Annotated in this window: 44 protein-coding genes; 8 read left to right on the top strand and 36 right to left on the bottom strand. The window is 44.2% G+C overall.

The genetic code is table 11. The annotated features are described in order from the left end of the window. Positions 1-158 precede the first annotated feature (158 nt). Together ASG93_RS30305 and ASG93_RS30300 are read right to left on the bottom strand one after the other, a co-directional pair. The gene (locus ASG93_RS30305; protein ID WP_056838299.1) at positions 159-755 is read right to left on the bottom strand and encodes a glycerol-3-phosphate acyltransferase; all 597 of its coding nucleotides are present in this window, start codon (positions 753-755) and stop codon (positions 159-161) included. Next, a complete protein-coding gene (locus ASG93_RS30300) occupies positions 752-1,846 on the bottom strand; it encodes a glycosyltransferase family 2 protein (protein ID WP_056838297.1) in 1,095 nt (364 codons plus the stop codon). The genes ASG93_RS30305 and ASG93_RS30300 overlap by 4 nt, the downstream gene beginning before the upstream one ends. Before the next feature lie 161 nt (positions 1,847-2,007). Between ASG93_RS30300 and ASG93_RS36045 the strand changes: the two genes are divergently transcribed. Next, complete coding sequence (locus ASG93_RS36045; protein WP_164826796.1) at positions 2,008-2,181, top strand: hypothetical protein; 174 nt, start codon at positions 2,008-2,010, stop codon at positions 2,179-2,181. A gap of 45 nt (positions 2,182-2,226) precedes the next feature. Beyond that, on the top strand, positions 2,227-2,982 hold the full coding sequence (locus tag ASG93_RS30295; protein WP_056838295.1) for a hypothetical protein: 756 nt from the start codon (positions 2,227-2,229) through the stop codon (positions 2,980-2,982). Between the two features lie 516 nt (positions 2,983-3,498). On the opposite strand, the gene ASG93_RS35570 is transcribed toward ASG93_RS30295, so the two are convergent. The 3 genes from ASG93_RS35570 to ASG93_RS30290 all read right to left on the bottom strand — a co-directional run bounded on the left by ASG93_RS35570 (position 3,499) and on the right by ASG93_RS30290 (position 4,921). Continuing rightward, entirely contained in the window at positions 3,499-3,669 is a 171-nt protein-coding gene (locus ASG93_RS35570) for a hypothetical protein (RefSeq protein ID WP_156411102.1), read from the bottom strand. A gap of 173 nt (positions 3,670-3,842) precedes the next feature. Next, on the bottom strand, positions 3,843-3,932 hold the full coding sequence (locus ASG93_RS37345; RefSeq protein WP_082615187.1) for an NAD(P)H-dependent oxidoreductase: 90 nt from the start codon (positions 3,930-3,932) through the stop codon (positions 3,843-3,845). 23 nt (positions 3,933-3,955) lie between these two features. Next, positions 3,956-4,921, bottom strand: a complete 966-nt coding sequence (locus ASG93_RS30290; RefSeq protein WP_082615186.1) for an NAD(P)H-binding protein — start codon at positions 4,919-4,921, stop codon at positions 3,956-3,958. A gap of 424 nt (positions 4,922-5,345) precedes the next feature. Between ASG93_RS30290 and ASG93_RS30285 the strand changes: the two genes are divergently transcribed. Then, positions 5,346-5,828, top strand: coding sequence for a WYL domain-containing protein (locus ASG93_RS30285; RefSeq protein ID WP_082615185.1), 483 nt, complete (start codon positions 5,346-5,348; stop codon positions 5,826-5,828). A gap of 142 nt (positions 5,829-5,970) precedes the next feature. Here ASG93_RS30285 and ASG93_RS30280 read toward each other — a convergent pair whose 3' ends face one another. The 7 genes from ASG93_RS30280 to ASG93_RS30250 form a co-directional block, all read right to left on the bottom strand. Beyond that, positions 5,971-6,846, bottom strand: coding sequence for a hypothetical protein (locus ASG93_RS30280; RefSeq protein ID WP_056838289.1), 876 nt, complete (start codon positions 6,844-6,846; stop codon positions 5,971-5,973). Positions 6,847-6,947: 101 nt separating this feature from the next. Then, positions 6,948-8,015 carry a sensor histidine kinase gene (locus ASG93_RS30275; RefSeq protein ID WP_056838287.1) on the bottom strand — a complete coding sequence of 356 codons (1,068 nt, stop codon included), beginning with the start codon at positions 8,013-8,015 and terminating at the stop codon, positions 6,948-6,950. Then, positions 8,015-8,707: a response regulator transcription factor gene (locus ASG93_RS30270; RefSeq protein WP_056838285.1), complete on the bottom strand. Its 693-nt coding sequence runs from the start codon at positions 8,705-8,707 to the stop codon at positions 8,015-8,017. Before ASG93_RS30270 ends, ASG93_RS30275 begins: the two co-directional genes overlap by 1 nt. A gap of 109 nt (positions 8,708-8,816) precedes the next feature. After that, the gene (locus ASG93_RS30265; protein WP_056838665.1) at positions 8,817-11,195 is read right to left on the bottom strand and encodes a heavy metal translocating P-type ATPase; all 2,379 of its coding nucleotides are present in this window, start codon (positions 11,193-11,195) and stop codon (positions 8,817-8,819) included. A gap of 144 nt (positions 11,196-11,339) precedes the next feature. After that, on the bottom strand, positions 11,340-11,543 hold the full coding sequence (locus ASG93_RS30260; protein WP_056838284.1) for a copper ion binding protein: 204 nt from the start codon (positions 11,541-11,543) through the stop codon (positions 11,340-11,342). 17 nt (positions 11,544-11,560) lie between these two features. Then, on the bottom strand, positions 11,561-11,893 hold the full coding sequence (locus ASG93_RS30255) for a metal-sensitive transcriptional regulator (protein WP_056838282.1): 333 nt from the start codon (positions 11,891-11,893) through the stop codon (positions 11,561-11,563). Positions 11,894-12,069: 176 nt separating this feature from the next. After that, on the bottom strand, positions 12,070-14,190 hold the full coding sequence (locus ASG93_RS30250; protein ID WP_056838280.1) for a bifunctional metallophosphatase/5'-nucleotidase: 2,121 nt from the start codon (positions 14,188-14,190) through the stop codon (positions 12,070-12,072). A 424-nt stretch (positions 14,191-14,614) separates the two neighbouring features. Here ASG93_RS30250 and ASG93_RS30245 point away from each other — a divergent pair, with 424 nt between their 5' ends. Then, the gene (locus ASG93_RS30245; protein ID WP_056838278.1) at positions 14,615-15,172 is read left to right on the top strand and encodes a nitroreductase; all 558 of its coding nucleotides are present in this window, start codon (positions 14,615-14,617) and stop codon (positions 15,170-15,172) included. A 91-nt stretch (positions 15,173-15,263) separates the two neighbouring features. On the opposite strand, the gene ASG93_RS30240 is transcribed toward ASG93_RS30245, so the two are convergent. The 3 genes from ASG93_RS30240 to helD form a co-directional block, all read right to left on the bottom strand. Continuing rightward, positions 15,264-16,064: a nicotianamine synthase family protein gene (locus tag ASG93_RS30240; protein WP_162262894.1), complete on the bottom strand. Its 801-nt coding sequence runs from the start codon at positions 16,062-16,064 to the stop codon at positions 15,264-15,266. Positions 16,065-17,489: 1,425 nt separating this feature from the next. Next, positions 17,490-17,858 (bottom strand): hypothetical protein, encoded by a 369-nt coding sequence (locus ASG93_RS36035; RefSeq protein ID WP_200984549.1) that lies wholly within the window; start codon positions 17,856-17,858, stop codon positions 17,490-17,492. Between the two features lie 27 nt (positions 17,859-17,885). Beyond that, entirely contained in the window at positions 17,886-20,303 is a 2,418-nt protein-coding gene (gene helD, locus ASG93_RS30230; RefSeq protein ID WP_056838272.1) for an RNA polymerase recycling motor HelD, read from the bottom strand. Between the two features lie 650 nt (positions 20,304-20,953). Between helD and ASG93_RS30225 the strand changes: the two genes are divergently transcribed. Next, positions 20,954-22,303 carry a cytochrome ubiquinol oxidase subunit I gene (locus tag ASG93_RS30225; protein WP_056838269.1) on the top strand — a complete coding sequence of 450 codons (1,350 nt, stop codon included), beginning with the start codon at positions 20,954-20,956 and terminating at the stop codon, positions 22,301-22,303. Next, a complete protein-coding gene (locus tag ASG93_RS30220) occupies positions 22,300-23,328 on the top strand; it encodes a cytochrome d ubiquinol oxidase subunit II (RefSeq protein WP_056838267.1) in 1,029 nt (342 codons plus the stop codon). The genes ASG93_RS30225 and ASG93_RS30220 overlap by 4 nt, the downstream gene beginning before the upstream one ends. A gap of 237 nt (positions 23,329-23,565) precedes the next feature. On the opposite strand, the gene ASG93_RS30215 is transcribed toward ASG93_RS30220, so the two are convergent. The 7 genes from ASG93_RS30215 to ASG93_RS30185 all read right to left on the bottom strand — a co-directional run bounded on the left by ASG93_RS30215 (position 23,566) and on the right by ASG93_RS30185 (position 32,352). Next, positions 23,566-24,375, bottom strand: a complete 810-nt coding sequence (locus tag ASG93_RS30215; protein ID WP_056838266.1) for a transporter substrate-binding domain-containing protein — start codon at positions 24,373-24,375, stop codon at positions 23,566-23,568. A 230-nt stretch (positions 24,376-24,605) separates the two neighbouring features. Continuing rightward, entirely contained in the window at positions 24,606-24,785 is a 180-nt protein-coding gene (locus ASG93_RS30210) for a twin-arginine translocase TatA/TatE family subunit (RefSeq protein ID WP_056838264.1), read from the bottom strand. 26 nt (positions 24,786-24,811) lie between these two features. Next, a complete protein-coding gene (locus ASG93_RS30205) occupies positions 24,812-26,020 on the bottom strand; it encodes a ZIP family metal transporter (protein ID WP_056838262.1) in 1,209 nt (402 codons plus the stop codon). Positions 26,021-26,040: 20 nt separating this feature from the next. After that, the gene (locus tag ASG93_RS30200) at positions 26,041-27,081 is read right to left on the bottom strand and encodes a multicopper oxidase domain-containing protein (RefSeq protein WP_235551017.1); all 1,041 of its coding nucleotides are present in this window, start codon (positions 27,079-27,081) and stop codon (positions 26,041-26,043) included. Positions 27,082-27,732: 651 nt separating this feature from the next. Further along, positions 27,733-28,680, bottom strand: coding sequence for a 6-bladed beta-propeller (locus tag ASG93_RS30195; protein WP_162262893.1), 948 nt, complete (start codon positions 28,678-28,680; stop codon positions 27,733-27,735). 185 nt (positions 28,681-28,865) lie between these two features. After that, positions 28,866-30,332, bottom strand: coding sequence for a methyl-accepting chemotaxis protein (locus ASG93_RS30190; RefSeq protein WP_056838257.1), 1,467 nt, complete (start codon positions 30,330-30,332; stop codon positions 28,866-28,868). A 196-nt stretch (positions 30,333-30,528) separates the two neighbouring features. Next, complete coding sequence (locus ASG93_RS30185) at positions 30,529-32,352, bottom strand: heparinase II/III family protein (RefSeq protein WP_056838255.1); 1,824 nt, start codon at positions 32,350-32,352, stop codon at positions 30,529-30,531. 163 nt (positions 32,353-32,515) lie between these two features. Between ASG93_RS30185 and ASG93_RS30180 the strand changes: the two genes are divergently transcribed. Beyond that, on the top strand, positions 32,516-33,019 hold the full coding sequence (locus tag ASG93_RS30180; protein ID WP_156411100.1) for a hypothetical protein: 504 nt from the start codon (positions 32,516-32,518) through the stop codon (positions 33,017-33,019). 27 nt (positions 33,020-33,046) lie between these two features. On the opposite strand, the gene ASG93_RS30175 is transcribed toward ASG93_RS30180, so the two are convergent. The 8 genes from ASG93_RS30175 to ASG93_RS30140 form a co-directional block, all read right to left on the bottom strand. After that, positions 33,047-33,964: an SGNH/GDSL hydrolase family protein gene (locus ASG93_RS30175; protein ID WP_056838251.1), complete on the bottom strand. Its 918-nt coding sequence runs from the start codon at positions 33,962-33,964 to the stop codon at positions 33,047-33,049. Between the two features lie 60 nt (positions 33,965-34,024). Next, complete coding sequence (locus ASG93_RS30170) at positions 34,025-34,705, bottom strand: GntR family transcriptional regulator (RefSeq protein ID WP_056838248.1); 681 nt, start codon at positions 34,703-34,705, stop codon at positions 34,025-34,027. A gap of 168 nt (positions 34,706-34,873) precedes the next feature. Continuing rightward, positions 34,874-39,361 (bottom strand): X2-like carbohydrate binding domain-containing protein, encoded by a 4,488-nt coding sequence (locus ASG93_RS30165; RefSeq protein WP_235551027.1) that lies wholly within the window; start codon positions 39,359-39,361, stop codon positions 34,874-34,876. Positions 39,362-39,455: 94 nt separating this feature from the next. Beyond that, positions 39,456-41,135 carry an extracellular solute-binding protein gene (locus tag ASG93_RS30160; RefSeq protein ID WP_056838244.1) on the bottom strand — a complete coding sequence of 560 codons (1,680 nt, stop codon included), beginning with the start codon at positions 41,133-41,135 and terminating at the stop codon, positions 39,456-39,458. 117 nt (positions 41,136-41,252) lie between these two features. Further along, positions 41,253-42,149, bottom strand: coding sequence for a carbohydrate ABC transporter permease (locus ASG93_RS30155; RefSeq protein WP_056838242.1), 897 nt, complete (start codon positions 42,147-42,149; stop codon positions 41,253-41,255). A 19-nt stretch (positions 42,150-42,168) separates the two neighbouring features. Further along, complete coding sequence (locus ASG93_RS30150) at positions 42,169-43,137, bottom strand: ABC transporter permease (protein WP_414858900.1); 969 nt, start codon at positions 43,135-43,137, stop codon at positions 42,169-42,171. A 211-nt stretch (positions 43,138-43,348) separates the two neighbouring features. Next, on the bottom strand, positions 43,349-45,661 hold the full coding sequence (locus tag ASG93_RS30145; protein ID WP_063891996.1) for a helix-turn-helix domain-containing protein: 2,313 nt from the start codon (positions 45,659-45,661) through the stop codon (positions 43,349-43,351). 268 nt (positions 45,662-45,929) lie between these two features. After that, a complete protein-coding gene (locus ASG93_RS30140; protein ID WP_056838240.1) occupies positions 45,930-48,236 on the bottom strand; it encodes a glycosyl hydrolase family 95 catalytic domain-containing protein in 2,307 nt (768 codons plus the stop codon). Between the two features lie 273 nt (positions 48,237-48,509). Here ASG93_RS30140 and ASG93_RS30135 point away from each other — a divergent pair, with 273 nt between their 5' ends. Then, a complete protein-coding gene (locus tag ASG93_RS30135) occupies positions 48,510-48,725 on the top strand; it encodes a hypothetical protein (RefSeq protein WP_056838238.1) in 216 nt (71 codons plus the stop codon). A 223-nt stretch (positions 48,726-48,948) separates the two neighbouring features. Here ASG93_RS30135 and ASG93_RS30130 read toward each other — a convergent pair whose 3' ends face one another. From ASG93_RS30130 to ASG93_RS30110, 6 genes are all read right to left on the bottom strand, one after another. After that, the gene (locus tag ASG93_RS30130) at positions 48,949-49,851 is read right to left on the bottom strand and encodes a polysaccharide deacetylase family protein (RefSeq protein WP_056838236.1); all 903 of its coding nucleotides are present in this window, start codon (positions 49,849-49,851) and stop codon (positions 48,949-48,951) included. 154 nt (positions 49,852-50,005) lie between these two features. After that, positions 50,006-51,334: a DRTGG domain-containing protein gene (locus ASG93_RS30125; RefSeq protein ID WP_056838234.1), complete on the bottom strand. Its 1,329-nt coding sequence runs from the start codon at positions 51,332-51,334 to the stop codon at positions 50,006-50,008. A gap of 104 nt (positions 51,335-51,438) precedes the next feature. Beyond that, on the bottom strand, positions 51,439-53,019 hold the full coding sequence (gene aceB / locus ASG93_RS30120; protein ID WP_156411106.1) for a malate synthase A: 1,581 nt from the start codon (positions 53,017-53,019) through the stop codon (positions 51,439-51,441). Positions 53,020-53,068: 49 nt separating this feature from the next. Then, entirely contained in the window at positions 53,069-54,346 is a 1,278-nt protein-coding gene (gene aceA / locus ASG93_RS30115) for an isocitrate lyase (protein WP_056838233.1), read from the bottom strand. Positions 54,347-54,380: 34 nt separating this feature from the next. Then, positions 54,381-54,548 (bottom strand): hypothetical protein, encoded by a 168-nt coding sequence (locus ASG93_RS35560; RefSeq protein WP_156411099.1) that lies wholly within the window; start codon positions 54,546-54,548, stop codon positions 54,381-54,383. Between the two features lie 188 nt (positions 54,549-54,736). Next, entirely contained in the window at positions 54,737-54,934 is a 198-nt protein-coding gene (locus ASG93_RS30110) for a hypothetical protein (protein WP_056838231.1), read from the bottom strand. Between the last annotated feature and the right edge of the window lie 676 nt (positions 54,935-55,610).

Here is a 55,610-nt window from a genome sequence, read left to right as displayed (position 1 = left end):
ACCAAAGATCCCTATTGGGGATACCGAGAACTTATACCTTCTGTGGTAAATAAAGGGTAAGCTTCGCTTACCCCAAACCCAAAACATATAAATTCTTATCTACGAACAAAAAAATGGATCCCGGCAACAAGGCCGAGATCCATTTTATTAATTTTTCATCATCTTTTTATATAAACAGCAAGCTCATTTCTATGGGTATATGCAAGCAGTAGAAAATTCGCAAACCATACCCAAAGGATCGCACTCGAGTAATCCCTCATATACAAATAGATACCTACTAACAGAAAACCGACTACGACCTGCAAGCCGTCTGCCTCAGTCGATGTAGACTTTCCTCTGTTGATCGCCTTAATTGCACTCAGTAAAACGGCCAAAACTACGGCAAAAGCAAGAGAAGCTTCAAAATTGGATAAAGCACTCCATACACCGAAGGTCACAGCGATTGCTTTGCCTCCCTTACCCCTCAGAAATGGAGAAAAGGCATGCCCGATAATCGGAGCCAGTGCGACGGAAATAATGGCGTACCCTTGAACTTTTTCATTCCCCACTACAAAAAGAAGGATAAGGTATCCTTTTAAAAAGTCAAGAGCAATACCAACAATACCAAGCTTATAACCAGCTGCTTTCCACAGATTTAGAGCCCCCGGATTCCCGTCACCAACCGTCTTCAAGTTTTTTTGGGCGATAAGGCCAAGCCAGTAAGAAAACATGAAAGATCCTGAGAGAAAGGCACAAACCGTCCAAACAATGGTCATTGCCCCCTCCTGCTTCCTACCTTAACGTGCCGTCCTTTCCATGAAACATGCCCAAGGAATACGACCTGATAAACGGAATACAGCATGACGAAGATGAAGAATAACGTTGAGAGAACATGCAAGACAGGCATGATAATTCCAAATACACCAACATATTTAATCAAATAAAACAGCTGAATCATATATAAGAGATATCCGATGAAAAGTGGCAGCGCCCACGAGGTGTTGATAAATAGGAAAAAAGTTTCAGAAGCAATCAGTCCGACAAACCAGATGGCAACAAGGAGGATCGTGCCCGGACTTAACTTTGACGTGCTTAGGACTGCTCCTTTACCAAAGCCTTGAACCTCGCTTTCGATCCCTTGTGGATACATACGAAAAGAAACCAGGCCACGCCCGATAAAATTCGTCACTTGAATCCCTGCACTCCTATAAGTGGCCCCAAGGTTCAAATCATCCAACATTTCCGACTTGATGCTTTGATGTCCCTTAATTCTCTCATAATCTTCCCTAGTCGTTAAGATGCAGGAGCCATACAGACCTTTTTTCGGATTCTTCTTTTCAAAAGGGGACGTAAAAGCGAATACACCAAGCACATTAAAGATCAGCGCCAGTCTTTCAACAAACTTCTCCGTATAATGGAAGGGAACGACAGAAATGACTCCTCCCGCTTTATGTCTCGCCTTGACCAATGTCTCCAGCGCACGTGGAGCTAAGCGAATATCCGCATCAAGAAAGGCAATTAGATCACCCGAAGCATGCAAATATCCGTTCCATACAGCCCAGTTTTTACCCGTCCATCCCTGTGGAAGACTCGTGTTGCTAATCACCTTAACCCCGTAGCTTTCAGCAATTTCCTTCGTATCGTCCTCCGAAAAATCATCAACAACGATGATTTCAAACGGTTCCAGGGTTTGGACCTTCAGTGCATGGAGAAGATAAGGCAAATTGCATGCTTCATTCCTGGCAGGGATTATAATGGACAGCTTCACATCTTTCGAAACTTGATCCTGACTGACGGTGATCACATTTTTTCTAAATAATAAGAACCCACATAGACATCCGATGATAAATAAGACGAATATCGCCACCCTCGAACCTCCTCCTTCGATTCCCTCATAACGGATGGATGAAAGTGCTGCAACTACAATATGGAGAACAGGTTGTATTCATATATATGTGCTCATCAAGCGAACATTTCCGCAATTGTGTTATAATGTTCAATATCAAATTACTGGAGGCATAATGGCATATGAAAATATATGTTATCCTCTCTTTCGATGGCGAAGGAATGGAAAATGTTTATGTTGGCGCTGATGAGGAGAAAGCACTTTCTCTGAAGCCGACTGATTTTGAAAACTGCGAGGCCCTTTTCGTAGAGATTTGGGAAGACGGCGAGAAAACCGACGATTACCGCTTAGAATAACTAGCGATACATACTTCTAACAAATAATAGAAAGGCGGACAACTCATGGTCCATGCGTTTACCATCCAACCCCCAACTTATAACACTTTCGAAGACGAGACCGAGCAGCTCGAACAATGTAAAGAATGGGGCTTGCTATCGGAGAAAGCAGCGAAAACAAAGGCATTCTTCTACAAGGGGAACGGCATGAATCTGCCATGCGGCATTGTTGGATTTGTGGATAAAATGACTGCTGTCATTGAATTCGACAACAAACAGCTGCACTGCATCCACCCCTCTTACCTAAAGGAAATGCAAGCAGCCAATTACAGCCAGAGAGGTGCAGGAACCGCTGACGCCGCAGAGGCGGAAGTTTCAGAGCTTGAGGCTTTGCAAGAAGATACTCCAGTTGCCGTAGAAGCTAATGTGGAGGATACTGCAGAAGCTAGTGTTGAAGAAGTTAAAAAGGCCCCCAAAGAGCCGAAAAAAGAGAAGGCGGCCAAAAAAGAAAAAGCTCCAAAACTTCAACTACCCGAAGATAAAGTGAAAATGATCGCTATAGTAAAGGAATTTACAACGGTACCGAACAATTTCTCTGATACAGAAGATGAAGTCGTTATCTACGAAGCTGTTTCCATGACAGAACCTGAAATGGAAATCGGAGAAGCATGGTCCAGCCACAGTGCCACACTTAAGAAATTGGAGCTAGAAATCGGGGACAAGCTTTCGTTCGAATGTAAAATTGTAGCGAAAAAGCTCTCGAAACATCCGGTACCTTACAAAATCAACAATCCTGCTAAATTACAAAAGGTGACGTCCTGAATTGATATTGAAAACATGTCGGTTAACAAGCTTCCTTCTGGCTATGAGAAGTCCTTTTTGGACTTCTCAACAACACTTTGCTACTTTTCCGRCRKTGAGAAGTCCATTTCGGCTCTCTCAGCATACATTTGTCGRTTAACAAGCTTCCTTCTGGCTATGAGAAGTCCTTTTTGGACTTCTCARCAACACTTTGCTACTTTYCCGRCRKTGAGAAGTCCATTGTGGCCCTCTCAGCATACATTTGTCGATTAACAAGCGTCCTTATGGCTCTGAGAAGTCCTTTTTGGACTTCTCAGCAACACGTTGCTACTTTTCCGACAGTGAGAAGTCCATTTCGGCTCTCTYWGCATACATTTGTCGGTTAAAGAGCATCCTTCTGGCTCCGAGAAGTCCTTTTTGGACTTCACAGCAACACTTTGCTACTTTTCCGGCGTTGAGAAGTCCATTTCGGCTCTCTYWGCATACATTTGTCGGTTAAAGAGCATCCTTCTGGCTATGAGAAATCTATTTGCCCATCTAATGCTTCAGCTTTCTTCTTGCTTCTAGCTCCTTCTTCAACGCATGTTCAACGGATTCTGCTAGGATATCGAATTTTTCTGCAACGGTGTACGTTAGGGTTTTCCCACAACGGATGCAGCGCTGCAGTTGAAGTTCTGTGACTTTTGAACAATGTGTGCATTTAATCATCGTATATAGACCACCTTTGAAAATATCATACCTCTATTATACACATATACATCAAAAAGCCACCTATTTACCTACCCATTTGAACCCCCCAGGTGACTACAAAACATGGACATCCAGTGAGCATAAGCTAGACCGATGTCCATGTTAGGAAAACAATACCTCACATTGATTGATTAATTACAACCGATTAAATTATGTTCTTCTACATACCCTTGCAGCATCGCAGGCAATCCCGTCCACCATAGCGGATAAATGAACACCACATGATCCGCCTACGATACATAGGCTAAAGAGAGCCTTTTCTTCTCTGCAACGAGTGAACCGTAGCCGTAATTCCCTTTTCGAAGGCGGTCGCCCGTGTCGGTCCGATCAATCGCTCGTATTTGTCCCCGCTCAAGACAAGCGGCTCTTCGGTCAAATAGAGCATCTCCACGACTTCCTTCATAACTGGAACAGCCATACCGAGCAAAGACAGCCCGACTCTTCCCAGCGGAATAACCGATTTGGCGCTTCCACTAGCCTGCTGGGCTATTTGCACGATCTCCTTGCCCGAGATCAAGCCTGCACCAGGTATATGCCAGTTCTGCCCATAAGCATCGTCCTTGCCTGCGAGCTCCGCGATCATGAACGCGGCGTCCGGTAAGTAGATGAACTCGCGAGGGACACGCATATTGCCTATGAAAAATGCCATCTTGCCAGCCGCAATCGCTTCAAGTGTAGACCCCAGATAAGAGGCCTCATTCGCCGTGGGGCCGTAATAATCCGGCAAGCGGACGATCATGACCTTAGCTCGGCTCCACCGCTTATCGAACAGCATCTTCTCGTAAGCGAGCCTGGTCTTGCCCTTCTTCGTATGCGGCTGCTTGGGATGCTCCTCGGTCGCCCGAGCCATCTGCCTTCTTCCATAGGGATAGATGCCGTCGATCGCGACTACTTTTATGCCCAGCCGGTCAGCTGCCTCCATCACCGATTCGCCAAGAGGAATCAGCTTGCTTACCATCTCGTGATAGGGCACGTTAGCGCAATGGAACAGGACGTCCGCGCCTTCCGAAGCGGAGACGATGTCATCCGAACGGAAAGCATCACCTACGGCAATCGTCAGATGCTCTGGATGATCCAGCCTAGCCCTAAGATCTTCCAGCTTCTGACGTGATCGCCCGAAAGCCACCGTCTGAATTCCTCGCTTAACCAACTCTTCTGCAACCGAAGCACCTGTACCTCCCGTTGCTCCTACTACTATCGCTTTTTCCAAAAGAACCACCTCATTTTTTTATTTTGTGATTGATCAATCACTAACTTGAAATCAATATAACACGATGTTATTGATTGGTCAATCACTATTTTTGAAAAACTCGTACTCATCCTCATATTCCCTTCATTGCCAGTACGTCCGAAATGTTGCACAATATACCCCGGGCAAGGAACAACCTCGTGCTTTCCTCGGCATTCGGACTACCGATCACTCGGAAAGCCTCCAAAACCATTTGTCGGACTTCTCCGTACCCATTACGCATCGTTTCTCGCATTGTCTGAGAGCCCTTACTCTTCCCAAAAGGAATAGAAAGGGCTCCGCTTTATGGATGGCGAATAATTACTTTACCAAAATTCGAAGCCTCCTTGAAGTAGCTGAACGCCTCCTTGGCTTCGTCGAAAGAAAACACACGTGACTATCGAGTATGACGCGGGCAAGGGAGCCGAAAGAAGAGACATTCAGCCGATCGGTCCTTATGCTAGTCAGGGCTAGGTATTGCCCGGCCTACTGCTTCGAGCGCAGAGGATATCGCCTCTTCCGTGCGGATCGAGTACGCTCCGCCAGCTTGAACGGTTTGCTCGACTGCTTGGATGAGGTTGACAAGAAACCCATCTTCGATTGGAATGTCGACGAGTTGAATGCATCGGAGAAAATGGAACTGATCCTCAGCCTGACACCCATGGGAGTATGGACTCTCGAGGAGAACGGCTGGTTTAATGAGTTCATTGAGCGCTATGAGGATGGAAGTGGTACGATCCGTATGATGATCCCGGTGAACAAGGTATCGTTTTATGCGGAAATGATTTGGGGAGTTGGAGAAGCGGCCAAGATTATCGAACCTCCAGAGGCGATAACTTATATCGAACAAAAGTTGGTGATGATGAGGCAGCAGTATGGGCTTTTTTAGAATGGGGAGCGATCAGTATCTGGTAAATCATAGGGAGTAAAACAAAACTTCTTGCTTTCCCTTTCATTATGAGAATTCCCCATTTTGGAAACCAATGTATATAATAGCCCAGTTTTCTCAGAAAACTGGGCATTTATCATTATTACGGTACTTTTACAACAAACGGTACGGTAAATACTTTACCGTTCTGCTGGAATTGTCCCCAAATCTTGTATACGCCGCTATGCGGGAACGTCGTCATAAATTTGGCATCCGGTCCTGACGCCTTTTCATCTGTTGGATGCACGTGCAGATAATCTTCTGCATCTTGGGTTAAGATTACGACGTGTCCAACTGCTCCTAGGTAAGGCTGTAGGTCTGTTACAGGCTGCTTCGACTGAGCGTCTTTAATATTGAAGTTCAAGTTTAGTTCCATGCCCGCCATAAGGTGATCAATCGAAAGCGTGACTTCCTTACCGTCCACCACTTTAGTTAATGTTGCATCAGGTTCAATTGATTTTTGAGCAGGCACGTCTCCTTGAACCGTAATCCATTGGCTCTTATTCATTGCTCCCATACCCGTTGGAGTGATATCGGCAATCACTTTAAACTCACCTGCTGTAGGAAATTGTGTTGTGACGGTAAACTCTCCATTACCTTTATAATCAGGGTGAATGTGGTTAAAGAAAGACAAATCCTTGCTTACAACGATAAAATGCATCTGTTTTTCATGTACAGTATCAAATTTATCAATCGGTTTGCCGTCTTTATCCTGGATTTTAATCGAGATTGTCGTATCTTGGTTCGGCATCGTCTTATCACCAGCAAGCTTAAACAGGGCTTGGACATTTCCTGCTTGTGTGGAAGCTGCCTCTTTGGCCATGCCGCTATGGTCCATTCCCGCTGTACCGCCTTGCGCAGCATTATTCGTTGATCCTGACGTTCCGTTATGCGAAGAATGGTCCATCGAACTGCCTGCTTTTCCGCATGCCGTTAAGATCGCAGCCGTAAGTAAAATTGAAATTGCTACTTTTTTCATTGTATCCTCCTAATATAGGGCTTTGAGCGTAGCTCAAAGTCTCTCCTCTTTTTATCACCTTATTATAAAAGGTACTTGTGTAGATCTTGTGAGGATCGGTACTAAATCTTAGGAAAATGTATCTCTACAGATGTTCCTTCACCGACCCGACTTTCCATTCGAATGGTTCCTCCATGTACTTCAACCAACTTTTTTACAATAGTTAAACCAATCCCACTCCCTCCTGATTTACGTTCGCGGGATTTTTCTACGCGGTAAAAACGTTCAAATACAAAACGCAGATCAGCTTCATTCATACCAATCCCAGTATCCGATACAATAATAACCACCGCGTGTTGTTCTTCCTTCACTTCAACAGATACTTTCCCCCCTTGGGGTGTAAACTTTAGCGCATTCGTTAAAAGGTTCACCACGATTTGACCCAAACGCTGCTTATCCAAGGTAGCTTCAACGTTTGTTAAGCCTTCAAAAAAAAGGTTAACTCCCTTTTGATCAAAAGAAGCCCTGCTTGCTTCGGTATTACGATGAACAATTGCTGAAACATTTTCTTTATGCAAATTCAGCTTGAAATGTGGTGACTCCATTTCCGTTAATTGCTCTAAATCACCAACAAGGAACCGCAAACGTTCAATTTCCTCATAACAAGACTCTAGGCGCTGGGGAGCGGGCTCCCAAACACCGTCAATCATCGCTTCCATATGGCTTTTAAGTGTTGCAAGCGGCGTTCTTAATTCATGCGCCACATCAGCTGTCATTGTTTTACGTAATTGCTCTTGGTGCATAAGCTGTTCAGCGAGATGATTAAGGGAGCCGCCTAGATCGGCGATCTCGTCATTGCCTTTGACTGTCGTTCTTGCTCCAAGTTCTCCACTTGCCATTCGCTCTGCGACCTTTTTCATATGTATCAGCGGGGCTGTGAGCCTTTTAGCAATAAACAGACTTAACAGAACCGAGAGCAATATACCTAAAATGGCAGACCAAAGAACAGACTGTACTAATGCCTGCTCAAAATGGGTATCAAATGCTGGAGCGTTCATATCCATAGCTTGGTGCTGATACAAGGAGAAGTGGTAGTGTGTTTCTAAGATAAACGCTATGGTAGAAATGAGCAAAACACCGGAGGCTACGCCAATAAATGCGATGACGATACGAGCGTATAGTCCTTTCATTATGCTTCGCCTCCCGTAAACCGGTAACCTACGGAAAAGACGGTAACGATATATTGAGGCTTTTTGGGATCAGATTCAATCTTTTGACGGAGGTTTTTGACATGCTGATCGATCGAGCGAGTATCTCCTTCAAAATCAAAACCGAGCACTTTTTCAATTAATTCCTCCCGTGTAAAGGTTCGATTGGGATGATGTGCCATAATTAGCAGCAATTTATATTCATTAGGAGTCAGACTTATCAGATTCCCAATTTTATAAACTTCATGTTTCATCGGCCGAATGACAAGATCGTCGTCTTGAAACGAAATGGTTTCAGCAAGAAGTGTATCATCTTGGGCGCGGCGTAAAATGGCTTTCACTCTTGCCGTTAATTCACGTGGGCTGAATGGCTTCACAACATAATCATCGGCTCCAAGTGTTAATCCTTGGACGCGATCATCTTCAGAAACTTTCGCTGTTAGCATGATGACAGGAACAGGAGAAAACTGCCGAATCGCTCTGCATACATTTTCCCCCGACATGTCCGGAAGCATTAGATCCAAAATAAGAAGATCAACATTTCCGCCGCGAACAAGTTCAAGCGCTTTGTTCCCTGTACTGGCTTCAACAGTCGTATATCCTTCATTTTGTAAATAGGATGCAACAACTTCACGAATCTTCTCTTCATCATCAACGATTAAAATTGTCCTCATAAATCGAACAGACCCCCGTCACGCTCACTCTGCAATTGCTTCGTTCAATGCCATAATTAGGGTTAACTGCAAACTTCATCATCTGCATGTCTTCCCCACCTATGACCGATTATAACTTCACTCGTTGCAAGCGTAAGGCATTTAACACAACGGATACCGAGCTTAGTGCCATTGCAGCACCAGCTACCCAGGGAGCCAAAAGTCCAAGAGCCGCAATCGGAATCCCGAGCGTATTGTAACCGAGTGCCCAAAACAGGTTCTGTTTAATGTTCGCCATTGTTTTACGGCTCATATATATGGCATCTGTAATGCTTGTAAGTTCTCCGCGCATAAGCGTCACGTCCGCTGCTTCCATCGCGATGTCAGTGCCGGTTCCTATAGCTATGCCTACGTCTGCGGTCGCAAGAGCAGGAGCATCATTGATACCATCACCCACCATCGCCACTGTTTTACCTTGTCCTTGAAGTTTCTTCACTTCTTCGGCTTTGCCTTCCGGAAGAACTTCCGCGAGAACATGATCGATGCCAACTTGCTGCGCGATGGAAAGCGCCGTACGTTTATTGTCACCTGTCATCATGATAACCTCGATGCCCATTTGTTTTAAACGAGAGACCGCTTCTTTCGATGTATCTTTGATTGTATCCGCTACGGCGACCATGCCTGCGTACTTGTTATCCACTGCTACGAGCATAGCTGTTTTACCATCGGATTCGAGCTTTTCCATGTCTGTAACAGCTTTGCTGAAGTCAATGGCTTGACGCTGCAGAAGCTTACGGGTTCCAACCATCACTTCCTTGCCTTCTACAATGGCTCGAATTCCGTAGCCGGGAATGGCTTCGAACTGCTCAGTAGTGGTTAGGGTTATGCCTTTAGCCACGATTCCTGCCACGATCGCTTCAGCAAGAGGATGCTCCGATTGTTTTTCGGCAGAGCCGATTAAGCGAAGTGCTGTTTCTTCATCCATGTTTTCAATTTGAACGTCAGTAAGTTCCGGTTTGCCTTTCGTTACCGTACCCGTTTTATCAAGCACGATGGTTTGCACTTTTTGCATGGATTCTAAATGTTCCCCGCCTTTAAACAGGATGCCAAATTCCGCCGCGCGACCGGATCCGGCCATAATCGATGTTGGTGTTGCAAGACCTAGAGCACAAGGGCAAGCAATGACGAGGACAGCAATGGCCTTTTCCAGCGCAGTTGCAAATTCAGAAGGAGCAACCCAGATAAACCAAACCAGAAATGTGACAACAGCAATTCCTACAACAATCGGGACAAAAATACCCGAGATCACGTCAGCGATACGTTGAATAGGTGCTTTAGAACCTTGGGCCTCTTCCACAACTTTAATAATTTGAGCGAGAGCTGTCTCTTTACCAATACGAGTTGCTTTAATTTTTAAACTGCCGTTTTTATTAACTGTAGCGCCAATAACGGCATCACCGGTTTTCTTCTCAATAGGGATACTCTCACCCGTAAGCATGGATTCATCAACAGCGGACAAACCGTCTACAACTTCACCATCGACTGGAATTTTCTCACCCGGTTTTACAAGCACAATGTCCCCGATGACAACTTCTTCAACCGGTATCGACTCTTCTTGACCATTCCGAATGACTAACGCTGTTTTCGCTTGAAGTCCCATCAATTTCTTGATGGCTTCAGAAGTTCTTCCTTTTGCCAACACTTCAAACAGTTTCCCTAAGATAATCAAAGTAATAAGAATCGCGCTTGTTTCGTAATACATATCCGGTGCATGGTGATTGGCATCAGATGAAGCAGCCCACCGCAGCGTTAGATATAAACTATAGAAGTACGCGGCTGATGTTCCGAGGGAAACAAGCACATCCATATTGGCGCTTTTATTACGAAGGGCTTTGTATGCCCCTACGTAAAACTGCCAACCGATAATAAACTGTACCGGTGTAGCAAGTACAAGCTGTATCCAAGGATTCATCAAGAACTCTGGCAAGTAAATCCACGATGTAAATGTAAAGTGGCTCACCATTGCCCATAGAAGCGGTAACGAAAAGATTGCCGATACCGCTAGCTGGATTTTCTTGTGTCTTATCTCCTTTTGCTTATAATCGCCTTTAGCTTCAACTTCCTCTTTAAGCATGGCTTTGTATCCAAGCTGATCAACTTTATTAACCATATCGCTTACAGAAACTTCGGCAGCGCTAAACTCAATATGAGCAGTTTCTAAAGCAAGGTTAACAGTTGCTTTGCTGACACCTGGCATTTTATTTAAGCCTTTTTCAATACGTGTGGCGCACGCTGCGCATGTCATACCTACGATATTAAAATCTACTGCATCCTTCACGGTGCCGTAACCCAGATCCAGTATTTTTTCTTCCATGGCAGATACGCTGATTTGACTCGGATTATACGCTACTAAAGCCTTCTCAAGTGCAAAATTCACGTTGGCTTCTGCAACACCTTCTAATTTCTTCAAGCCTTTTTCTATTCGGTTCGCACATGCCGCACAAGTCATGCCCGTAATTTGCAAACTCGCTTGTTGCTGCTCTAATGGTTTCACTATTTCTGTCCCTCCAGCCCACGAATACCCCTACGGGGTATATTTTTCTCGAAAAAAATAGGTGCTACATTGGAGCCGCATGAAGCGGCTCATTTATCTTTATTTCGTAACGTCATAGCCTTGATCTTCGATTGCTAATTTAATAGCGTCCAAAGAAACTTTGGACTCATCGAAATCTACAGTAACTGATCCACCACTCAAATCAACTTTGCCGGAAGCACCAAGTTTCTTAACTGCGCCCTCAACGGAATTCACGCAATGCCCGCAGGACATACCCTCAACTTTAAGTGTAACTGTTTGCATATCAAATCTCTCCTTTATTATTTCATTAATTTATTCACGGTAATCATGAGTTCTTTAATAACCTCATTATCGCCTTCTTGAATGCGTTCGATCACACAGCTGTTAAGATGATGCTCGAGAAGCAGTTTCCCAACCCCGTTTAAAGCGGATTGAACCGCGGCAATTTGATTTAACACATCGTCACAATACGTATCCTTCTCAATAAGACCTTTCACACCGCGAATTTGTCCTTCGATGCGATTGAGCCTAGAATTCAAATTGTTTTTTGTTTTATCAGAATGATGACTTTTTCGATCACTGCCAGAATGACAACTGTCCTCATTTAATTCTTGTTTATCATGTTGTTCCATATCATTTCCTCCTCACATTTAGAATATACCATACCCCTATACCCTATATCAAGCCCTTATTACAAATTATTTCCATTTTCGATATTTCGCTAAACACGAAAGATAATCATCAACACGGCAGCCAAGATGGAAAACCCCCAATCAAAATTGATTAGGGGGTTAGGGATGTTGCATTTTTACTTTAATTGTAACAATCGCTCTATAACTATAGCCATTTGCGCGCGAGTAACGAAATCGGAGACAGCAAGCAGGGTCGTTCCCTTCTCATCCGATTTGCCACGAATAAGGCCCGTGTAAGCTACGACAGCCCAGTCGTCATTCCCCGCAACTTTATCTGCAAAAGCATTCAGCGATTTTTGGACGTCATCACTGATCTGAGGGTATTTACCGACAGCAATTAAAGCATTAGACATAAGAACGGCCATTTGCGCACGCGTTAGCTTGGCGTTCGGATCAAGTACGCTTGCTGCGGAATCCACAGCCGCCGATGACGTTCCTCCTACCGCTTTACTCAATGCTTTTGTGAAATCACGAACGGTCACATGTTGATCCGGTTGGAACAGCTTGCCGCCGTCGGCAGCCCCCACAATGTTCTTATACAGCATATCCGTTACTGCATAAACAGCTTCAAACGATTGTCCGGATAAGTCGGAATAATAGTCATTGGGGATATTTTCAGAAATTTGGATTCGCCCTTCTATTCTTGGAGCAACGGTTTCCTTTTGCTGAATATAATCCGCAACTACTTTGGACAGAAGTGGACCTGCATTTTTATCGAGTAACACCTTCGAGCCCTTGAAAATATCGTAGCCGTCACCACCCTCGGCGACAAAATCAACTACAGCAATCGTATAATGCGCTTTGCGGTCGAGCGGCTGACCCTTTACCTTTACGTTAAGCAAGCGAGCCCCGGGAAGGAGCTTCGGGTTATAAGAATACTCAATGCCGCTCACTTGCGGGTAGCGCCCTGCGCCGCTTTCAATTAGGCTAATTCCGTTCTCCAATGCTTGATACAGTTGATCTCCTGTAATATCCAATTTTTCTACGTAATTCGCAAAAGGCATTGCATCCATAATATCCTTTTTGGAGAGCGGACCCGCTGGGAATACACGTTCCGCACGGATGCCTCCTCCGTTAATGATCGCCATGTCCGCTTTTGTATAATCCTTCATCGCGTCCGCTACCAGATCGCCGATAGCTGTTTCCGTTTTGCGCTGGGAGGCTTTCATGACATCCATCTCGGTCAGGCTCTTACCTATTTGCACTTCAAGCTCTTTGCCGAGCTTCGCATTATAGCTGTCCATGACAGCTTTAACATTCGGATCAGGCTGATAGCCTTCCTTTGCCACATCGGTCTTCAAGGCATAGCGGTGATAATTGAAATCCGCTACTTTTCCATTATCAAAGTTGAAATTGATTTCCCCAAGATAAGTAAACTCATCGCCGATAAACCAAAGTAAGGTATTATGGATTTTTTCCGGGCTATCAAAGGCAAAAGCAGCATGGTCGCCGACAATCAAATCGATTCCATCCACTTTCTCTGCGACTATCCGAGCATCAGGACTGGCGAGATGAGAAGAAACGATGATGAATTGGGCGCCTGCTGCCTTCATTTCGGGAATAATCTTTTTCATGGCTTCTACTGGTTTCAGAACGATGGCATTCGGTCCCATGGAAGTAATTTGAGGCGCTTCCTCGTTAATGAGCCCTGTGATTCCGATTTTCACACCGCCGACTTCTTTGATGATATACCGTTTCGCACCGGATTCCTTGGCGAAAACATCCCCTGTACGCTTGTCAATCGCATTGGCGCTAACCCATGGGAATTGGCTCGCTTTCACTAACTTCGACAGCTGATCGGGCCCCATATCAAAATCATGATTGCCGTATGTGTTGACATCGAGCTTGCCCGCATTGAAAGCATCTACGATGGGTTGCCCTTGAAATGCAGATGAATTAACCGACGTTCCGAGATCGTCACCGTTGCCAATGAATAACGAATTGGGTTGAGCGGCTTTGATTTTGTTCGCAATACCAAAGTAATTAGCAATGTTGTTCGGTTCTTTCGGATTCCCGAAGTTGCCGTGAAAATGAGTATCGTGAATAATGGTAAACGAAACATGTGGGAGCGGATGTTGAGATTTTTCAAAGATCTGCCCTACAAATTGCGATTGAACAGGGCTGGAATCAGCAGCACCGCTTTCATGGGCAAAACCTGCTGTTGGAATAAAGAGCAAAAAGGTACCGGCTAGCGACGCTACTACTCCTGTTTGCCGAATAAATATCAAGTTTTTCATGATTTACCTTCCCTCCACAGTTTAATAAATCTTAAGTCATTATAACATTTGATAATTTTCTTATTGTCAAAAAATTGTAAAATCCCCAAACCAACGATCACCAAGGGTAAACGACTCCGTCGTCCTTCAGGGACGAGCACGTTTGTCGAGGTAGATGTGAAGCAAAAGTAAAAAACTTATACTTTCTGGCGAACACATAAGCGCCAAAAACGCGCTTACAGCGGGACCAGACAACAAAGAACGGTCTAAAACTAAAATTACAGTTTTAGACCGTTTTGTTGCAATAAAAATGAAAGCAACCTATAATTTAGATGATAATGATTATCAATGTTGACATTTACAAATAAACACTTTTTAAATCGGCTGTCAATGGTATTGAGAATTGTTTTCAATGTAAATAAAAACGATTGGAGTGCGGCATTAAATGAGTATACTAGAGGTTCTAAAAGCCAGAAAAGCAATTCGGAAATACAATCCACGTGAAGTGGAAGAGGAGAAAATCTTAAAATTACTGGAATCTGCCACATGGGCTCCAAATGACCGGTTGCGTGAGCCATGGCATTTTTACGTCATACGCGGTGAAGCCAAACAACAATATGAAAAAATCGCCTCCGATTTTTTAACTGAAAGATTCCCCACAAAACCATCTCTAGTCCAAGAATCAATGAGTGTGATACAAAGCACCCCACTTCTCGTCGTTGTAACCTCGGATATCATCCCAGATGATGTTGACTCTTCCGAAGATAATGAATATGCCGTTGCATGCGCAATACATTCGATGTGGCTTATGGCAAGTGAGCTTGAATTAGGATTAGTATGGCGGACACGTGGCGTTGGACTTATTCGTGATGAACGGTTACATAAATTTATAGGTTCGCCAGAAAACAAGAAGATCATCGGAACCCTATTTGTAGGTTACCCAGAATCCGAAACTCCTCGAACAACTCGCACCTCTTTTTCTAACAAAACTACTTGGCTTTGAAGAAGTAATTAGCCGAAAGAAAAAGGATAGAAACTTCGGAACTGTTCCGAAACTTCAATCCTTTTTTCATTCGGTAATCGTATGATTTTATTCAATAATGAGTTATCACCTTCTTTTCGTTTTGTGACGTAGACATCTCAAAAATAATCGTATCGTAGATAGGGTTCCGTACGATAAGGTGCCTCTGAATCCAGTCCTCTGACAAATCGTATTCAAATGGATAATTGAAGAGAGATTTAACGCCATTACCATATCGCATCATAATTTGGACCTTGTGCTTAATTAATTCTTTTAATTGATCAAGCACCTCTATTTTGTTTTTGACTAGTGAAGCGATGATGATATGTGTTGTTTCCTTTAGAAAAGCAAGACTGCTCAGTTTCTCGTTAGAGAAACTAACCAAAGTCTCAATATCGAAAGCTTTCGCTGCATGACGGGATAATTGGACAGCTTCCGAATCGATATCAACTCCCATCACTTTTGCCCCAAATTCTTTAGCAATTGTAAGAACCGAAATTGGAAATGCACCTGATCCGATAAAAAGAACTTTTGACTCGTGAGTAATGCCGAAACTCTCTAAATCATCTTTCACCGATTGAATAAGAGTTGTGAGATATTTATTTCCGTCCATTTCATTTAGAGAAATGCATTTTGATTGATTCTTCTCTACATCACATAAGGCCTCTACGGCAGCTTCCCTTAAAAGCTCTGCTTGTCCCTGTACCTCTTTATCGCGCTCCCAAACCATCCAATGATGTATAGTGTCCTCCTTTACAATAAATTCGCAAAGTTCATCCAATTTGATACTGAGAAGTTCGTAACAGTTGCAGTACGCTCGAGAATAAATCGTTAATTGTTTAATTTCACATTCAAGCAGCTTTAAAGACAACAAGAATTCGAACTTCTCCCTCATATTCCCCTCCATCACATTTATTAACTAATGTGTTATTAGGTAATATCTATTAACATTGCCGGTCTTTAAGAAGCATTTATAGCTTTGAATTTAAGGCTTGGAATGAGAATAAACGACTCCGTCGTCCTTTTGGGGCGAGCGCGTTTGTCAAGACTGATGACGCGAAGTGTAATAAAATTTATACTTTCTGCCCTGAAAATTAAAAATTTTCATTCATCAGTGGTGCCGCAACGCTGCATGTCGAGGAGAACTATTATTCAAGAGCCAAATTAAAAATTTATACTTTCTGCCCTGAAAATTAAAAATTTTCATTCATCAGTGGTGCCGCAACGCTGCATGTCGAGGAGAACTATTATTCAAGAGCCAAATTAACTGCGATAGTGCAGGTATTTTGCTAAAAATCGTTTGAATAGAGGAAAAGCCTGCAACAACCGTAATCACTTCTTAGTTCTTCTCGTTAAAGTTCGCTCCAACCCAAATTAATAAGGAGAGACTTTGGCCTACGACCAAAGATCCCTATTGGGGATACCGAGAACTTATACCTTCTGTNTGGTGCCGCAACGCGGCATGTCGAGGAGAACTATTATTCAAGAGCCAAAWTAACTGCGAWAGTGCAGGTATTTTGCTAGAAAATCGTTTGAATAGAGGAAAAGCCTGCAAATATGCAGGAATTTTCAGCTTTACCACCCTGAAATTAAAAAAAGACCGAAAAAGCCTGCACAATTGCAGGAATTTATGAATTGGAGATAATCAAAGAAAAAAAGCATGTATAATTGCAGGCTTACCACAACCATAATCACTTCTTCTCGTTAAAGTTCGCTCCAACCCAAATTAATAAGGAGAGACTTTGGCCTACGACCAAAGATCCCTATTGGGGATACCGAGAACTTATACYTTCTGTGGTAAATAAAGGGTAAGCTTCGCTTACCCCAAACCCAAAACATATAAATTCTTATCTGTTGAGAAAGGAGCCAAATTGGCTCCTCGGTATAAATTAAATTTTGCTTCTTCAGGGGCATGGAGAACGGAAAATATCAATGATGATGCCAATTGGAATTCGAATCGTTAACTGCCCAGGCTATTTGCATACGAGCGAATCGGAGCCGATTTCCGATTAGTGACCCATCATCGCCGGGTCCGGGTTATCTCCGCCGGCGTTTCCGACTTTTTCCTGCTGCTTCGGTTTACGCAGAAGGAGCGAAAGTGCGACACCCGCGGTCACGATGCACGCTGATCGGCATGCCGATTCCCGAGCATAGCGCCTACGGCATCAGAATCCAGCCCGTTTCAAGCGCGGTGTAGTGCATGACGCCTTGCAGGTACAGCGGCACGATCAGCATTGCGCCGAACAGCGAGAGCTGTACGATCCACGTCAAGATGATGCTGCGTGTAAAGTCGGACGACTTAAACACTTTCAGCTCCAGCAGCGGCTGCTTCTGTGCCAGTTCCACGAAAATGAAGAGGATGAGCGCAATGCCGCCGACGCTCAAGCCCGTGATCGTCGAAGCACTGGACCAGCTGGTACCGCCTTCGCTTACGCCGTACGCCAGCATGGAGAAGGCGATCGGCGCGAGGCACATGCCGATGACGTCCAGATGCGGCGCCGCATGGCGGTCTAGCAACGAGCTTCGGAATGGCATTATTGACGACGGTACTGTCCAGAATAACCATGATCATGCCGACAATAATCGCCATGAGCGGCGGCAAAATGGCTTTCAGCGAGAAGTCTTCCCCGCCGGCTGCCATCGGTGTTGTTTGCGTAGGAGCTGACATAGGTCCCTGCTTTCTGCTCATCGAGCGTCAATATGGCGCTTCCTCGTACGAATTCGCAGGCAATGCCTGCACGAACGGCGACCAAGCGCCCGTCGTGTAAAGATGAAGCCGGTGCATGGCCCGCGTACACGCCGTATAAAGAAGCTTGCGTTCGTTGTTCCGGCCGTAAGCTGCTGGCGAAGCGTTATAGATGAAGACCGCATCGAACTCAATGCCTTTGGCGAGATACACAGGAATGACCATCACTCCCTTTTCAAAAGCGAGCGTCTCCTTCGTAATACGCTGCAGCCCTTCGCCCCCCTGAATTCGTAACGATTCATAGGCCTCTTCGCTTTCGGCTGCTGTCTTGGTGATAACGGCAATAGAAGCGAAGCCCTCGGCCCTAAGTGAGGCGATGTCTTCTAGTAGTTGCGCATCACGCTTCTTCACGTCGTTTGATCTGATCAGAAGGGGCTTGTTGCCTCTTCGTTCAAACGGTACGATCTCGTCCCCGCCGGGAAGCAGCGATTTCGTAAATTCCACAATTTCTCTAGTTGAACGATAGCTGCGAACGAGGCGGATAAGGCTTGTATCGGCTTCGCCAAAAAGCCGAATCAGCGGAGAATCGGATGCTTCCAGGTTTGTGGCCTGCATGAAGATCGCTTGCCCGAAATCGCCGAGCACTGTCATCTGGGCACGTGGAAACAACGTTTTTAAATATTCATATTGAAACGCCGAATAATCCTGACCTTCGTCGACGAAGACATGCCGAATCTCCGTGTTCGTTCGGACGCCTTCGACCAGTTCTTTTACAAACAAATATGGAGTCGCATCCTCGTGGAACAATTCGTTCCGGCTCAGCATATCCTTGGTTTGTCTGCAGATATCAGGCCAATGCGGGGGGATGACGATCTCATTTGTTTTCTCACGATACGAGGTTTCGTCGCCGAATAATTGGACATATATACCGCCTGCATCGACAAACGAAAATTTCCTCACGCTTTTCCTTAGCGGCTTAAAGCTTTTTTTCACGATTGATCGAAGGATCAGTTCCTCCTCCCGCTGGGCGAAGTCAGCGTCGCCTTCATCTCCCCGACGCTTGTTATTCAATTGCTCGCGAACCACAGCGTAGTGCTCCGAAAGGTCGAGTAGTTCCCTCTCTTTGTGAAGCATGTCGAAAGCTTCCGCATACTGCTCGTTATCGAGATAATTTAACTCCTCCTGCACCCAGAATGCTTCCCGTTCCTCGCGTTCCAACGAAGCCAGTTCATTCAATAACCATTCCTGCAAGAGAACAACACGATTGAACAACGACAAGGAATGGTCATAACCGTAAAATTTCGTTCTCATACGCTCCGCAGTAATCAAAACGCGATCTCGAAACCATAGGTCTTTGAACCGCATACCTTCCCTCCCCAACCACTTCCCGTAGTTCTGAAGGGCTTTTAGAAAAGCTTCTGAGGTTTTGTACGCGATCCCCTGGAGGCGAGCCTCATATCCCGGTTCCCCCCGCGCTGTAAGTGTATATTCGATCTGATCGAAGGGATCTTCCGACCGCAATGCGGAACCAAGCCAATTGTCCAGATATTCCTGAAACGTCGTCTGCTGCATATTCTCTTCGCCGAGTTCTGGAAGGACGGTGGAAATATAACTGTTAAACATCGGATTGGGCGAGAAAAGAACGATCTGATCTGCCCTGATCGTCTGTCGGTGTTTGTATAGCAAGTACGCCACACGCTGCAAGGCCGCGGAAGTTTTCCCACTGCCCGCCGCTCCCTGTACAATAAGCATCCGGCTTTTGTCGTTGCGGATGATGGCGTTCTGCTCCTTCTGGATCGTTGCCACGATACTCTTCATTTGCGAGTTCGCGTCCTTGCCGAGCACTTGCTGCAGCAATTCGTCACCAATCGTTTCGCTTGCGTCGAACATGTTGCGGATGTGTCCGTTCTGAATCTGAAACTGCCGTTTAAGCGTCATCGTCCCTTCGATCCGACCTGCTGGCGTGTCATAAGAGGCTCGACCCGGAGGATAGTCGTAGTATAGGCTCGCGATGGGGGAACGCCAGTCATAGATCAGAAAAGTCAATCCGTCATCGTCGACGAAGGAAGATACGCCGATATAGATCTGCTCGCTTGCGTTTAAGCCATCCTCATGAAAGTCAACGCGCCCAAAATAAGGTGACGGGAGCAACCGTTTCATACCTTTCCATTGCTGCACCAACCGATGTTGGCCGCGCTCCCTTTCGGCCAACATCGCGGATTGCTGCTGAACCGAGTAAAAGCTCTCTTCGAAATCTTCGGTCGTGCTCGTGTTAATCGTCACTTCTTCCCAAAACCGCTTGCGGATGTCTGCCGCCTGATCGCGCAGTCCGGCAACCTCCGGCTCCAGTTCGGCGATTCTTGCTTGCAGCTTGTTCCCGACCCGATCCAACCGTTCCTGTTCCTGCCGCCAATCCTTCGCTTCCATCTCTCCTGAACACACTCCTTTTTCCGGTTTTTTGGGGATAAAAAAAGAGCATTGACAAATCAAAGTTCTAGATGTACAATTAAAGTAGGGGATAAAACTGTATACACTCTTTCAATTAAATTGTCAATACCGCTATTGATTATATCATAGCGGTATTTTGTGTTCAATCTATTTTTTTTGCCTCCAGATCAGCTGAAAACTGACCCGGATTACGGACAGTTTAAACAACCCACCACGGATTTAAGCTGCCAGGAGATGACCCTTAATTCATCAGGGGTCATCTTTTTTTATTTCGGGGGGAATAAGACGATCCTTTCCTCGAATTGCCTGCATACTGCCCCAATTAATTACTTGTTCCTCCTCCGTCTATCTTTATTTTCTCTCATCTACCCGACTCATTACGTTACTAAAGTTGTAATACATTGTTCAAACCGTATTCACATATTATGTGAAAAAAATCACATACATAGAGTAAGATAAAAATATATAACAAATCAAATTAAAAACAGAAGGTGATACCTCTTGAACCAATCTCAAAAACATGAAAAACGATTGATGTACCTGATGTTCATTGTTGCTTTTGTCATGCTGCTCTCTTTTATCCGCAAGTTTTTTTGAACCTATGAAAGCTACAAAGGAGATGAGTCCATATGCCTATCTACGATTCCGTATTTTATAGCCGCCTGCTCACTGAGACCACACTGGCATTTCATATTATTTTCGCTACCATCGGCGTTGGTGTTCCGGTCATGATTATGTTAGCTGAATTAGCCAGTATTAAACGTAAAGATCCCTATTATGCCTTGTTGGCACGAAGATGGGCTCGGGGATTCGTTATCACCGTTGCCATTGGGGTAGTTACGGGTACTGCTATAGGGCTTCAACTTAGCCTGTTGTGGCCGAAATTCATGGAGATTGCCGGGCAAGCCATTGCGCTTCCGTTGTTTCTAGAAACTTTTGCCTTTTTCATCGAGGCTATCTTCTTAGGAATTTATTTATATACATGGGAACGTTTAAAACCTAAACATCATCTGTTACTACTCGTGCCTGTTGTCGTTGGTTCCTCTGCTTCAGCATTTTTTATTACGACTGTGAATGCGTTCATGAATACGCCGCAAGGCTTCACGCTAAAAGATGGCTTGATTACGAATGTACAACCGATTCTAGCTATGTTTAATCCTTCCATGCCTACCAAGGTGGCACATGTACTGTCCTCTTCCTACATGACCTGCGCATTCATCTTGGCTGCTTCAGCGGCCTACTCCCTTCTCAGGAAAAAAGGGGACACTTTATATGCTAAGAAAGCTTTAAAGCTGACCGTTACTGCTGGGCTCGTGTTCGCCATAACTACGGCAATGATCGGTGATCTATCAGCCAAATTCCTAGCTCATACTCAGCCCGAAAAACTTGCCGCTGCCGAGTGGCATTTTGAAACAACAAAGAATGCATCGCTCGTACTTGGCGGTATTTTGACTGAAAATAATGAGGTTAAATATGCGTTGAAAATTCCGTATGCACTAAGTATCTTGGCAGGTGGAACTCCCGGAACCCAGGTCAAAGGACTGAATGAGATTCCGAAAGATCTCCGTCCTCCTTTATATGTACATTATTTCTTTGATGCTATGGTTGCTATAGGAATGTTTGTGATTGTCGTTGCCATTTTCCATTTGTGGTATTCCCGTAAAAAGTCCCGTAAACCTTATCCGAAATGGCTTCTATCGATTATCGTTGTGTGTGGCCCTCTTTCGATGTTAGGCATCCAATGTGGATGGTTTTACGCGGAGGTTGGCCGCCAACCATGGATTCTTCGTGGATATATGAAGGTAGCAGATGCCGCTACAACTTCACAGGACGTGGATAAGATGTTACTGCTGTTCTGTTTACTTTATATCGTTTTAGCACTTACCGCAGTAAAAGTATTATCCAAACTTTTTAGAAAAAACGATGTTGCAGATGAACTGATTGCACTTGGTATTTTCGGGGGGAGGACCAAAGAATGAGTCTAGAACTTGTTGGAATTACTGTTTTGTGGATTTTTTTATACGGCTATTTAATTGTGGCATCCATTGACTTTGGTGCAGGTTTCTTCAGTTACTATTCGGTTATCACGATGAAAAAGCATATCATTCATAAGATTATTGATCGATATTTGTCTCCTGTCTGGGAAGTGACCAATGTATTCTTAGTTTTCTTCTACATCGGTATGATTGGTTTCTTCCCTGAAACTGCACGTTATTATGGGACCGCGCTGCTTGTACCAGGTAGTGTTGCTATCATATTGCTAGCCATACGAGGAGCCTACTACGCTTTCAGCAACTATGGTTCCAAAGATAACAAATGGTACATGCTGCTCTATGGAGCAACGGGCCTACTCATCCCTGCAACCCTTTCTACGGTGCTAACCATTTCTGAGGGTGGAATCATCGTGGAACAGAACGGCACGATTTTGCTAGATTGGAGTAAGCTGCTTGGGAGTCCTTATACATGGTCGGTCATATTATTATCCCTAGTCAGCGTTCTCTATATCTCGTCCATGTTCCTTTCCTTCTATGCTTATAGAGCAAAAGACTATCCCGCATTTGGCATTTTACGAGGCTATGCTCTTTTCTGGAGCGGACCTACTATTCTTGCAAGTCTTCTTGTTTTTTTCGCTATAAACCAGCAAAACCCAGAACATTTCCACAACATGCTTAACCTTGGCTGGATGTTCGGAGCATCATTTCTCTGCTTTTTAGCTGCCGTCTACTTCCTTTGGAAAAAAATCAAGCTAGGTCTAGCGTTTATATTGGTACTTTTGCAATTTGCTTTTGCTTTCTTTGGTTATGGTAAGGCCCATTTACCGTATCTTTTATTCCCATACATTTCCATTCACGAAAATTTTACTAACCAGGCAATGGGAACTGCTCTAATCATTGCCTTCATTGCAGGGCTTGTTATTCTAATCCCATCTCTGTTTCTGCTTATGCGTCTGTTTCTTTTTGATGCTGATTATGTGCAAGGTAAAATGATAAAGAAGGGTGACTAAACTTATGGAAAACATGCTAATCCAATATGCTCCACCGGTATTTGTTCTATTATCACTTGTTTTTATGATTCTATGGGTATCAAGAGCTAGTGAAAGTCATAGAATAGTTTAGCTGTTCTTTGAAAACCTCCTCAGGAATATACACATTACAGAGAAAAATAACGGAATTAAAGCATAAAGTAAGGGGTTGCCCATTATCGAACGATAGTGAGCAACCTCATCTTTTCCACAAAGCACTTATGATTCGTGTTCAATATCCTCTTCCATATCGTGTCTAAGCTCTTTAGGCATTTTTTCTGGTTTACTTCCGAACCATTTCGTATAGAGAGCTTCATAAGTTCCATCTTTGGAGACTGCTATAATGGCCTTATTGATCTTTCCCATGTACTTGTTCCGCTTTTTAGCAACGACTGCGTAGCTATCTTTGTTGAAAACGTCCCCTACTTTTTTAACTTTTCCATCTGCTGAGTTTTGCACATAATCTTGAATGCTATGCTCTTCAAAAATGACGGCATCAACGCTTTTATTTTTCAAATCATCGTAAGCATCGGAGATATTCGCATAGCTCCTTATTTTGATTCCTTGAATTTCACTTGCAAATTGATAAGCAGTGGATCCGTTTCTTGTAGCCACTGTTTTTTGGGCCAAGTCATCTGTGCCTTTGATTGCCTCGTTATCCGATGCGGTAAGTATCGCTTCTCCCGATTGAAAATAAGGGTCTGAATAGTCTAATTTGTTCTTGCGGGCATTCGTGACGGTCATTCCGGCTATTGCCAGATCCACATCACCCGATTTTACGCTTTTGTTCAACTCACCATATTCCATAGCTACCCATTCATATTTTAGATTCGCCTTTTTAGCAATGGCTTGCCATAATTCCACTTCGAAGCCTTTCTTCTCTTCCCCCTCAGTATACGTAAAGGGACGGTTGTTTTCTTCGATACCGACTTTGATCGCTTCATCTTTCGAACATCCTGTGAAAGCTAGTGTTACCGAAAGAACGATCAACAGCATGATCCCCTGCTTGCTTCGAACTCGTATATTCATTGCCTTTTATGCCCTCCTTCTCAGGTAAACAACGGTATTATTTGTAAATTGTTAAACGGTTATGCAGATATGTCCGCATATATTGTTCAAGTTGTCATTCAGGGGCACAAGGATAAACGACTCCGTCGTCCTTCAGGGACGATCGCGTTTGTCAAGGTAGATGCGAAGCAAAAGTATAAAATTTATCTACTTAAAAAGACCAATCCGCAAAATGTGGATTGGCCTTCTATTCATTCTACTTTCTGCTTCTCTTTGGTATCTTCTTCTAACAATCCCTTTGTTCCTTGTCTAAACTCCTTAATCGTTGTACCGAATGCGCGGCCTAACTGCGGAAGCTTCGAAGGTCCGAATAAAAGTAACGCAATTGCAAAGATGATGACGAAGCCTGATACGCCAATGCCTGATAGCATAATGATCCACCTACCTTATAATTGAATCAAAACTTAACCATGAGAGCTGTCACATACATAATAAGAATTCCTGCAGTTAACCCGCCAAAATTCAGCCAAGAAACAGGGGAAAGACCTCTTTTCTCGGATTCTTTAAGAATCATTTTAGAAATAACATAAATGACTTGTAAGATAGCCCCGGCACCTATGCCGAAGAATAACGCCGCTAATGTATCGTTAAAAATAAATCCGCCTGCCCAAGTGCCAATAATGGCGGGTCCACCGGCGATCAATGCTAAAGTGACAAAAGTCTTCCAGTTCGGACGATCTTTAAGCAGTGGGGCTGCGATTCCGACACCCTCCGTGATATTGTGAAGCGTAAACCCGATGATTAAGAAAGTTCCTAAAGCAGCTTCTCCGACCGCAAAAGCGGATCCAATGGCAAGCCCTTCGCCAAAATTATGAAGACCAATACCAGTGGCAATTTTGTTCGATACCCTTCTTCCCTCTAAAGAACTGCTGCTTAGCTTGCGTTCATTAGACTGATCTACCGCAATCAAGAAGAGACAACTGAGCAGTGCTCCAAACCACACCAATCCAGTACCTTGAAATAAACCTGGAGCTTCAGAAGCCATTTCAAATCCTTCTTCAAAAGTATCAATCACTAGGAAAAACAAAAGCCCTACCGTCAATGCGAGAATAGCATGCATCCCTCTAACTGAAAATCTACGTAAAAATGGATACCACATGAGTCCTAACCCAATAGGAACAACCCCTACGTAAAAACCTATTAATGCGTATTGCCAAAACAATTTCCCATTTGGTTCAGGTGTTGCAGCTGCGGCCGCAACTTCACCAGTGAAAATCAAGCCATTCGAGGTGATCAGTTTAATTTCATGCGGATCGCCTTGAACCCATGGATAAGGAATTTTCACAGTTCCCCGTTCAAATCTTTGCAAGGTATCGCTCGGTGAAAAATCCGCGTTCCAAAAGGCATCATCCACAGTGACTTGAGCTATCGTTACATCCTCTGGTCCTGAATTAAGCACCTTAAGCTGGATGCCTTCATCATTCAGCGTTATTTTCTCCACATTCAGAACTTCTATAGGAGCAGCTGGCTCACTTTCGATTCCTGTTCCCACTTTTGCGATGGTAGTGATAATCGCAACTAGCAAAATTAGGGGGAGAATTCCCCATAGGATAGCTTTAAATTTGTTTGTTGGAACCTTATTTTCAGTTTGAACATTAGTACTCATCGTACGCTCACTCCTCCTCTCTATTCAGCTACAAAGAAGCCCATCCAACCGAGCTCAGCAAATTCACTTTGATGGGCGTGAAACATGTATCGCCCAGGAGATGGGAACACAATTTCCAAAATGCCTCGTTCTCCCTGACATTGCATAATGGTATCAGTAAAATTAGGACGCGCTTCAGGATCCGCGCCGGTTGCATAATAGTTAAAAAAGTTCGCATGAAGGTGAAAAGAATTAATAGGATCAAATTCAGTAAGATTGCTAAGATAAATACGAACAAGTTCCCCAACTTTCACCTTAATTGGTTCTTGCTGATAGGCAAACGCATACCCATTCACCGTGTAGACTTCATTTTCCCCATCAAGGTTAAGATCAAAGCCGTTCATCAGCATACTGAATTCTTTTGCAGCAGCTCTTGGTTTCCTCGGATCAATAATGAAATTGCCATAAAGTCCTTTATGAATATGTCTGGCGAGAGGAGCAACATGACAATGGTAGACATGCATACCAGCTGGCTTTGCTTCAAATTCGTAAGTAAAAGAAGCACCTGCATGAACTGCTTCCAGTCCATCCATGTTGGTAGGATGCATGCCATGAAAATGGATCGAATGCGGATGACTCGTTGCATTGGTAAACTTCACTCGAAGGACATCCCCTTCTGTACAGCGAATCGTGGGTCCTGGTATTGTGCCATTGAATGTCCAACCGGGAAACTTGATCCCTTTCGCGATCTCAACGTTAGTTTCATAAGATGTAATTTCGTACTCCCGTAACGTTCTTCCATCAGCAAGCTTACTTACCTTTCCATAATCAAATGCTGTTAGTGCTTTCTGTGCTGCTTTAAAACCTTCAGTCACTTCTGTACTCGGAACATAACCATGCTTCATACCATCATGCAATTGTTCTTTCATAGCATTATGAACGCTATGCTTATCCGCAGCTAATGTTGTTTTACCAAATGGATTCAGTAAAGCACTGCCAATGACAGCAAAAGCTCCAGCGGTTCCCATTTTTAAAAGATTACGTCTTGATACCTTATCAACCGGTTTACGTAACATCATCATGCCCTCCTATTTTATATTGCTTGTTTACAATTTTGTTGTATAAGGGAAACTTTTTAGATAAAAAATTTTTTGTTTCCATTAGGACAAATAGTTTACCAAGGGAAAAACTATAACTTCACTATAAGCCCATATCCATTGTTTGTAAACCTATTTTTCCAAAGAAAAATACCTTCATTGCTATCCATCACAAAAGAAAGCTTGAGCGCATAAAACACGGCTTAGGCCGACCTTTGACGAGACTGTTTGTAAAGTTTAATGCAAAGTATGTTACGTCCTAGACGTAACTGGTTCAAACATTCGTTTGATCATCCGTGTCTTGTTGCATTTTGTATACCATTACAACTTTCCATTCCAATTTCCCAATTCACTAACTCCCCATTTCTATTACATTCCCGGGCACGCGTTATAAAGCGAATCAAACAAACAAACAAAAACTGCCAGCCGTGTTGGGCATTGACCTTGCAGGCGCCGTTGAGTGTGTAGGAACTGGTGTTGAAATCGGCGAGCTACCGAACCTTTGTTTGAAGGCTCGTTCGAAGTGAGTTAGCGTATCTTATGGTAAAGTAAAATTAGCCTGCTTAAAGCACAAAAATAAGCCACTCTTGGAAGAGTGACCTTGTTCCTGCATAATAAGCAACACGATGATTTTAATTACCTGCGAGCTAGCTTGGTCAAGCGCCCATCCGAAATCCACTCAGCCACATACACATCGCCATGCGAATCGACACAGATGCCATGCGGAGAACTGAATTTATTTGCGCGATAGTAAGCTTTATCCAGATTAGGCCATCCCTCCTGCGATTTAGCTTGACGATCCTCACCCAAGTGCGCAATTAATCGATCATGTTTATCGAATACCGTTACACGGCTGAATAAATCCGGAAAATACATTTCATCCTTGTAGAAATAGAAGCTGCAAGGCATATCCATATCATGATCAAAGGTGCGTTTGAATTGCCCATCAAGTGAAAACACTTGAATCCGATGATTGCCTCGATCCGCAACATAAAGTTCCGGTTCTCCGCGTCGCAAATCAACTGAAATGCCATGCGGACAAGCGAATTGCCCACTCTCTGAGCCCTTTCCTCCCCATGAGCGAATATAGTCTCCAAGTGCATTATATTGATGCACCCAGCTTTGGCCATAACCATCTGAAATATAAATATCGCCATTTGGCGCCACAGCCACATCCGTAGGCACGAATTTACGTTCAGCATCATAAATCTCTGGTAAATCTGGCGTTCCTATCGTTAACAAATGTTCGCCGGTTAATGTTGTTTTAACCATAATCCCTTTGTCTGTGTCGGTCACATAAAGGAATTCGCCACCTGCTTCTTTATGTAGATAAAAGCCGTGTGCACCTCCTTCAAACTCTTCGCCCCATGCATTCAAATATTGCCCATTGCGGTCAAATACCACAACAGAAGGCGTTCCGGTATGGAACAAATAAAAGCGATCCGCTTCATCAACTTCAATTCCGTGAGTGTAACCTAGTGTGACATTCTCGGGTACTTTGGCCCAATTCGGAATAACTTCATAGTTATGTGACGTATTACCTGCTTGAAGGGAACTCATAGATAGCGCTTTCAATTTATCCACATCCTTTTTCTACTTATTTCCTTTTCATAATAACACTTAATTATTGCACTATACTAGTTCAAATGTTTAAGTCAGTTAAGACCAAAGAAATTATCGTCGACGCTCCCTGTTATCCTGTATATTGAAGGAGTTGAAAAAAAGAGCACCCATTAAAAAGGTGCCCTCTTCAAAAGATGAATTCTTTATTACCGGACCTGCTCCATCCATTCAGTAGCTACATCAACCGCTTGTTTAAAAGACTCTCGCCCGCGGCTAATCAGCGCTTGCTTTGCTTTTTCATATTCACCTTCCAGCATCCATGCTGCATTTTGATCCTTGATCACGCCAAAAGCATCCCATGCAGAGCGCAGCGAGGAGAAGTATTTTCGATCACTCGCCTCTTTTAACTTACTCTCTAGCTCTTTCATACATGTTTGTAAAAGTAACTCTTGCGCCACCTTTTTCTGGTACCAATCGTTTATTTTTTCTGGATTCCTAGCTTCAATCAACGAAACCATGATTGCTCGCATGCCCGTCGCACATTCCATCCATACATCCAAATCTTTCTGCAAGGCATGAGAGTGCTGGAGAGAAGGCAATTTAAATTGCGAAACTACCGATCGTAAGGAAAGACTGCTCCTTGTTGCTTCTTGAATGCTTTCATTCATCCCAAAAATATTATGAAGCTGAACATCGGCAGCAGCCAAAACTTCTTCACTCCCAGCCGCTACTTGTTGAATCATTTCTGAGGTTTGATGAATCGAGTTAGCTATAGACAATGTATTGCTGGTAACACCTTCTAAGCGACCATCTACTCCCTGCATGTCCCCCAAAAGTTGACTAAGAAACGTCTCCATCCTTTCATACTTACTAACCGCTCCTTGCAATGTATACGCTCCAGTACCCACCGTGTCCTTCATCTGGTGAATCGAACCCCGCAATCCATCAGCGCTAGTTGTAACTGTTTGGATAAGTTCCTGTATATTAACCGTTTCCTGCTTCGTCTGAATAGCCATTTTCGAAATTTCTTGAGCAACGACCGCAAATCCCTTCCCCTGCTCTCCCGCACGTGCCGCTTCGATATTCGCATTCAGCGCTAACAATTGGGTTTGCTGAGAGATTTGTTCGATTAAAGTGGTCATGTCAGCGATTTTCTCAAGAGCTTTATTCAATTCATCCATTTTTACATTGATTTGCTTACTATCCTTGGAGATTAACTGCATTTGTTCCATCGCAACACTCATTTCCACTCTGCCTGAGCTCACTTCTCCCAGAAACTGAGTCGACGATTGGACGATGACACTGTTGCTTTCTTTAACTCCTTCAAGAAATGTGTGAATAGGATGGATTTGGTCCGATATGTACTGGGCATGTTCGGAGGCATCCTGCATACCTTCAGCCATTTCCCGCATCGTAGCCGTTATTTCTTCTACCTGCACAGTAATTAGAGTTGACCTCGCGCTCGTATCCTCCATTTTATGAAAAAGCTCGCTCGACGATTTATCGACGATTCGGATGAGAGATTTCAAACTGCGAATTGTTTTTTTCAACGTACTGATTAAGGATTTCTCACCAACAACAGGGGCACAGCTCATACTGAAATCACCAGAAGCCATTTTTAATAAATCCCCGTGAACCTTTTCATACGATGCTGATTGAAATAGTTTGAACAAAGTGATTCCTCCTTTTTAAAAATAAAAAGCCTATCCCATTACAGAAACTGTAATGAATAGGCTTCGTTGCCGACTAGAATAAAAAATAATGTTAGATTCTCTACGTAATCACGTCTTTGTGATGGTTCGATTATATAAAAATTGTTGTTTCGTGTCAATATATGTGACATTACCGTTACATACATCGAAGTACTTATTAAAACATAGGCTCCAGCGTCATAGATATGACCTGCTGTCTAGCCGTATCCACACTCTTCAGATCAACCAGATACACCGTCTCAGCATTCCCAGAATGATCCAAGTGTTCAGCAGTTTGAATCGCAGCATTCAACTGCCGGGCATCATACATAAGCCGAAGCTTCTGACCATCACTCGCGCTTAAAATGATTTCCCCCTCCTTACCAACTTCTGGCGGATAAAGGGTAATGAATCGTTCCGTAATCGATGTAGGAGATTCTGTGAAATCGTAACTGTCCGTTATCGTTAATTTGCCCTGCTGTTTATCCAAATCGAACAATCGCTCCAATTTGTGCAGATGCGGTACATCATAAGCTTGCCGCAGATCCAATAGGAATCGATCTCTTCCATCCTGAATACCCACTTCCACTACCTGCGAACGATACTGCTCTCCCTCACTTTGAAAGCAGCCATTGATGATAGGAACGCTATGCCCTGCTGAGCTGTTGCAAAGAATCGAATATCGTTCATCGCCAAAATATTGTCTTGTGTATAAACCGGCACCAAGATCCTCCAACCACCTGACGCCGTCCACTATCCAGACAAAATGTCCGATGTCATTATGATTATGCGGCTCCGCATTATGTCCGCCCTTGGCTGCAAAGCTGAAGAGTTTACCGTTCACCTGACACCGGCTAACCATCCATTCGGCTTCTTGAAGGAACTCTGAGCGCAGCGGCAGCCCTTCCCTTTTTTTCAGCAGCGCATAGTCCGTCCAAGCCAGATCACGCATTGCCGTTGCAAAGCGGCCGCAGTGATCAATTGAATTCGAGCGATGCGACAGCGACGGGATGCGAAGTTGTTCAATCCTTTGGCATAGACGGCTGAATAAGCCCGGCTGAATGCCGCTCGTACGCCCGCAATCGGAGAAATTCGCCACATGATTCTCCTGTAAAAAGCAGAATTGCGGGAACTCCGCAATGCGCTGGGCTTTCTTTTCAACCAGAAGCAGATCGACCCGTCCACCTGTACGCTGCTTCAGCAGTTCTGCAAAGTAAACGTAATAACCGAAACCATAGTACCAGTAACCGAGCCCTTCGAGACACGCCCCCTCTTCGGTGAACCCTTCAAGGAAACACGCCATCGCTTCCAAAACGCGATTTAAGACAGGCATCAAGATTCTCGAATCCTGAATCATATAAATGGCAGCCATTCCGATGCTTCCTGCGCATACTGCCGACCAGTTGTTCGTTGCTGTCTCCCACCCAAACACTCTTTTGAGCTGCATATACGGATTGAGTACTCTTCGTATAACCTCGTGACGTGCGCGTTTAACGATTTGTGGATCGAGTCGATCCTTGAACAAATGACAAATCTCGCTCAATGCATGGGCCGTTTCGGAAGCGAACAAATCAACGTGCCTTGGCGCATCATCTTCCTCTTCGGAATCTTGAACATTCAGGTGTGCAGGCAAGCACCATGTGTATTCATCGCATATGGCCCAGATGATGTCCTCGAGTGCAGGAATGAATGCAGCATCCTCTTCCAATAGGGCAGCGATTGCAAATGCAGCAAGCCGACGCCGACGATCGAAGTAGATCTTCTCGAATTCTTTTCTCGAGCCATTTACTTGAAATAATCGAAATGCGCTGAAGGGCAGCGCCTCGATAGGCTGCGCGAGAAATTGGTCAGCCAACTGCCGTATCTCTATCCGGTGGGCAGTCAGCAGCGGATTGTCCATACCTGAGCGTATATCCACGGATCGTGTTCTGACTTCTTCAAAAAGGGAAGCATGATGCGTCTCCGCAGCTTGCAGCGCTTCTAATAGTAATCGACTATTCAAGTGAACACCTCTTCTGGGTTTAGTTATCTTTAAACCCACTATAATGAATAAGGTGTTAATCGTCTAGTTCATGAATATACTTTTTCGGGTAAAATATTAACCTCTCACGAAAATTTGCAATTTCTCACAATTTCGTATATATTCTTATATTATTTTACTAACTGTGATGTTGACAGGAGCAGCTTGTTCCTCCAATCAACCGAAATCATCGCCAAGCCCCGAAGCTACAACTAGCACGACGGCTGCTCCGCAAGCAACTGCTGAAAGCCAAGATGCCGTTAATATGAAAGGCTATATAGCTGCTAGAATCGCTCAGGAGAAAGTGGACTTCCTCTTTGCGGAAGCCAAATCCACTGATGGCGCGTTTATCCTCAACCCTAAAGCTGCTGACGGTAAAGAAAAAGCTGTGAAATTTCTTTCCAGCTACTTTGATACTGCAATGATTGATAAACTAATTGCGCATTACCTAACTGATCAAAAAGCGGATAATGCTATCGTAACAAACAAAAAATCATTCTTCACTTCAAACCTTCTTGCAACGAAGAAAGAAGAGATTACGTTTGACGCGTCGAATACGAAGGATCAAGATAAGTTCACAACCAAAGACGGTGTGACTTACACGACCAAAAAAGTGAACGACAAATTCGTTGTCGCTGATGTTCAATAGGAGTAACAGTCAAAAACAGGAATGATTTTATTGGGACTTCACGGCGATCATCCGAATTTGCTTCGTGATCTCTTCGTCTTTTCTCAAGGCTGCTTCAAGTGGCAAAGCTTCCTTTTTACTTGGATTGGTATGACCTACATGTTCTTTCCAAGCCGAGCCTAATAACTGCTGACGCTGCAAAATCAATTGAAATAATGGGGATTTATCGGGTTGTTCTACGAAATCTGGCATCTGTTCCAAAGTAATATGAAATAAACGACTTAATAGTGTTTTTGCAATCACCCAATGACCATCTGCGTTGGGATGAATACCGTCGCCGGAACGATAGCCGGGGTTGTTATCGCGTTCTTGTTCTCTATGCTGAAGAAGTGGGTCGTAGATATTCACGACTTCATCCGCAGTTGAATCCAACGTTAACAGCCAATTCGCATAGTATCTGATGACATCATTGTAGCGTGCATATGGCTCCTTGTAGCTGTAGTCTTTCTGACCATCGGGCAAAAGAACATTAGCGTTCATAGATTCGGGATCAAAAGGCGGAGGCGTTATGACGATGGATTTTGCCCCGCTTTGATGGACCATCCGAATGGCTGTAAGCATCCCATTTTGATAAGCTAGAAAGCGTTCTACAGAAAATGGAGCATAAATGCCATCATTCATTCCATATCCCAAAACAACCCAATCTGGGTTGCTTTCTTGTAGTGCCCTTGCTAATCGATCATGGATACAAGGACGTGGAAATGGATGGTCGGCCTCGGTTAATCCGGAGGCAGTCTCACTGCTTATGCCAAGGTTTATGAATGTAAAAGGAATGTCGGGCGTATGCAGCTCAAAATAAGTATCCAGATAAGTAATAAACGTCCCTTCATCTGTAATACTGTCTCCCAGAAAAACGATTCTTTTACCGCCAGTCAACTGTGATTCCTTTCCTTCGCTTTGGCTCATCTTAAACCCCCTTTAAATCATATATCATGTGTGATGTTTATCGATAGAGGAATACTATGATTAATTACTACCTGCTTTCATAAAGTGAGCATTCGTCCTTATGCGAGAATTACTAATATGCTTGGACATGGCATCGGATGCGCCTTTGGGATCTCGCTGCTTTAATTTCTGTAAGACCGCATTATGTTCCGACCATTCCTCATTCGTGGTATTGATATCTAAATTTAATTGGATATATGTTAAATATCTTTGAATCTGTTCAATATATCCCCTAACTAAATTCTGCAAATTGGTATTCTCGCAATAGTCAAGAATAGTACCATGTAGTGACATGTTCATTTCCTTAATTGTCCCCAAACCGTTAGCCGATTTCGGTGATTGCTGCGTTTGAAGGGAATTCATGGTTTCCTGGAGCAGCTCAAGTGTTTCGTCAGGAATAAGAAGCGCGGCCTTTTCAACAGCTAGTGGTTCAAGCTGCAGTCTAATTTCAAATAATTCGTCCAACTCTTTGACACTCATCATGTTAACAAACATGCCTTTAAAAGGAATGACATTGAGATACCCTTCCGATTGCAATCTGGAAAGGGCCTCACGAATCGGAATGTTGCTTACCTCTAAAGCGCGCGCTAATTGATCAATGTTAATTTTTTCGCCGGATTTCAATTTATGCGTTAAAATGTCTTCTTTGACTATCCGATAAATTTCTTCGGTTAAATTAACACGACTAATTTTACTGCTCATGTGAACCCCTCACTCTTTTTACACTCAATATATCATGTATGATTACGGGTTATCAAATAATAAATACCGAGCCCTCCCTTGACAACAAGAAGGACTCGATATCTCGGATACCTATGAGGTACTCTTAGAAAATTTGTTCGCCGCAGTCGGTCGAATATTTACTAGGACTTAGTGATGTTGATTTCCATGCTCATTCTGATGATTATTCTGCTCACCATCATCTTGATCATTCTGGTCATCGTCTTCATCATCATCCTGATTCTCGGATTTCTTACTTGTTTTAAAAGTAATTTCAGCCCCATAGCTCGTTCCCGCCGAGTTGATCGCGTATGTTCTGGCGTAATACGTCGTATGAGGTTTCAATTTCGTTATTTTTCCGCTAAATACGCCTAATCCTGAACCAATGACAACTTTGGTTGATCCGGAACCGGTTATTATAGGAGTAGGTGCTGTTGAATACACAATCCCTCGTGATGTGACCTGAGCTCCTCCATCTGATGTTACATTCCCGGCAATAATTGCACTTGTACTTTTGACTATAGAGACCCCAGTCGTTGTTACGGCAGCCGTTGACGGAACCTGCGCAACCGTATAGCTCAATTTATCCAGCAGCATATAGCTGCCTGATTTTTTCACGACTTTGATCGTATGCAAGCTGTTGGAAAGACCGGAAATACTGTACACCGTTTGTTGGACTAACCGCGTTGCATTGTATGTGTTAACGGTTTGTTTGAAAACATTATCCACGTACACGTCGATTTCGCCCTGTGAAACATCTTTTTCCGTAATAACGGCAATTCCAGTTCCTTTAAAGGTGTATGTGAAATAATCATTGTTCGTTTCTGTAAAATGCGCGTCATTCTGATGATCCCCACTGAAGACGAACGTCAGGTTCGTAGTTCCCACCGGCTGAGCTGCAAGGTATTCCTTCTTGATCGTTAACGTATTACCGACTAATGTATAATCGGTGCCTGGCACTAGAGTAGTACGGCCATTGTCAATTCGATCAAGTACATACTCGCCCAGTGATAACGTTGTACTCACATCTGCCTGTGCAGCTATCATTTTGTCAAAACTGCCTGTATCAGGACTCATCAGATCGCCTACAAGTATCGTTAATTTATCGAGCAGCATATAGGATCCCGATTTCTTCACAACTTTAAGTGTATGAGAACCACTTGGCAATCCTGCAATGCTGTACACCGTTTGCTGTGCTAATCGACTGGCATGATAAGTACTTACGGTTTCCTTAAATACATCATCAACATAAATATCGATATCGCCCTGCGAAGTATCCATCTCGGTGATCAACGCAATGCCCGTTCCCTTGAAGACATATTCAAAATAATCATTGTTATTCTCGGTGTAATGAACATCGTTCTGATAATCTCCGAGTCCCCGATTGTTGCTATAACCCCATGAACCGGAATAATGAATCGCAGCGTTCGTATCATTGATGCTAGCCGTGGCGCCATGGGATGCGGGAACCGTTTGTACGGTCAATCCTGACGCTGCCGACGGAGTCAACTGGATCGAAGTCACAGATGGTACTACTTGAACCGATTGTGCTGACACCTGTCTATACACACTTCCCGTAACTGTGCTGCCCGCAGCTGATGGAGTCACGCTCAATTTATCCAGCAGCATATATGACCCAGATTTCTTCACTACTTTGATGGTATGAGGACCATCCGGCAGTCCCGCGTTACTGTATACGCTTTGTTGGACTAACCGGACATCATTAAATGTACCCACTGTTTGCTGGAACACGTTATCTACATAAATATCGATATCGCCCTGCGAATTATCTTTCTCCGTAATCAATTCGATGCCCGTTCCTGTAAAAGCGAACTCGAAGTAATCGTTGTTAACCTCGGAATAATGAACATCATCGTTATAATCTCCGAGTCCCCGACTGTAGCTATAGCCCCAAGAGCCTGTATAAACAATGCTCGGATCGTTATCGTTAACAGAAATCGGTGTAATCGTCACCGAGCTGTCGCTTACTTGTATTGGAAGGTTCTGAGACGCTCCCCCACTGAAGGAGAAGATCAGATCCGTCCAGCCATTAGGTTGAGCCGCAAGGTATTCCTTCTTGATCGTTACGACGTTACCCGATAACGTGTAGTCGGTACCCGCAACCAATGTGGTTCCACCGTTTGTAATCCCGCTGAAGGTATAGCTGCCTGGTGTCAAAGTACTCGTAACGTCTGCCTGTGCCGTCGCCTTTTTATCAAAGCTTCCTGCAGCAGGATTAATCAGATCAGCGATGAGAACTCGCAATTTATCAAGGAGCATGTAAGAACCTGATTTTTTCACAACCTTAAGTGTATGAGGACCGCTGGATAGTCCTGAAATTCCGTAGACAGGTTGTTGGGCTAAACGGCTCGAATAATACGTGCTAATCGTTTGTTTAAACACACCATCCACGTAAACATCTACATCGCCCTGTGATGAATCCATTTCTGTAATGAATTCAATGCCCGTTCCGGTAAAGGTATATTCAAAGTATTCGTTATTTCTCTCGGTGAATTGCACATCATTCAAATAATCGCCTAGTCCTCGATTCGCGCTTAGCTGCCAAGCGGCCGAATACGTAATCCCAGCGTCGTCGTTATTGATAGCAATGGATCCGCCTTGAGCAGTGTTGCTTATAACAATCGCAAGCGTCTGCGGATTGCCGGCGCTGAAGGAGATGAGCAAGTTCGTTGTTCCCAGCGGTTGTAGAGCTAAGTACTCCTTCTTGATCGTTACTGTGTTGCCAGATACAGTATAGTCGGTGTCTAAAACCAGCGGTGTTCCGCCATTCGTTATTGCACTTAACTGATTACCGTCTAATAGCATAGTAGTCATAACATCCGCCTGCAATGATACCTTCTTGTCGAAATTCCTAGTCGATGGAAGAATCGTGCTGTTCTTAGGCGAGGTGTCGCTTACTGCAATTTCCAGAATCGGTCTAGCTCCGGCGCTGAAAGTGAAAGTAAGCTGCGTAGTTCCGACCGTTTGTGCAGCTAAGTAACCTTTCTTGATCGTAACCGAGCTGCCTGAAACCGTATAATCAGTGCCTAGCACCAAGTCTACACCGTCATTCGAAATACCACTCAATGTGTTCCCATTCAAAGTCATCGTTGTCGAAACATCGGACTGAGCGGTTATATTTTTATCAAAGTTCGCTGTAGACGGGCTGATCGTACTATTTTGTGCCAAGGAGTCGATCACGGTGATGGCAAGATTCTGAGTGGCACCCAGTCCCCTGTTGCTGTTTCGCTGCCAATCGCCCGTGTAGGAAATTCCCGTATCATCGTCATTGATGGAGGAAACGCCACCTTGCGATGTAACCTTTAACAAACGAGAAGCATGTGGGGCCAAATCCCCTGAACTGAAACCGGAGTTATACACGCCTAGTTCATTATGACTCCACAAATCACGTACAGAGGCAGCGCCGCTTAAACCGATATCACTCCAATTGACGTTGACCGCCGCGTTCGAGCTTCCCAGGTTAAACAGTCCAACGGTATAGGTTCCATCACCGTTGTTCGCATACCAGACCTGCTGCTCGGATGCAAGAGATACAGGATGTGCCGGCTTACCGGCCTGATTGACGGCGATTGCTTCATCGTTCGTCAACAGCTTAATGCCGAACTCGTCCAGGTTGGTTAAGTCATTGCCTGTATATAGCTGAGCCGATGAGATGGCCCAGAAAGTCATCGCTGTCTGCCGCTCATCCGGTGTAATGCCATCCATGGCGCCGTTACCGATATTCAAGGAATCGAAATTATTCCATCCGCCCGGACCTGCGTGGCGCCACCACTCTCCAGCTCGTGGAAATAGCCTTGCGATATTCGCCCAATTGGTTAATCCCGCTTTGCCGCAATAACATTCAATATCCCAGTCGACACGCCATCCATTCGCATACTTCTTCCAAGTGTCAACGTAGTTAATATCCAGCGCCCACGATAGCTCGAACCAAATATGGTGCGGAGCGAGGGCCTGGGACCAGGCTTTGACATCACCACGAGCATCAATAGACGTGTCATTATGTCCGGAGCCCGGAGTCACGCTATCGAACTTTACAAAATCAACACCCCACGAGGCAATCTCATCGGCAATGGAGTTGATATAGCTCTGCGCACATGGCTTAGCGTAGTCAATTTTGTAACCTATATTCCAATAGTCCGCCGTAGTTAATGGAAGTACTACGATGTCTTGTGCATGGCAGGTGGTACCATAGATTGGCAAGTTGGCGTCATACGCTGCTGGCGACATGCCCGGTATAAAATAGAGACCAAACTTTTGCCCATTGTTATGTACATGATTGATGACCTCACTAAGACCATTCGGATACAAAGTGGTGCTTGGCTGTGGACGCCCATATTCATCCATACTTCCATTCCAGGCTGCATCTACGTTGATATAATTATAGCCATGGGGCTGAAGTACCGCATGCATAGCGTCAGATTGCGCCATAATCTGTGCGGCTGTAATCCAATTTCCGCTGTTATACACTTGCATGCTGTAGCTGCTCCAGCCCATGTATGGTTTTTGCGCTAATCCATTATCGGCTGCTTGTACGGGTTGTCCTTTCGGAATAAAGACGGCAACCAAAGTGATAAAGAAAATAAACACCAGCAACCAAAATCTAGTTTTCTTCATCATATATCCCACATTATACATCTCCTTCAGCGTTAAAATTCGTAGAAAAAGCCAGGTGCTTTTCCTAAACAAACACCTGGCTCTTCTTCATCCATCGTTATTTTTTTATGGCTGCAGTATCATAAGCCTTTTGCAGAATTTCAAGATATCTGCTCATTTTCAAGTTTTCGAGACCTTTCACATAGGCATCCCAATCTTTGGTCAAGTCCTTATTTCCAGTAATAAATTGAAGCGAACTTTGCTCAATATAGTTCTTAATGTTTGTTTGGAGAATACTTGCTTCGTCTGTGAGTGCCGGATCAATCCAAATCGCCCACATCGGGAATAGTTCCTTCGGTTCATGACCTTGGTACAAGAGCGTCGCATCGTACAGTCTGCGTTCGTAGTTGGCTGAGTCGTAAATATCCGTCCCTTGCACGAAGCTGTCTCTATACTCCTTCGGCTGGTAAAAGTGCCCCATACCGCTCCATCCGGCATTATGAGGAGGCTGCCCATCAACAGCTGGAATCGATGCAATTAATGGTGTAACTCCCTTGCCTAGCGCCACTTCGCCATCTTTCGGTTTTCTCCAATCGATGCCTTCCATACCTGATGCTGCATTCGTTTGTCCTTCTGTCGTATACATATAATCAACCATTTTGATCAAAGTGATTTGTGCTTCTTTACTTGCTTTATTCGTAAGAACGAATTTCGCTCCCGGAATTAAGCCGCCACCATCATGCGTTGCTAATGAACCATGCGGTCCTGTGAGCGGAGATACTGGATTATAATCAGCTGAATTTTTGTTTCCTTTATCAATGTTAACGAAGATGGCTGGATGCATGCCCGCGCCTGCACCTAGAATTTGTCCCCCAGCGTTTTCGCCAATTTTCTTAAAAGCTTCGGCATTTTGCGTAAAAGCACCTGGATCGATCAAGCCCTCATCGTACAAGGATTTAATATAAGCAAGTCCTTCTTTCCATTCCGGCTTATTGGCCGCAATATCCACTTTACCGTTAACTAAGTTCAGGTAATTCCGGTCGTCATCATAGATGAAGCCGTTCATCAGGAACGGAATGACACGCACACCGAAATCCTCAATCGATCCGCTAAGCGGAACTTCGTCAGCTTTACCATTGCCGTTCGGATCATTCTTTTTGAAAGCTTGAAGCACCTTCTTGAAATCTTCGGTCGTTTTCGGCATTTCAAGGTTTAATTTCTTCAACCAGCTTGTATTGATCCACATTTTGTTCGGATAGGAACAGTGGAAACATTGTGTATAGGAACCAAGTCCGTATATTTTTCCATCTGGCGCTGTGACGAAACTTTTGAGTGTTGGATCCTTTTCCATCGCCTTTTTAATATTAGGAGCATACTGGTCGATCAAATCATTCAATGGAAGCAGAACGCCCTGCTTACCGAACTTGAGAAGATCGGCTTGTGAGAATTGGTCGATATAGGCCGTTAACATATATGCCTCAGGATAATCGCCGCTCGCTAAGGAGATTTGACGCTTTTCTTTGGCCCCATCAAAAGGGATGATTTCAAACTTAAATTTTGCGTTGAACTTGCTTTCTAAATGTTTCGTGAAAAGGTTGGTATTCAAATCAATGTTATTATCCTGTTGGGCAAATACGCTAATTTCGACGGGTTTTGCCTCTGCTTGTGTTGCACTTGGCGATGCTGTCCCTGCTGAAGGACTCAACGATGCCGTAGTCTCCACTTTACTCGAACATGCGGCAAGAACCATACTGAACATCAAGATGAAAACCAATGCGCTGACCGATCTTCTTTTCAATTGAATCCGCTCCCTTTTTTGAATGGACTAGCTTTCTTATCGTTTAATCCTTAGCGCTTTGTTTTTTGTCAATCACCCCTTTCAATTCTTCAATAAGATATGTTATCCCTCTTTCCATTACCCTTTTACAGAACCTACCAACATGCCCTGAACGAAGTAGCGCTGTACAAACGGGTAGATGATGAGTACTGGAAGCGTTGCCACGACAATCAGTGAATATTTCAAAAGCTCGGCCAACTGCTGTCTTTCTACCAGCTTCAAGGCATCTGTCGCATTGGAGCTATTGTTAAGAATGATAATGCTTCGCAAGATGAGCTGAAGCGGAAATAATTTGGCGGTTTTAAGATAAATAAGGGCATCGAAGTAAGAATTCCATTGACCCACAGCGTACATTAAAAACAGAACAGCTATGATCGGTTTCGATAACGGAACCACGACACTCCACATGAACCTGAGATCGCTGCATCCATCGATTTCACTAGAATCAATTAATTCATCCGGAATCGAGGATTGAAAGAATGTCCTTGCAATGATCACTTGCCATACCCATATCGCGTTAGGAATCAATAAGGCCCATCTGGTATCGATTAGCCCCATCTGCTTCACAACCAAGTAAGTGGGAATCAATCCTCCGCTAAATAACAACGTGAATGTAATGAGCATCATCAGCATATTTCTTCCGAACAACGTTTTACGTGATAATGGATAGGCAATCATGATCGTAAGTGCTACACTGATGATCGTTCCAGCAGCCGTATAAAATAAGGAATTGGCGTAGCCTGTCATAATTTTCGGATTTTCAATGAGAGTTGAATACCCCTTAAGGGAAAACTCTACCGGCCAAAGAAACACACGACCTGAAGTTACCGCCGATGGACTGCTGAACGAGCTGCTAAAAATATAAATAAGCGGATATAAGACGACAACTAATAGGAGGCTCAGTATCACGTAGATGCTCATCAAAAATAGTTTATCGCCAACCGAATCTCTGATCGTCGGTTTCATCGTATTCATCGTTTGGTTCCTCCATTATTTACCAGATGCTCGTATTCGATAAGCGCTTTGCCACCATATTTACACCAACTAGTAGAATTAAATTAATAACGGAATTAAACAAGCCCACCGCCGTTGCAAAGCTATAGTTCGCGTTCAATAAACCTATTTGATACACGTAAGTGGCAATCACTTCGGAACTTACCTTGTTCAGCGGATTTTGCAGCAGATAGATTTTTTCGAAGCCAAGCGACATGACACTTCCTACATTCAATATGAAAACAATCGTGATCGTTGGCATGATGCCAGGCAAGTCGATATGACGGATTTTCTGAAATCTTGAAGCGCCATCAACCTTGGCTGCCTCATAGAGTGAAGGATCGACTCCCGCTAATGCAGCCAAAAAGATAACAGCCGAATAGCCTGCCGTCTGCCAAATATCCGACCACACATAGATTGAACGAAACATGCCGGGTTCCCCGAGAAAATTGATAGATCCCAGTCCAAAATGATTCATCGCGACATTCACGAAGCCTAACCGAGGTGCTAGAAAAAGCATAATAATCGATACCATAACGACGGTGGATATAAAATAAGGCGCAAATGATACCAATTGAACAAACCGCTTAAATTTGCCGTTACGTATTTCATTTAGAGCTAAGGCTAACAAAATAGGAATTGGAAACCCGACGATTAACAAGTATCCGCTAATGAGAAGCGTATTTTTAATTAACGTCCAAAAGATCGGATTTTCAAAAAACAACCTAAAATGTTTGAATCCCACCCACGGGCTTCCCCATATCCCTTTCGTGACGTTGTAATCCTTAAAAGCAAGGACGGCATTCAACATCGGATAGTATTTAAAAATAAGGAAAAACAAAGCTGGCGGAATAACGATAAGATATAATTGCCAGTGTTTTCTAAAACTCTTTGCTGCTGCAGTGAGGAGGCCTCCGCGCTCTTTTGGTACCACTCTGCTGCGTTCGATTACCATTCCTTTTTCCAACATGCTCCCCCCTAAATTCCTCATACCGATATGATAACGCTTTCTATATGGCTGATTATAGGGGGCTATTGCGGCCCTCGTATAGGTACAATTGCGTCGTTTTGCGAACAAATAACCCGAATTTAGCGGACATTTCTCCTATTCGAACGGCCATATTTCCCGCTACAGCCATTTAAGACAGAAAAAAACCTAACCGCCGAAGCGATTAGGATTTTCATTCTGCTGGAGACTGTCTGAACGAGCTTGGTGATATGCCCATAACCCGCTTGAACGCCCTTCGAAAAGAATGTGAACTGTTATAGCCAACTTGCGAAGCGATTTCATCCACATTGAATTGATTTCTTTTTAAAAGAGTCGCTGCGTGGTCCATTCTAACTTTTTCCAAATGATCGGATAAATTGGTCCCCGTCACCTCTTTAAATAATTGCGAGATGTATTTTTCAGGACGTTCTACAATTTCAGCTATTCGATATAGGTTTAGATCGGGATCTGAATACTTTTCAGCGATATATTCATTAATTTGCTTCACGGTTTTAATGTGTGCATCGTTCTTTTTACTCGTGATGAGACCGCACATGGCTGAGATAATCTCATTTATTTCACGCGAAATGAGTTCAATGGCTTCAGTCGCCCCAATACTAATGATCCGATTTTTGATTTTCTCGAACATCGGGGATTCCATGAGCGCCTTCTGGTCGAGTAATTTAAGCAGCGTTCCTTTCACTTCTCCGATGAACTGATGCTTCATCTCCACAGACAGCTCTCGATTTTCCGTATTTTGCTCGATCATCGACTTAACGATCCGCTCGGCTTCATCCACATCGCCTGCCCTAATCGTACTAATTAATCGCAGCTCCACATCGATTGGATAATAATAGGTGTTACTTTCTACTCGTGTATCACTGTACCAAACGATCCCTTTTCTATTCATATATACGGCGTATTCCAAGGCCTGTCTGGCTTGCTCATAGGAACGGCTGATCTCCATGACAGAGGAAAAAGGATCGCTTAGTGTGGCTGTGATGGTAATTCGATAATCGGTAAAGGCCAGATTGGCAAGATTAGCCACAAGCTGCTCGATATCTTCCTTGGCAACTTCTTTACTTTCATCTTTTTCTCCTGACGTAAATAGGGTTACTATGCGATCTGAACCCAAATCTGTCATATGAACATGCAGGTTGCTGCCTAAATCCATTAAAATCTGTTTCAGGATAAGTCTGGCCGCATTCAATTCGTTGAGAATTTCAACGCTTTCCATGCCGGAGTACCCATTGATTTGCAAAATACCCGTATATCCGGCATTCATATTAAGCCCTATGTCAGCCTGCGCGGCAGCAGAAATCCATTCATCCTTCGATTGAAATTCTCCTGCAATTAACCTTTTATAAAAGGTATCGCGAATTAATGGCAGCTGCCGATTAAGCTCAGACTCAAGACGTTTGTTGTTGGTAATGATACTCGATATATTACCCTGCAAGAAATCATATTCATTGCGTTCAGTCGTTGCTTCCTTGCCAAACTGCTCTTTCATCACGCTAAGCAGCCTATTGATCGGGGCCGCATTTCGATAAGACAGCATAAAACCAACAAAAAGTCCGATCAGTAGAGCAACACCGGTCACTGACCATGTGATGTACTTGATTTTATTCGCATTCTCCATTAAGACATGTCTTGGAACGCCTGTACTGTATACCCAACCCGTTGATTTGGATTGAATCCTTATCACGAGATCATCTTCATAGAATTGACTGATTTTCCCTTTATCGAAGCGGCTATCAGCGGATAATTGATCTATTCCCTGTTGACTGATCCCCTGCAAGCTAATGGTACGTCCTTCCGCATCGCTAATATACGTCCAACCGCCGTTCGGCTCTCTTAACCCAGACAATACACTGTTGATGGTTTGCTCATCGATAATTGTGACAACCGTTGCCGGTGAAGAATCACTAAAGCTGTCTAATGGGAGCGATTGCATAAAGGTGATGACTGAGGTTTGAATGCCGTTTTTGACAAAAGGACTCAGCGGCATGATTTCGCTTCTATGCGTTTTCTCTAATACCGTTTTCTCCCATTCGTCCAAGGAAAGATTGCTGTAATGGGAAGTCTGATAATAATGCTCAGGGCGAAAATAGGCGTTACCTGGCGTCATAACGACGTTAAAATTCCTCAAATAAATATAGAATTGCTTCAAAAAATCATTCGTTTGGCTGTAGGCCTTAATATCTCTCGTTATTTTCCAGACCCCATACACATTTGCTTTATCATCGACCAATTTTTCGTTCAAAAGGACACTCAGGTCTTGGTTTAAAGCCAATTGTCTCGTAAAACTTTCAACTTCAGCCATTCTGCGTTCCAGAATCTCTTGGCTCTTTTGAAGCTGCGTCACATTATTTTCAATGGAAATCGATTGTGTGACTGTGATCGAAGTACGGTATGACATATAGCCTGCGATGCTGGGGATGATCAAAATAACGATATAAGAGATCAGAAACCTTCGAAATAATCTGGAATACTTGGGCACTGGCATTTCTCCCTTCCATTTTGGAGGTTTCGGAATATGTTCTTTAACATGTTAGCACGATTCTTCAACCAAAGATATACGACTCCGTCGTCCTTCAGGGACGAGCGCGTTTGTCAAGACTGATGACGCGAAGTGTAATAAAACTTATACTTTCTACAAAAAAAAACCCTAGTCGGGTCTTTTCCGGTATGACAGCGCTTACTATACGACTAATTATATAGATACAGGGCATTATCGTATAGGTACAATTGGGTCGTAGACCATACAAATTTCCTTATTCTAGCTGAGGCACGTTCAACTGCTTATCAATTCTATAAATAGAATTTGGCGTTAGAACGAGCGGAACGCTTTGTTCACGGTAGCGCAGAAATGTTTGACCCGCCGAAAATGCTTGAATTGTGGCCTCCATCAACTCACCGTTCTCCCAGACGATATCAACTTCTATATTTCCTTTGGCCCGCAGTCCTGAAACTTTACCTGTATGCCATTTCTTAGGCAGGGCGGGAAGTAAATTGATTTCTCCCGCATGACTTTGCAGCAGCATTTCCGCTATCGCCGCTGTCCCTCCAAAATTTCCGTCTACGACAAATATGTGTTTCTCTGCTCCGGCAATTCCCGGTTTGGAAAACGTTAATAAGTTATCGAAGCTCAATTGACCAATTAAATGGGTTAAATGCTTATAGGCATGTTCGCCTTCCTCTAATCGGGCGAAGCTCGCTGCAAAAGAGGCAACCGTGAATTCAACATCTTCCAACGCCTCGCGAGACATGCGATTTTCTAATGTGGTTCTGGCAGCGGCGCTCAGTTCCGGTGTTCCTCTTAGGGTGATTTGGTTGCCCGGATGTAAGCTGATTAGATGAGATAAGTGACGATGATCTGGCTGTGCTTCTTTATAATCTTCCAGCCATTCCTGTAATTGTCCCCGGTTGCCAATACGAAGAGGTGGCAGCATTGCGATGGCTTGCTTCAATTTTGTTTGCAAATCGAAATCCACTTGCAGCGTATCGGCAGCCTCCAAACAAAAGACGAATAAGTCTCGAACCAACACTTGATCGAGTGTTGAACCCATCGACAATTGGTAAACGTTGTCTTCGATATAAAAGCTATTTTCCGGTGAGTTGGAAGGTCCTGTTACAAGCCACGCATATTGTGGATGCAGCGTCATGTAGTCAAGGAAAAAGGCAGCGGCTTCTTTCATCACAGGATAAGCTCGCTGCGCTAAGAACTCCCGATTTAAGCTAAATTCATAGTGTTCTCGCAGTTGGCCCGCAATCCATAAGCCGCCTGTAACATTCAGTCCCCATGAAGTTTCCCAGCCTGGAGCAGTAAATCCCCATGCATTTGAGAATACGTGAGCCACCCAGCCTTCGCATCCATAAAAGTCATGCGCTGTCGTTCGGCCGGCTTCCGATAACAGCTCCAAATAATTCATTAAAGGGATATGACATTCTGCCAAATTGCTGACTTCCGTTGGAAAGTAATTCATTTGCGTGTTGATATCCAGGTGGTAATCACAGCTCCATTGCATACGATTGGCCTCGCCATCATTCCAAATGCCCTGTAAATTTAGAGGCAACGGAGAATCCGCACGTGAACCAGAAATCATCAAATAGCGGCCATATTGATAAAATAAGGCAAATAATTGCGGATCATCAACTTGTCCGTTCTGGAAAAGACGAATTCTCTCGTCCGTTGGCAGGCGGGACGCGTCTGAATGACCTAGGTCAAGATTCACTCGGCCATACAAGCGATGATAATCGGATATGTGATTTTCTTTAAGCTTTGCGTAACCAAGAGCTAATGACTGCTCCAATTGTCGGCCTGATTCCTGCAGCCAGCCTTCATCATTTTTTCCATAATCGGTATTAGCGGCAAAGTAGATGCATGCTTCATCCGCATTGCTTACGACGATTTGATTATCCGTTATGACAATGGTTCCGCCCTGTGCCACTACTTTGACCATGCCTTGACAGAAAACACCGCACTTACCGTCACTATGCATGGATTCTGTCGCTTGTCCTTCAAAAGTAATCGTAGCGTCATTGGCAAACCACTTTTTAAAATTATCAGTCAGACCTTCCATTCCTAACGTGAATGAAATACCCCCTCTTTGTTCACTCCAAAAGCGTGAAGCCACAATATCATCAGCGTGCGAAGCAAATATTTCCCGGGTAAAGTTATTCCCATTTACGCTGTAAGAAGTATGAAAGATAGCGTTTTCAAGATTTAGTACACGCTGGAGATCCTCACCATGATGCTCCATATGCAAGATTAGGTTACACACCTGCAAATTCGTACCGAAGTTTTTCTTTTTAGGCTGCAGTGCCTTCTGAGCTAGCTCTTCCCCCCGCTTGTAATCCCCTGCGAAGAAATGCTCCCGCATCTGATCAAGATCAGCTTTACCCTTTGAATGGCTTTCGATCCTCTCCGTTTTTCCAGACCAATAGGTAACTTCCGTCATACTCCAGATTTCCTTCTCTATCCCACCATAAATGACGGAACCTAGTCTTCCGTTGCCGATTGGCAGTCCTTGCGACCAGTTCAGCGCAGCGCCTGTATACCATAGTTTCAAATCATTCATGCAGGTTTAGCCTCCTCAATTTCATTACACATTATATATCGTGTATGATTCGAATCTTATCATTTGCGATTAATCGTGTAAAGACACGATAGCTCCTCATGAAAAAGTAATGGCAACATGATGAAAACCGCTTCCGCCTAATTTGCTAATTTTCCCCATAGGATTCAACTACCTTTTCATTATTTATTAATACGATACGAATAACGAATAATTTAGTCAAATTGTGGCAATATTAACTTTGCCTAAAAAAACAATAGATCGGAGATGTATGCCATGTCTGACCAACAATCCGAACAACAAAGTGCAGAAATAGAAGCCCATAATGCGGTAGCTGATGCCCTAAGCGAATTGAATACAGCACAATCGATTAATAATCATCGAAGAAGGGCTGTTCAGCAAGCACACGAGCAACTTGACCAAGCACATGCCCAATTAGCAGAAGCACGGACAGAACAATCTGGTAGTGCTGATGAAGATAGCCTCACGTAAATAAGGAGTATCCACATTTTTACATGAAGGCGCTGTCCTCAAAAATGATAAATTCATGAGAGGGGCAGAGAGAACGTAGTGACGCTATTTACGTGAAATATGCTCTAATTCACGAAATGAGGAACATAGTGACGCTATTTCGTTGTTTTTTGCTTCGAATAGCATAAATTTCAACAAATAGCGTTCTCTCGTTCCGCCAATTCAATGGATACGGATCCTCCTCTCACTTTTTACGATCATAGCTTTGCAGCTTCTTCAGAAAGTTATCCGCGGAAACATAAGGCATGCCAACATTCAAACGGTATATTTCTCTGCTGTCCCCCGCATTAATCCCTTCTTTTGTCGTGATAAAATAACGGAACCCCATCTCTTTGGCGTCATCCATAACGGTCTGATTATACTCCCCAAAAGGGAAACACAGCATGGAAAGCTTATTGTCTAGCTGCGTTTTTAGCATAGTTTCGGCTATCCATAGATCCTCACGGACTCTTTTTCTCCATTCCTCTTCTGTCTCGAGCCGCTTTTCCTGTTCCAGGAAAAGGCGATTGGTAAGAGTAGGTACCGGGTTTACTCCGTCACCTCTCTTTTTTTGGTGTAGATTAAACGTATGAGAATAGAAACTGAATCCATCGCGTTTCATCTCCTGCGTTTGCTTCCAAGTCAGAAAGGGCAGAGAAGGATAATCAGAATCCAAATAACTTACAACTACAAAGTTAGTTGCCGGGAACCCTTGCTTTTTCAGTAACGGGTAGGCCTTCTCATAAAAAGATCGATAGCCATCATCGAATGTAATCACGACAGCATTCGGGGGAATTGACTTTCGATGCTCTAGAAAACAGCTATATTCTTCGATCGGGATCACATTATAATGATTTTCTTTTAATACCTGGAGGTGCTGATTAAATTTAGCCGGGGTAATCGTCACAAATGACTCGTTGTCATCCAGATGGTGGTAGGTAAGAAAAATAGCTTGATTGGTATAATGAATAACCTTGGTATCCACTGCCGGCCTAATGATTGCGCTTTCATTTATGCTGGAGCAAACCTGATTGAGGTTATCATCCGGATTCCCCACATTCCCCCAAGGCGCTAAAGCTAGCATTAAGTAGAAGATCCATGCATTCATTGGCCGTGACTCCTCCCTTAGTTTAATTAGAAAAACATAGATAACCAGCCCGCACTTCGTCATTAGATAAATAATACATATCATTTTCAGTCTAAACTTATGCTTCTCTAAACGAAAAAAGCCACCTCAACGGGTGGCTATTCTTCCTTTTCAATTATAAAATTCGTGCCGTAAACATGGATCTAGCGACTCTAGTGCCGTTCGTCCTGATTTCCATATCAATCTTGCAAAATCTGCGGCTCATCTCCACGATCGAGGGTACGATTTCGATGACGTCATCGATTTGCAGCGGGATCAGAAAATAACTGGAAGAACTATCTAGAATAAGATCGCCTTTCTTGTTTTCCTGAACCGTGCGGTAAGCCGCACGAATCATTATCGTTGTCAGCACACCCTCAGAGACCAATCCTTCGAAATTCGTCATTTGCGGTGTAACCGTTCCTTGGAAATACAGCTTGCCTTCCTCATCTCGAAGCTCGTCAATCCCCGAATAGATCTGCACCTCGAACGTTTCAGCGTTCTGAGGCTGCCTTTGCATATGCTGCATCGCTTTCATAACATCCTTACGGCTAATGACTCCGATCATCTTGCGATCGGTATCGATCACGGGCAGCAGCTCAATACCTTCCCACACCATGGTATGTCCAGCTGATGCTACCGACGTTTTCAAGTTAATCATGAGCGGATTAGGAGTCATCAAGGTGCCAACGAGCTGATTCGGCTTCGCACCTATGATGTCCTTCGTCGTGATCATGCCGATCGGCACCTGATTGTCGTCGATGACAGGATACCGGGTATGCGTCGTTTCCTCAACCAGCTTTTGCATGTCTTTGACCGTATCAGCCGCGAGCAGCGAATAAATGGGGCTGTCTTTGCGCACGATGTCATCGACGATCATAATCTTTTTCTTAATAAGCCGATCTTCCATGGCACGATTAATCATCGTAGCAACCGTGAAGGTATCGAATGAACTGCCGATAATAGGCAGCTGCAGTTCATCTGCAAGCTCCTTAACTTCAGGCGTGGTATCAAATCCACCGGTAATCAATACGCCAGCGCCCTGACTTAGCGCACACATATGTGCTTGTACACGATTGCCGACAATGAGCAAATTGCCTGCTTCAATATACTTCAGCATGGCCTCCAGCTGCATCGCGCCAATCACGAATTTATTCAGGGACTTATGTATACCCGAAGAACCACCCAGCACAACGCCTTCCACTACATTCACGATTTCTGAGAATGTTAATTTATCAATGACGGGTTCTTCTTTCTTTTCCATGCGAATTGTGCCGATCCGCCGTTTGGTGCTCACTAGACCGATATTTTCCGCTTCTTTGATGGCACGATAAGCCGTACCCTCACTCACATCCAGATCTTGCGCGATTTGCCGAACGGACAGCTTGGTGCCTACAGCCAAAGATTCAATATATTTCGTAATTTGTTCATGCTTCGTATGAAGCTCCGAATGGCCCGTGCTCATGGTTCACACCTCGCTGAACTGTTCTATAACATTGAAATAATTATAGTCTATTCAAATAAAAAAAGACAGAAGCCTCATAAAGGCCCTGTCTCAAATTACTTCTATTACAAATACCGATACCCTTGTTCAGTTAAAAAAGCTTCAAATTCAGGTGAAACCGTCATCTGGGTAAAAAGCACATTTGCTAGATCAAACTTCATTTGCTGGAATGACTCTTCCCCAAGCTTTTCTTTGATCTTTGCCAACTCTTCAACTTGAATCTGCCCAAATAGTTCTGCCGTTACTTTGCGCCCGTCATCCAGAATCCCTAGTGGATGGTGGATCCACTGCCAAAGCTGCGCACGTGATATTTCCGCTGTGGCCACGTCTTCCATCAAATTGTTGATGGGTACAGCCCCGAAACCACGCAGCCAGGCTTCCAGATACTGAATGCCGACGCTGACGTTTGTCCGAATCCCATTCTCTGTTATCGGCCCCAGCGGCACCTCTAGCAATTGTTCAGCTGTAATTTCGATACCAGATAGCTGCTTGTCAATTTGATTCGCTGAAGGCATATGCTCATCGAATATCGCTTTTGCCACAGGGACTAATCCAGGATGAGCCACCCATGTGCCATCGTGACCGTTTCTCACCTCGCGCAGCTTATCTGCTCTTACTTTCGCCATTGCTTCTTCGTTTGCCGCAGGATCATTCCTCACCGGAATTTGTGCGGCCATGCCTCCGATGCAAGAAGCATTCCGCTTATGACAAGTCTGAATGGCGAGCAGTGAATAAGCTTTCATGAACGGTGATTCCATCGTTACGAGGGCACGGTCGGGAACGATGACGTGCGGCTGCTTCTGCAGCTTTTTAATATAACTGAAGATATAATCCCACCGTCCGCAGTTCAGTCCTGCGCTGTGCTCACGAAGCTCGTACAAGATTTCGTCCATTTCAAAAGCAGCGACGATCGTCTCGATAAGCACCGTAGCTTTAATCGTGCCTTGCGGAATGCCCAGCTCCTGCTGCGCAAATAGGAACACTTCATTCCAAAGACGTGCCTCCATATGGCTCTCTTGCTTAGGCAAGTAAAAGTAGGGTCCGCTTCCTTGCTGAATCAATGCCTTTGCATTATGAAAAAAGAATAGGCCAAAATCAAATAGCGAACCTGACACAGGGTGCCCATCAACCTGCATATGCTTCTCTTCCAAGTGCCAACCGCGAGGACGAACTTTGAGCACTGCCGTCTGAGCTTGAAGATTGTAGCTTTTCCCTTCCGGACTGTCGAACGTGATCGTTCGCCGAACAGCATCGTACAAATTCACTTGACCCTCGATCGTATTGTTCCACGTTGGCGAGTTAGCGTCCTCGAAGTCTGCCATGTAGACGTAAGCACCTGAGTTGAACGCATTAATGACCATCTTACGATCGCCTGCCGGACCTGTAATCTCAACGCGCCGGTCTTGCAAATCCACAGGGATTGGTGCTATGGTCCAATCGCTGCTGCGTATTGTTGCTGTTACCGGTAAAAAGTCCGGCAGCTCACCAGCATCAATACGACTTTGCCTCAGGTTACGCTGCTGCAATAGCTGAAGGCGTTTTGCTCCAAATGTTCGCTCAAGCAGCGCCACGAATGCTAATGCTTCCGGGGTGAGAATCTTCTGCCCCTCTATTGTAGTCGGTTCGATTTCAATTCCCCTAAGCATGGTTTGATCGATCAATACCTTCATCTCCTTTGACCATTTGGCATTGCTTTTAGTGGGCAAATTGCTCCTCTTCCGTTGAACCGGAAAGCGCAGTTGTGGAAGAAGTACCGCCGGTAATAACTTGGGAAACTTCGTCGAAATAGCCCGTTCCTACTTCGCGCTGATGGCGTGTCGCTTCATAGCCGCGAGATTCACTAGTGAATTCCGTTTGTTGGAACTGAGAGTAAGCAGCCATTCCACGATCTCTATAATCGTGAGCGAGTTCAAACATGCTGTGATTCAAAGCATGGAAGCCTGCCAACGTAACGAACTGGAATTTATAGCCTAGCTTACCTAGCTCTTGTTGAAATTTTGCAATCGTAGGTTCATCTAATTTCTTCTTCCAGTTAAATGAAGGGGAGCAGTTATAGGCGAGCAGTTTGCCTGGGAATTTCTCGTGAATCGCTTCAGCAAAGCGTCTTGCCTCCTCCAGGTTGGGCTCCGATGTTTCACACCAAATCATATCCGCATAAGGGGCATAAGCCAGACCGCGTGAGATGGCTTGATCCAAGCCTGCCTGTACATAAAAGAATCCTTCGGGTGAACGTTCGCCAGTTAGAAACGGTCGATCATTCTCATCAATGTCGCTCGTCAAGAGACTTGCTGCATTCGCATCTGTTCTGGCGATTAGCACCGTCTCTACGCCCATCACATCGGCAGCCAATCTTGCAGCGATAAGATTTTTTACGGCTTGCTGCGTTGGCAGCAGCACCTTACCGCCCAAATGGCCGCATTTCTTCTCGGAGGAGAGCTGATCCTCGAAATGGACAGCAGCGGCTCCAGCCTCAATCATGCCTTTCATTAGCTCGAACACATTAAGCGGTCCACCAAATCCAGCTTCTGCGTCTGCCACAATGGGAAGAAAGAAGTCAATGCTTCCCCTGCCTTCTGCATGCTGGATCTGATCGGCGCGCTGCAGCGCCTGATTAATTCTTTTCACAACGCTAGGTACGCTGTTAGCTGGATAAAGACTTTGATCGGGATACATATGACCGGATAAGTTCGCATCGGCGGCAACTTGCCAACCGCTCAAATAAATCGCTTTAAGTCCTGCTTTTGCTTGCTGCACAGCTTGATTTCCCGTTAGAGCGCCAAGTGCAGGCACAAAGTCCTCTTCATTAACCCGTTCCCAGAATTTGCGAGCTCCCTGCTCAGCCAATGTCTGTTCAATCACTACGGAGCCACGAAGGCGAAGCACATCCTCTACGGAATAAGGTCGAGATACCTCTTCGAATCGCTTGGAATTCCAGCTTGCTTGCAGTTGTTCACGTTGACTTTGTTTGCTCATAATCCTATGCACTCCTTTATTGGGGTTTGTTTTCTTAAAAGGATACGTCTAGAAATCCGCTGCCGCCGCAAATCGGGCAAGTATTCGGCCAGAGTACACGATCCTGACCAAAATGGATGGATGACCCCTCTTTGTGAAAGTGCTCATCTGTGCTTCTCATTTCCTCTAAATCTCCATTACCTTGGCATGTTGGACAATCCATGGTTGTTTCCTCCTCAAATGTATTAATACAGTATTATTTTTTATATATAATATATAACACATCCCCGAATAATGTTCAATACTGTTTTATAAAATTAATTATTTTTTTTAATATACTATAACAATAAAAAAACCTACCGAGAATTCGGTAGGCTTTCATTTCATTTTATAAGTTGCGCAGTCCGCCAATTATCCCACTTCCACATCATTATCAAAGGCATAGTACAGTGTCAAAGACAATGGAGACAATGGATACAGAGCAGTTTCACCGCATTCATCGTGTTCTTTATGAACTTCTCGTTTTGCAACAGCCCGCTGAAAATCATAGGCGCGAAGGTTTGTGAATTTCCTTCTTTCAAACTCCATCGACGATGCCAAACTACTCATAACCATCTCTCCCTTCAACATATGAACAATGTACTAATACAGAATTCGTTTATATGTTATATTGTATAACTAAACAAAACATTTATGCAATAACAATTTTAAAATATTTTTATTGTTATATAACAATAAAATAAAAAATTGTTATTGCAACTGTTGAAAATTTTCTATTGTCTTCATTCAGATATAAAAAATAGCCGCATGCTCCGGAAATAAATTTTCAGAGCATGCCACTACCTTGTGCGCTAGCGTCCGGTGGCGACCGATCCGACGACTTTGCGCACTATTTTTGTGCGCTTGCGTCCGGTGGCGACCGATTCGACGGCCTTGCGCACTATTTTTGGTGCTTGCGTCCGGTGGCGACCGATTCGACGGCCTTGCGCACTATTTTTGTGCGCTTGCGTCCGGTGGCGACCGATYCGACGRYCTTGCGCACWATTTTTGTGCGCTWGCGTCAGGTGGCGACCGATTCRACGGCCTTGCGCACTATTTTTGTGCGCTAGCGTCCAGTCGCGACCGATCCGACGATCTTGCGCACAATTTTTGTGCGCTAGCGTCCAGTCGCGACCGATCCGACGATCTTGCGCACAATTTTTGTGCGCTAGGAGTCTGTCCGACGAATTGAGTTTTGCAGGTCACTGCCTGGCGACAGATTTATGTCATTTCCAAATTAAGTAAT

Origin of the sequence: Paenibacillus sp. Soil787 (assembly GCF_001429545.1) — a bacterium.
Classification (GTDB): domain Bacteria; phylum Bacillota; class Bacilli; order Paenibacillales; family NBRC-103111; genus Paenibacillus_E.
The sequence above is the reverse complement of the archived record's forward strand: the minus strand, read 5'-3'. Positions and strand labels throughout refer to the sequence as shown.

Bases quoted from the DNA above. Each gene is read 5' to 3' on its own strand.
- ASG93_RS30305 (WP_056838299.1), bottom strand. From the start codon at position 755: ATGACCATTGTTTGGACGGTTTGTGCCTTTCTCTCAGGATCTTTCATG.
- ASG93_RS36045 (WP_164826796.1), top strand. From the start codon at position 2,008: ATGAAAATATATGTTATCCTCTCTTTCGATGGCGAAGGAATGGAAAAT.
- ASG93_RS30295 (WP_056838295.1), top strand. From the start codon at position 2,227: ATGGTCCATGCGTTTACCATCCAACCCCCAACTTATAACACTTTCGAA.
- ASG93_RS35570 (WP_156411102.1), bottom strand. From the start codon at position 3,669: ATGATTAAATGCACACATTGTTCAAAAGTCACAGAACTTCAACTGCAG.
- ASG93_RS30285 (WP_082615185.1), top strand. From the start codon at position 5,346: ATGACGCGGGCAAGGGAGCCGAAAGAAGAGACATTCAGCCGATCGGTC.
- ASG93_RS30280 (WP_056838289.1), bottom strand. From the start codon at position 6,846: ATGAAAAAAGTAGCAATTTCAATTTTACTTACGGCTGCGATCTTAACG.
- ASG93_RS30275 (WP_056838287.1), bottom strand. From the start codon at position 8,015: ATGAAAGGACTATACGCTCGTATCGTCATCGCATTTATTGGCGTAGCC.
- ASG93_RS30270 (WP_056838285.1), bottom strand. From the start codon at position 8,707: ATGAGGACAATTTTAATCGTTGATGATGAAGAGAAGATTCGTGAAGTT.
- ASG93_RS30265 (WP_056838665.1), bottom strand. From the start codon at position 11,195: ATGACTTGTGCGGCATGTGCGAACCGAATAGAAAAAGGCTTGAAGAAA.
- ASG93_RS30260 (WP_056838284.1), bottom strand. From the start codon at position 11,543: ATGCAAACAGTTACACTTAAAGTTGAGGGTATGTCCTGCGGGCATTGC.
- ASG93_RS30255 (WP_056838282.1), bottom strand. From the start codon at position 11,893: ATGGAACAACATGATAAACAAGAATTAAATGAGGACAGTTGTCATTCT.
- ASG93_RS30250 (WP_056838280.1), bottom strand. From the start codon at position 14,190: ATGAAAAACTTGATATTTATTCGGCAAACAGGAGTAGTAGCGTCGCTA.
- ASG93_RS30245 (WP_056838278.1), top strand. From the start codon at position 14,615: ATGAGTATACTAGAGGTTCTAAAAGCCAGAAAAGCAATTCGGAAATAC.
- ASG93_RS36035 (WP_200984549.1), bottom strand. From the start codon at position 17,858: ATGTCAGCTCCTACGCAAACAACACCGATGGCAGCCGGCGGGGAAGAC.
- helD (WP_056838272.1), bottom strand. From the start codon at position 20,303: ATGGAAGCGAAGGATTGGCGGCAGGAACAGGAACGGTTGGATCGGGTC.
- ASG93_RS30225 (WP_056838269.1), top strand. From the start codon at position 20,954: ATGCCTATCTACGATTCCGTATTTTATAGCCGCCTGCTCACTGAGACC.
- ASG93_RS30220 (WP_056838267.1), top strand. From the start codon at position 22,300: ATGAGTCTAGAACTTGTTGGAATTACTGTTTTGTGGATTTTTTTATAC.
- ASG93_RS30215 (WP_056838266.1), bottom strand. From the start codon at position 24,375: ATGAATATACGAGTTCGAAGCAAGCAGGGGATCATGCTGTTGATCGTT.
- ASG93_RS30210 (WP_056838264.1), bottom strand. From the start codon at position 24,785: ATGCTATCAGGCATTGGCGTATCAGGCTTCGTCATCATCTTTGCAATT.
- ASG93_RS30205 (WP_056838262.1), bottom strand. From the start codon at position 26,020: ATGAGTACTAATGTTCAAACTGAAAATAAGGTTCCAACAAACAAATTT.
- ASG93_RS30200 (WP_235551017.1), bottom strand. From the start codon at position 27,081: ATGATGATGTTACGTAAACCGGTTGATAAGGTATCAAGACGTAATCTT.
- ASG93_RS30175 (WP_056838251.1), bottom strand. From the start codon at position 33,964: ATGAGCCAAAGCGAAGGAAAGGAATCACAGTTGACTGGCGGTAAAAGA.
- ASG93_RS30170 (WP_056838248.1), bottom strand. From the start codon at position 34,705: ATGAGCAGTAAAATTAGTCGTGTTAATTTAACCGAAGAAATTTATCGG.
- ASG93_RS30165 (WP_235551027.1), bottom strand. From the start codon at position 39,361: ATGATGAAGAAAACTAGATTTTGGTTGCTGGTGTTTATTTTCTTTATC.
- ASG93_RS30155 (WP_056838242.1), bottom strand. From the start codon at position 42,149: ATGAATACGATGAAACCGACGATCAGAGATTCGGTTGGCGATAAACTA.
- ASG93_RS30150 (WP_414858900.1), bottom strand. From the start codon at position 43,137: ATGTTGGAAAAAGGAATGGTAATCGAACGCAGCAGAGTGGTACCAAAA.
- ASG93_RS30145 (WP_063891996.1), bottom strand. From the start codon at position 45,661: ATGCCAGTGCCCAAGTATTCCAGATTATTTCGAAGGTTTCTGATCTCT.
- ASG93_RS30140 (WP_056838240.1), bottom strand. From the start codon at position 48,236: ATGAATGATTTGAAACTATGGTATACAGGCGCTGCGCTGAACTGGTCG.
- ASG93_RS30135 (WP_056838238.1), top strand. From the start codon at position 48,510: ATGTCTGACCAACAATCCGAACAACAAAGTGCAGAAATAGAAGCCCAT.
- ASG93_RS30130 (WP_056838236.1), bottom strand. From the start codon at position 49,851: ATGAATGCATGGATCTTCTACTTAATGCTAGCTTTAGCGCCTTGGGGG.
- ASG93_RS30125 (WP_056838234.1), bottom strand. From the start codon at position 51,334: ATGAGCACGGGCCATTCGGAGCTTCATACGAAGCATGAACAAATTACG.
- aceB (WP_156411106.1), bottom strand. From the start codon at position 53,019: ATGCTTAGGGGAATTGAAATCGAACCGACTACAATAGAGGGGCAGAAG.
- aceA (WP_056838233.1), bottom strand. From the start codon at position 54,346: ATGAGCAAACAAAGTCAACGTGAACAACTGCAAGCAAGCTGGAATTCC.
- ASG93_RS35560 (WP_156411099.1), bottom strand. From the start codon at position 54,548: ATGGATTGTCCAACATGCCAAGGTAATGGAGATTTAGAGGAAATGAGA.
- ASG93_RS30110 (WP_056838231.1), bottom strand. From the start codon at position 54,934: ATGAGTAGTTTGGCATCGTCGATGGAGTTTGAAAGAAGGAAATTCACA.